Source organism: Streptomyces sp. NPDC048636 (assembly GCF_040650655.1).
Classification (GTDB): domain Bacteria; phylum Actinomycetota; class Actinomycetes; order Streptomycetales; family Streptomycetaceae; genus Streptomyces.
In genome coordinates, this window is sequence record NZ_JBEZHR010000003.1 from 1 (window position 1) to 56,559 (window position 56,559).

At 71.3% G+C, this 56,559-nt stretch carries 52 protein-coding genes (1 of these 52 only partly in view); 23 read left to right on the top strand and 29 right to left on the bottom strand.

The features are described 5' to 3' along the window. A partial coding sequence (locus tag AB0C66_RS10590; RefSeq protein WP_362435670.1) for a biotin/lipoyl-containing protein occupies window positions 1-474 on the top strand: 474 nt, incomplete at its 5' end. Window positions 475-541: 67 nt separating this feature from the next. Here AB0C66_RS10590 and AB0C66_RS10595 read toward each other — a convergent pair. Continuing rightward, a complete protein-coding gene (locus AB0C66_RS10595; protein WP_362435672.1) occupies window positions 542-1,714 on the bottom strand; it encodes an alpha/beta hydrolase-fold protein in 1,173 nt (390 codons plus the stop codon). Window positions 1,715-1,948: 234 nt separating this feature from the next. Between AB0C66_RS10595 and AB0C66_RS10600 the strand changes: the two genes are divergently transcribed. Then, on the top strand, window positions 1,949-2,542 hold the full coding sequence (locus tag AB0C66_RS10600; RefSeq protein WP_362435674.1) for a helix-turn-helix domain-containing protein: 594 nt from the start codon (window positions 1,949-1,951) through the stop codon (window positions 2,540-2,542). Between the two features lie 3 nt (window positions 2,543-2,545). On the opposite strand, the gene AB0C66_RS10605 is transcribed toward AB0C66_RS10600, so the two are convergent. Then, complete coding sequence (locus tag AB0C66_RS10605; protein WP_362435676.1) at window positions 2,546-3,523, bottom strand: DeoR/GlpR family DNA-binding transcription regulator; 978 nt, start codon at window positions 3,521-3,523, stop codon at window positions 2,546-2,548. A gap of 100 nt (window positions 3,524-3,623) precedes the next feature. After that, complete coding sequence (locus tag AB0C66_RS10610; protein WP_362435678.1) at window positions 3,624-5,072, bottom strand: NAD(P)H-quinone dehydrogenase; 1,449 nt, start codon at window positions 5,070-5,072, stop codon at window positions 3,624-3,626. A 64-nt stretch (window positions 5,073-5,136) separates the two neighbouring features. Between AB0C66_RS10610 and AB0C66_RS10615 the strand changes: the two genes are divergently transcribed. The 4 genes from AB0C66_RS10615 (at window position 5,137) to AB0C66_RS10630 (ending at window position 10,860) form a co-directional block, all read left to right on the top strand. Continuing rightward, a complete protein-coding gene (locus AB0C66_RS10615; protein ID WP_254744627.1) occupies window positions 5,137-5,574 on the top strand; it encodes a gamma-glutamylcyclotransferase in 438 nt (145 codons plus the stop codon). 80 nt (window positions 5,575-5,654) lie between these two features. Continuing rightward, window positions 5,655-6,476 carry a purine-nucleoside phosphorylase gene (locus AB0C66_RS10620; protein ID WP_362435680.1) on the top strand — a complete coding sequence of 274 codons (822 nt, stop codon included), beginning with the start codon at window positions 5,655-5,657 and terminating at the stop codon, window positions 6,474-6,476. Window positions 6,477-7,339: 863 nt separating this feature from the next. Continuing rightward, window positions 7,340-9,022, top strand: a complete 1,683-nt coding sequence (locus AB0C66_RS10625) for a phospho-sugar mutase (protein WP_362435682.1) — start codon at window positions 7,340-7,342, stop codon at window positions 9,020-9,022. Between the two features lie 440 nt (window positions 9,023-9,462). Continuing rightward, on the top strand, window positions 9,463-10,860 hold the full coding sequence (locus tag AB0C66_RS10630) for a hypothetical protein (protein ID WP_362435684.1): 1,398 nt from the start codon (window positions 9,463-9,465) through the stop codon (window positions 10,858-10,860). A 124-nt stretch (window positions 10,861-10,984) separates the two neighbouring features. Here AB0C66_RS10630 and AB0C66_RS10635 read toward each other — a convergent pair whose 3' ends face one another. Beyond that, complete coding sequence (locus AB0C66_RS10635; protein WP_362435686.1) at window positions 10,985-11,689, bottom strand: PH domain-containing protein; 705 nt, start codon at window positions 11,687-11,689, stop codon at window positions 10,985-10,987. Between the two features lie 156 nt (window positions 11,690-11,845). On the opposite strand from AB0C66_RS10635, the gene deoC reads away from it, so the two are divergent. The 4 genes from deoC (at window position 11,846) to AB0C66_RS10655 (ending at window position 15,992) form a co-directional block, all read left to right on the top strand. Then, window positions 11,846-12,850 (top strand): deoxyribose-phosphate aldolase, encoded by a 1,005-nt coding sequence (gene deoC, locus AB0C66_RS10640; protein ID WP_362435688.1) that lies wholly within the window; start codon window positions 11,846-11,848, stop codon window positions 12,848-12,850. 16 nt (window positions 12,851-12,866) lie between these two features. After that, entirely contained in the window at window positions 12,867-14,297 is a 1,431-nt protein-coding gene (locus AB0C66_RS10645; protein ID WP_362436614.1) for an aldehyde dehydrogenase family protein, read from the top strand. Beyond that, complete coding sequence (locus AB0C66_RS10650) at window positions 14,290-15,159, top strand: aldehyde dehydrogenase family protein (RefSeq protein ID WP_362435690.1); 870 nt, start codon at window positions 14,290-14,292, stop codon at window positions 15,157-15,159. Before AB0C66_RS10645 ends, AB0C66_RS10650 begins: the two co-directional genes overlap by 8 nt. Before the next feature lie 200 nt (window positions 15,160-15,359). Next, on the top strand, window positions 15,360-15,992 hold the full coding sequence (locus AB0C66_RS10655; RefSeq protein WP_362435692.1) for an ATP-binding protein: 633 nt from the start codon (window positions 15,360-15,362) through the stop codon (window positions 15,990-15,992). Window positions 15,993-16,198: 206 nt separating this feature from the next. Here the strand turns inward: AB0C66_RS10655 and AB0C66_RS10660 are convergent, their stop codons facing one another. Beyond that, the gene (locus tag AB0C66_RS10660) at window positions 16,199-16,969 is read right to left on the bottom strand and encodes a SigE family RNA polymerase sigma factor (protein WP_362435694.1); all 771 of its coding nucleotides are present in this window, start codon (window positions 16,967-16,969) and stop codon (window positions 16,199-16,201) included. Window positions 16,970-17,179: 210 nt separating this feature from the next. Between AB0C66_RS10660 and afsQ1 the strand changes: the two genes are divergently transcribed. From afsQ1 to AB0C66_RS10685, 5 genes are all read left to right on the top strand, one after another. After that, window positions 17,180-17,857, top strand: coding sequence for a two-component system response regulator AfsQ1 (gene afsQ1 / locus AB0C66_RS10665; RefSeq protein WP_362435696.1), 678 nt, complete (start codon window positions 17,180-17,182; stop codon window positions 17,855-17,857). 139 nt (window positions 17,858-17,996) lie between these two features. Then, window positions 17,997-19,451, top strand: coding sequence for a HAMP domain-containing sensor histidine kinase (locus AB0C66_RS10670; protein WP_362436616.1), 1,455 nt, complete (start codon window positions 17,997-17,999; stop codon window positions 19,449-19,451). Next, window positions 19,448-20,074, top strand: coding sequence for a hypothetical protein (locus tag AB0C66_RS10675; RefSeq protein WP_362435698.1), 627 nt, complete (start codon window positions 19,448-19,450; stop codon window positions 20,072-20,074). The genes AB0C66_RS10670 and AB0C66_RS10675 overlap by 4 nt, the downstream gene beginning before the upstream one ends. Before the next feature lie 168 nt (window positions 20,075-20,242). Then, the gene (locus AB0C66_RS10680) at window positions 20,243-20,818 is read left to right on the top strand and encodes a VanZ family protein (RefSeq protein ID WP_362435700.1); all 576 of its coding nucleotides are present in this window, start codon (window positions 20,243-20,245) and stop codon (window positions 20,816-20,818) included. A gap of 101 nt (window positions 20,819-20,919) precedes the next feature. Then, the gene (locus AB0C66_RS10685; RefSeq protein WP_362435702.1) at window positions 20,920-21,123 is read left to right on the top strand and encodes a PspC domain-containing protein; all 204 of its coding nucleotides are present in this window, start codon (window positions 20,920-20,922) and stop codon (window positions 21,121-21,123) included. Window positions 21,124-21,182: 59 nt separating this feature from the next. Here AB0C66_RS10685 and AB0C66_RS10690 read toward each other — a convergent pair whose 3' ends face one another. From AB0C66_RS10690 to AB0C66_RS10700, 3 genes are all read right to left on the bottom strand, one after another. Continuing rightward, the gene (locus AB0C66_RS10690; protein WP_362435704.1) at window positions 21,183-21,917 is read right to left on the bottom strand and encodes a hypothetical protein; all 735 of its coding nucleotides are present in this window, start codon (window positions 21,915-21,917) and stop codon (window positions 21,183-21,185) included. A gap of 132 nt (window positions 21,918-22,049) precedes the next feature. Continuing rightward, complete coding sequence (locus tag AB0C66_RS10695; RefSeq protein ID WP_362435706.1) at window positions 22,050-22,292, bottom strand: hypothetical protein; 243 nt, start codon at window positions 22,290-22,292, stop codon at window positions 22,050-22,052. Window positions 22,293-22,428: 136 nt separating this feature from the next. After that, entirely contained in the window at window positions 22,429-23,595 is a 1,167-nt protein-coding gene (locus tag AB0C66_RS10700; RefSeq protein ID WP_362435708.1) for an adenosine deaminase, read from the bottom strand. Window positions 23,596-23,698: 103 nt separating this feature from the next. On the opposite strand from AB0C66_RS10700, the gene AB0C66_RS10705 reads away from it, so the two are divergent. After that, the gene (locus AB0C66_RS10705) at window positions 23,699-24,463 is read left to right on the top strand and encodes an alpha/beta hydrolase (protein WP_362435710.1); all 765 of its coding nucleotides are present in this window, start codon (window positions 23,699-23,701) and stop codon (window positions 24,461-24,463) included. 849 nt (window positions 24,464-25,312) lie between these two features. Here the strand turns inward: AB0C66_RS10705 and AB0C66_RS10710 are convergent. After that, window positions 25,313-26,671 (bottom strand): MFS transporter, encoded by a 1,359-nt coding sequence (locus AB0C66_RS10710; RefSeq protein ID WP_362435712.1) that lies wholly within the window; start codon window positions 26,669-26,671, stop codon window positions 25,313-25,315. A 35-nt stretch (window positions 26,672-26,706) separates the two neighbouring features. On the opposite strand from AB0C66_RS10710, the gene AB0C66_RS10715 reads away from it, so the two are divergent. Next, complete coding sequence (locus AB0C66_RS10715) at window positions 26,707-27,720, top strand: LysR family transcriptional regulator (protein ID WP_362436618.1); 1,014 nt, start codon at window positions 26,707-26,709, stop codon at window positions 27,718-27,720. 153 nt (window positions 27,721-27,873) lie between these two features. Here AB0C66_RS10715 and AB0C66_RS10720 read toward each other — a convergent pair whose 3' ends face one another. From AB0C66_RS10720 to AB0C66_RS10790, 15 genes are all read right to left on the bottom strand, one after another. Next, window positions 27,874-28,677, bottom strand: a complete 804-nt coding sequence (locus AB0C66_RS10720) for a hypothetical protein (protein ID WP_362435714.1) — start codon at window positions 28,675-28,677, stop codon at window positions 27,874-27,876. Between the two features lie 83 nt (window positions 28,678-28,760). Then, window positions 28,761-29,222 (bottom strand): hypothetical protein, encoded by a 462-nt coding sequence (locus AB0C66_RS10725; protein WP_362435716.1) that lies wholly within the window; start codon window positions 29,220-29,222, stop codon window positions 28,761-28,763. A 276-nt stretch (window positions 29,223-29,498) separates the two neighbouring features. Next, window positions 29,499-29,939: a hypothetical protein gene (locus AB0C66_RS10730; RefSeq protein WP_362435718.1), complete on the bottom strand. Its 441-nt coding sequence runs from the start codon at window positions 29,937-29,939 to the stop codon at window positions 29,499-29,501. A gap of 56 nt (window positions 29,940-29,995) precedes the next feature. After that, entirely contained in the window at window positions 29,996-31,225 is a 1,230-nt protein-coding gene (locus AB0C66_RS10735; RefSeq protein ID WP_362436620.1) for a helix-turn-helix transcriptional regulator, read from the bottom strand. Between the two features lie 245 nt (window positions 31,226-31,470). Next, window positions 31,471-32,748: a thymidine phosphorylase gene (locus AB0C66_RS10740; RefSeq protein ID WP_362435720.1), complete on the bottom strand. Its 1,278-nt coding sequence runs from the start codon at window positions 32,746-32,748 to the stop codon at window positions 31,471-31,473. A 102-nt stretch (window positions 32,749-32,850) separates the two neighbouring features. Next, the gene (locus tag AB0C66_RS10745; protein WP_362435722.1) at window positions 32,851-33,267 is read right to left on the bottom strand and encodes a cytidine deaminase; all 417 of its coding nucleotides are present in this window, start codon (window positions 33,265-33,267) and stop codon (window positions 32,851-32,853) included. After that, window positions 33,264-34,559, bottom strand: a complete 1,296-nt coding sequence (locus tag AB0C66_RS10750; RefSeq protein WP_362435724.1) for an ABC transporter permease — start codon at window positions 34,557-34,559, stop codon at window positions 33,264-33,266. Before AB0C66_RS10750 ends, AB0C66_RS10745 begins: the two co-directional genes overlap by 4 nt. Next, window positions 34,556-35,680, bottom strand: coding sequence for an ABC transporter permease (locus AB0C66_RS10755; protein WP_362435726.1), 1,125 nt, complete (start codon window positions 35,678-35,680; stop codon window positions 34,556-34,558). Before AB0C66_RS10755 ends, AB0C66_RS10750 begins: the two co-directional genes overlap by 4 nt. After that, window positions 35,677-37,326 carry an ABC transporter ATP-binding protein gene (locus AB0C66_RS10760; protein ID WP_362436622.1) on the bottom strand — a complete coding sequence of 550 codons (1,650 nt, stop codon included), beginning with the start codon at window positions 37,324-37,326 and terminating at the stop codon, window positions 35,677-35,679. Before AB0C66_RS10760 ends, AB0C66_RS10755 begins: the two co-directional genes overlap by 4 nt. 97 nt (window positions 37,327-37,423) lie before the next feature. Then, a complete protein-coding gene (locus AB0C66_RS10765; protein ID WP_362435728.1) occupies window positions 37,424-38,458 on the bottom strand; it encodes a BMP family ABC transporter substrate-binding protein in 1,035 nt (344 codons plus the stop codon). Between the two features lie 153 nt (window positions 38,459-38,611). Further along, window positions 38,612-39,844 carry an amidohydrolase gene (locus AB0C66_RS10770; protein ID WP_362436624.1) on the bottom strand — a complete coding sequence of 411 codons (1,233 nt, stop codon included), beginning with the start codon at window positions 39,842-39,844 and terminating at the stop codon, window positions 38,612-38,614. 179 nt (window positions 39,845-40,023) lie between these two features. Further along, window positions 40,024-41,286: a hypothetical protein gene (locus AB0C66_RS10775; protein WP_362435730.1), complete on the bottom strand. Its 1,263-nt coding sequence runs from the start codon at window positions 41,284-41,286 to the stop codon at window positions 40,024-40,026. A 137-nt stretch (window positions 41,287-41,423) separates the two neighbouring features. Next, window positions 41,424-42,356: an N-acetylneuraminate synthase family protein gene (locus AB0C66_RS10780; RefSeq protein ID WP_362435732.1), complete on the bottom strand. Its 933-nt coding sequence runs from the start codon at window positions 42,354-42,356 to the stop codon at window positions 41,424-41,426. After that, window positions 42,357-43,559: an acylneuraminate cytidylyltransferase gene (locus AB0C66_RS10785; RefSeq protein ID WP_362435734.1), complete on the bottom strand. Its 1,203-nt coding sequence runs from the start codon at window positions 43,557-43,559 to the stop codon at window positions 42,357-42,359. Between the two features lie 41 nt (window positions 43,560-43,600). Next, entirely contained in the window at window positions 43,601-44,920 is a 1,320-nt protein-coding gene (locus AB0C66_RS10790; RefSeq protein WP_362436626.1) for a DUF6716 putative glycosyltransferase, read from the bottom strand. Between the two features lie 223 nt (window positions 44,921-45,143). Between AB0C66_RS10790 and AB0C66_RS10795 the strand changes: the two genes are divergently transcribed. From AB0C66_RS10795 to AB0C66_RS10805, 3 genes are read left to right on the top strand one after another with little or no spacing between them, the layout of a single operon-like run. Then, window positions 45,144-46,118 carry a glycosyltransferase family 2 protein gene (locus AB0C66_RS10795; protein ID WP_362435736.1) on the top strand — a complete coding sequence of 325 codons (975 nt, stop codon included), beginning with the start codon at window positions 45,144-45,146 and terminating at the stop codon, window positions 46,116-46,118. Then, entirely contained in the window at window positions 46,118-47,530 is a 1,413-nt protein-coding gene (locus AB0C66_RS10800; RefSeq protein ID WP_362435738.1) for a polysialyltransferase family glycosyltransferase, read from the top strand. Before AB0C66_RS10795 ends, AB0C66_RS10800 begins: the two co-directional genes overlap by 1 nt. Before the next feature lie 43 nt (window positions 47,531-47,573). Beyond that, on the top strand, window positions 47,574-48,731 hold the full coding sequence (locus tag AB0C66_RS10805) for an acyltransferase (protein WP_362435740.1): 1,158 nt from the start codon (window positions 47,574-47,576) through the stop codon (window positions 48,729-48,731). Window positions 48,732-48,880: 149 nt separating this feature from the next. Here AB0C66_RS10805 and AB0C66_RS10810 read toward each other — a convergent pair whose 3' ends face one another. Beyond that, window positions 48,881-50,176, bottom strand: a complete 1,296-nt coding sequence (locus tag AB0C66_RS10810; protein WP_362435742.1) for a helix-turn-helix transcriptional regulator — start codon at window positions 50,174-50,176, stop codon at window positions 48,881-48,883. A 269-nt stretch (window positions 50,177-50,445) separates the two neighbouring features. Here AB0C66_RS10810 and rfbB point away from each other — a divergent pair, with 269 nt between their 5' ends. From rfbB to AB0C66_RS10825, 3 genes are read left to right on the top strand one after another with little or no spacing between them, the layout of a single operon-like run. Further along, complete coding sequence (rfbB, locus tag AB0C66_RS10815) at window positions 50,446-51,450, top strand: dTDP-glucose 4,6-dehydratase (RefSeq protein WP_362435744.1); 1,005 nt, start codon at window positions 50,446-50,448, stop codon at window positions 51,448-51,450. After that, window positions 51,443-52,573: a DegT/DnrJ/EryC1/StrS family aminotransferase gene (locus tag AB0C66_RS10820; protein WP_362435746.1), complete on the top strand. Its 1,131-nt coding sequence runs from the start codon at window positions 51,443-51,445 to the stop codon at window positions 52,571-52,573. The genes rfbB and AB0C66_RS10820 overlap by 8 nt, the downstream gene beginning before the upstream one ends. Further along, window positions 52,570-53,211 (top strand): formyltransferase family protein, encoded by a 642-nt coding sequence (locus tag AB0C66_RS10825; RefSeq protein ID WP_362435748.1) that lies wholly within the window; start codon window positions 52,570-52,572, stop codon window positions 53,209-53,211. Before AB0C66_RS10820 ends, AB0C66_RS10825 begins: the two co-directional genes overlap by 4 nt. Before the next feature lie 3 nt (window positions 53,212-53,214). Here the strand turns inward: AB0C66_RS10825 and AB0C66_RS10830 are convergent, their stop codons facing one another. From AB0C66_RS10830 to AB0C66_RS10845, 4 genes are all read right to left on the bottom strand, one after another. Beyond that, on the bottom strand, window positions 53,215-54,408 hold the full coding sequence (locus AB0C66_RS10830) for a UDP-N-acetylglucosamine--N-acetylmuramyl-(pentapeptide) pyrophosphoryl-undecaprenol N-acetylglucosamine transferase (protein WP_362435750.1): 1,194 nt from the start codon (window positions 54,406-54,408) through the stop codon (window positions 53,215-53,217). 176 nt (window positions 54,409-54,584) lie between these two features. After that, the gene (locus tag AB0C66_RS10835) at window positions 54,585-55,238 is read right to left on the bottom strand and encodes a hypothetical protein (protein WP_362435752.1); all 654 of its coding nucleotides are present in this window, start codon (window positions 55,236-55,238) and stop codon (window positions 54,585-54,587) included. 79 nt (window positions 55,239-55,317) lie between these two features. Beyond that, complete coding sequence (locus AB0C66_RS10840) at window positions 55,318-55,920, bottom strand: hypothetical protein (protein ID WP_362435754.1); 603 nt, start codon at window positions 55,918-55,920, stop codon at window positions 55,318-55,320. Between the two features lie 143 nt (window positions 55,921-56,063). Continuing rightward, window positions 56,064-56,559, bottom strand: partial view of a CoA transferase gene (locus tag AB0C66_RS10845; RefSeq protein WP_362435756.1) — the 3' end only. Its footprint extends 905 nt past the window's final position; the window shows 496 of its 1,401 coding nt (coding positions 906-1,401); the start codon falls outside the window, past its right edge — the gene reads right to left on this strand; it ends in the stop codon at window positions 56,064-56,066.

The window sequence follows — 56,559 nt, forward strand, 5'->3', positions numbered from 1 at the left end:
GCCTTCACCAGCGACCCCTTCACCATCCACACCCGCTGGATCGAAACCCAGTTCAACAACACCATCACCCCCTACACCCCCACCGGCACCGACGAAAACGACGACACCACCCCCCGCGAAACCGTCGTCGTCGAGGTGGGCGGCAAGCGGCTGGAGGTGTCGCTGCCCGCGTCCCTGAGCATGGCCTCGGCCCCGGCCGCGGCGGGGGCGAAGAAGCCGAAGCGCAAGGCGTCCAAGAAGGCCGGCTCCGCGGCCTCGGGTGACGCACTGGCCTCCCCGATGCAGGGCACCATCGTCAAGGTGGCCGTCGCCGAGGGCGACACGGTGGCCGAGGGCGACCTCGTCGTCGTCCTCGAGGCCATGAAGATGGAACAGCCCCTCAACGCCCACCGGGCGGGCACCGTCAAGGGCCTGAGCGCCGAGGTCGGCGCCTCCATCACCTCGGGCGCGGTCATCTGCGAGATCAAGGACTGACGCCCCGCGGAACACACTGAGCGCCGCGGACCCGCTGCCCGGGTCCGCGGCGCTCCGCGTTTCGCGGTCAGCGCACCACGTCCTGCGGGAAGGTGAGTTCACCGCTCATCCAGCGCAGCGCGGTGGGCAACTCCCGCCGCCAGGTGCGGAAGTTATGGCTGCCCTTGTCCAGGATGATCGACTCCGCCCGCGTCGGGGTCTTGACCGCCCCCAGGAACTCCCGGGTCTGCCGGTAGTTCGGCTCGCCCTCGCGGCTCGAGGTGACCAGCACCGACACCTGCGGCCGGGGCAGATGCCGCAGCCGCCACAGCAGATCGTGCTCCCGCTCGCGCCGCTCGCCCGCCGCACCGCCCCCGAAGAGATCACCGGTGGTGGGGTCGTTGACCACCCGGTAGTCCGGCGAGAGGGCGGCCGCCGCGGAGTAGACCCGCGGATGGCGCATGGCCAGCTGGAGCGCGCAGGTGCCGCCCGAGGAGTAGCCCAGCACCCCCCAGGCGCTGGGGTCATGGCCGATCCGGTAGTGCCCCCGCAGCGCCTCGGGCAGATCCTTGGCGAAGAAGGTCTCGGCCCTCGGCCCACCGGGCACGTCCACGCACTCGGTGTCGCGCGGCGGGGCGATGGTGGGCCGGACCATCACGATGATCGCGGGCTGCATCGCCCCGGTGCGGATCAGCCCGCCCGCCGTCTGCGGCACCCGCAGATGCTGCGCCAGCAGGAAGGACCCACCGGGATAGCCGCTGATCGTCACCACCACCGGAAAGCGCTGCCGGTCGTAGGCGCGCTGGAAGTACTGCGGCGGCAGATAGACATAGGCCGGGTTGGCCACCTGGCTGCGGCGGCCCAGCAGCCGCACGGACTCGACCTTGCCCACCCGGTCCGGCCGCCCCTCGGGCAGCCCGTGCACCCGGTCGAGCCCCTGCGGCGGTGCGGGCCGCACCAGTCCGCCGGAGAGACCGGCGCCCTGTGCGCCGCCGCCCTCCAGCTCCGAGAGGGCCGCGGGCGCCGTGTCCTCCTCGCCCAGCAGCTCCGACCAGGAGCCGTAGAACTGGAAGTTGGCGTTGACCGCGAGCGCCAGCGCCGCCACGATCGCTCCCTGGGTCACCGCGATCGAGCCGAGTCTGCCCAGCCAGGCCCCTACGCTCCGGCCCGCGAACCGCGGCCACAGCCAGGACGTGAGCACGACGCAGAGCAGGGCGACGGCGATCGTCAGGTACTCGAGCGTTCGACTGGTCAGTTCCATACGTTCTTCCACTCCCGCGCACCGCGACGCACAGTGCCTTTTCCGTGTTTGACGGCCGGTGCGCCGAACGGCGTTGCCCGGTACGGGAGTTGTTTCCGCTCCGTTCTCTGCTGCGCATCCTCCGTTGGCCGCCCGGCCACCGGCCCGACATCCGGACGATGCCGGTCCGCCCGCTCGGCCCGTGGTGGCATGCTTGACCCACGGGCAGCTACGGCCACGGCAGGGAGGACCGCGATGGCGATCGAGACGGCCCCGGCGCAGACGCCACCACGCCCCATGCGCGCCGACGCGCGGCGCAACTACGAGCGGCTGCTCGCCGAGGCCCGTACGGCCTTCACCCAGCACGGCACCGATGCCTCGCTGGAGGACATCGCACGCCGCGCGGGCGTCGGGATCGGCACCCTCTACCGCCACTTCCCCCACCGCACCGCGCTGATGGGAGCGGTCTTCCAGGGCGAGATGTGCGCCCTGCTGGCCCGCTCCCGGCAGCTGGCCGAGGCCCCCAGGCCCTGTCACGCCCTGGTCGACTGGCTGCGGGCGATCATCGACCACGCCAGCACCTACCGCGGACTGGCCCGGGCCCTGATGGCCTGCTCGGCGGACGAGAGCTCGGAGCTGTCCCGCGGCTGCCACCTGCCGCTGCGCGAGGCGGGCAGCGAACTGCTCGCCCGCGCCCAGCGGGCCGGGGCCGTACGGCCCGATGTGGTGATCGCGGATCTGATGCAGCTGACCAACGCGATCGCCCTCGCCGTGGAACAGTCTCCCGACGACCCCGAGCTGGCCGACCGGCTGCTGGCACTCACCTTCACCGGTCTCAAGGCCCGCTGACCCTCAGCGGCGGCGCGGCGCCAGATCCGCCACCCGGCCCTGCTCCGACAGCGGCACCGCGCTGCGCAGCGGGGGGCTGGGCGGATGCGGATGGTTGCGGCGCGGACCGGGCAGCGGCAGCCCGTCCTCACCGGCCCTGGGAGGAGGGCCCAGCCGCCCCGGGCGGCCCGGGCCACCTCCCTCGCCGCCCGCGGCCGCGCCCGGTCCGGCCACGGAGATCTGCACCCCCTGGTCGGCCAGGGCCTGGAGCTCGGTGAGCGCCCGGTCGTCATGGCCGGGCGGCTCATCGGTGACCAGCCGCGTGATCACATCGGTGGGCACGGTCTGGAACATGGTGTCGGTGCCCAGCTTGGTGTGGTCGGCGAGCACCACCACCTCCGCCGCGGCCTGGACCAGCGCCCGGTCCACACTGGCCGAGAGCATATTGGAGGTGGACAGCCCGCGCTCGGCGGTCAGCCCGCTGCCGGAGAGGAAGGCACGCGAGACCCTCAGCCCTTGCAGGGACTGCTCGGCACCGCTGCCGACCAGGGCGTAGTTGGAGCCGCGCAGGGTGCCGCCGGTCATCACGACCTCGACCCGGTTGGCATGCGCCAACGCCTGTGCGACCAGCAGGGAATTGGTGACCACGGTCAGCCCGGGGACCCGCGCGAGCCGGCGGGCCAGCTCCTGCGTGGTCGTCCCGGCGCCGACCACGACGGCCTCGCCCTCGTCGACGAAACCGGCCGCGAGATCGGCGATCGCCGTCTTCTCCGCGGTCGCTAGATGGGATTTCTGCGGGAAGCCGGACTCCCTGGTGAAACCGCCCGGCAGCACCGCACCGCCGTGCCGGCGGTCGAGCAGTCCTTCTGCCTCGAGTGCCCGCACATCACGCCGGACGGTCACTTCGGAGGTCTGGACGACGCGGGCGAGCTCCCGGAGCGACACGGCTCCGTTCGCACGCACCATTTCAAGGATCAATTGGCGACGTTCTGCAGCGAACACGAAACTGACAGTAACGCCAACGACCGTCTGTTTTCAGCAGCTTGCACCAATTAGCAGAAGTTGTTCATCTGCTCGGCCAAGAGCTGCTATAAGGAGCCGACTACGCCTCGCCCTGCGCCTTGCGGGTGTGCAACTGCCGTGCCACCTCGGCGATCGAGCCCGACAGCGACGGGTAGACGGTGAACGCCTTGGCGATCTGCTCGACCGTCAGATTGTTGTCCACCGCCAGCGAGATCGGGTGGATCAGCTCGCTCGCCCGCGGCGAGACCACCACCCCGCCGACCACGATGCCGGTGCCCGGACGGCAGAAGATCTTCACGAAGCCGTCCCGGATGCCCTGCATCTTCGCCCGCGGGTTCCGCAGCAGCGGCAGCTTCACCACCCGGGCGTCGATCTTCCCGCCGTCCACATCCGCCTGGGAGTAGCCGACCGTGGCGATCTCGGGGTCGGTGAAGACATTGGCCGAGACCGTCTTCAGGTTCAGCGGGGTGACCGCGTCCCCGAGGAAGTGGTACATCGCGATCCGGCCCTGCATGGCCGCCACCGACGCCAGCGCGAACACCCCGGTGCAGTCACCGGCCGCGTAGACGCCCGGAGCGCTGGTCCGCGACACCTTGTCGGTCTTGATGTGGCCGGACTCCCGGAGCCGGACCCCGGCCTCCTCGAGACCCATGTCCGCCGTGTTCGGAATGGATCCCACCGCCATCAGACAGTGGGATCCGGTGATGACCCGCCCGTCCGCGAGCGTGACCTCCACCCGGTCCCCCACACGCTTCACCGCCGCCGCCCGCGAGCGGGACATCACATTCATCCCCCGGCGGCGGAAGACGTCCTCCAGCACCGCGGCCGCGTCCGGGTCCTCACCCGGCAGCACCCGGTCCCGGCTGGAGACCAGCGTGACCTTCGAGCCCAGCGCCTGGTACGCCCCGGCGAACTCGGCACCCGTGACACCGGAGCCGACCACGATCAGCTCCTCCGGGAGCTCGTCCAGGTCGTACACCTGCGTCCAGTTCAGGATCCGCTCACCGTCCGGCTGCGCGTCCGGGATCTCCCGCGGATGGGCACCGGTCGAGATCAGCACCGCGTCCGCGACCAGCGTCTCCTCGGACCCGTCCGCGGCGCGCACCACCACCCGGCGCGATCCGTCCGGCGCCTGCGACGGCTCCAGCCGCCCGCGCCCGCGCATCACCCGCCCGCCGGCGCGCGTCACCGACGCGGTGATGTCGTGCGACTGCGCCAGCGCGAGCCGCTTCACCCGGCGGTTGACCTTGCCCAGGTCCACACCGACCACCCGGGCCGCCTGCTCCAGCGGTGGGGTGTCATCGGCCACGATGATCCCCAACTCCTCGTACGAAGAGTCGAACGTGGTCATCACCTCCGCGGTGGCGATGAGCGTCTTCGACGGTACGCAGTCGGTGAGCACCGACGCCCCGCCCAGGCCGTCGCAGTCGACGACCGTCACCTCCGCGCCGAGCTGCGCGGCGACCAGCGCCGCCTCATAGCCGCCGGGTCCGCCACCGATGATCACGATCCGAGTCACATGCCCCATTGTCCCGCACCCGCTCGCCCGGCCGCCCAGGGGGTAGTCCACCCCTCTCCCGTACCCTCGGACCATGTCGCTCTACGCCGCGTACGCCGGCAACCTCGACGCGCGGCTGATGTCCCGCCGCGCACCGCACTCGCCGCTGCGCGGCACCGGCTGGATCACCGGCTGGCGCCTCACCTTCGGGGGCGAGCAGATGGGCTGGGAGGGCGCTCTCGCGACCATCGTGGAGGCCCCGCGGTCCCAGGTCTTCGTCGCCCTCTACGACATCGCCCCCATGGACGAGGACTCCATGGACCGCTGGGAGGGCGTGGGGCTCGACATCTACCGCCGGATGCGGATGCGCGTCCACACCCTGGACGGCGAGGAGCCCGTCTGGCTCTACGTCCTCAACGGCTACGAGGGCGGCCTCCCCTCGGCCCGCTACCTCGGCGAGATCGCCGACGCCGCCGAATCCGCCGGAGCGCCCCACGACTACGTCATGGAGCTGCGCAAGCGCCCCTGCTAGCACCGCCCGCGAATCACAATCCGAACACCGCGGCCGATTACGTCTACGCGCGTAGGCAGTAAGCGGCTACTCTCGACCGCGTGAACGCATCAGTTACTTGGGACAGCCAGGGCGACCCCCACGCCGCCGCCGACGCCGCCGCCGCGCGCCTGCGCGAGCTGACCGGCGCGGAGACCCATGACGTCGCCCTGGTCCTGGGCTCCGGCTGGGTCCCCGCCACCGACGCGCTCGGAACGCCGGAGCGCGAGTTCCCCGTCACCGAGCTGCCCGCCTTTCCGCCGCCCGCCGTCGAGGGCCACGCGGGCACGATCCGCTCTTACAAGATCGACAACAAGCGGGTTCTGGTCTTCCTCGGCCGTACGCACTTCTACGAGGGCCGCGGTGTCGCCGCCGTCGCGCACGGCGTCCGCACCGCCGTCGCCGCCGGCTGCAAGACCATCGTCCTCACCAACGGCTGCGGCGGCCTCCGCGAGGGCATGCGCCCCGGTCAGCCGGTACTGATCAGCGACCACATCAACCTCACCGCCACCTCCCCGATCGTCGGCGCCAACTTCGTCGACCTCACGGACCTCTACTCCCCCCGGCTGCGCGCCCTGTGCCAGCAGATCGACTCCACCCTCGAAGAGGGCGTCTACGCGCAGTTCCCCGGCCCGCACTACGAGACCCCGGCCGAGATCCGCATGGCCCGCACCATCGGGGCGGACCTCGTCGGCATGTCCACCACCCTCGAGGCGATCGCCGCCCGCGAGGCGGGCGCGGAGGTCCTGGGCATCTCCCTGGTCACCAACCTCGCCGCGGGCATGACGGGCGAACCCCTCAACCACGAGGAGGTCCTCCAGGCGGGCCGCGACTCGGCCGCCCGCATGGGCAGCCTCCTGGCCCAGGTCCTCAACCGCCTGTGACCTCGCCGGTCGGGCAACCGGACAACCCACCCCAGCCGGGCCGCCACCCCGCGGGGCCCGCCCCCACGGCCCGCCGAGGGATGCCACCCGGCCGCGCCACGGCACCGCCCGGGGGCACGCCCGGCCCGGTGCCCGACCACGCGGCCCGCTGGCCGCACCGGGCCAACGCTTGGGACGCCCCAGGCAAGCCAACCCGGGGCAAAGGCCCGACCGTGCAGGACGGCACCGCGGCCGTCCGGCCACACCGGGCCGCCGCCAACGGACGGCATCCGGCCACACCGGGTCGCGTCCCGGCAGTTGGCAACGCCTGGGGCGCCTCCAGGGCACACCCGTCCGGCGCCCAGCCGGGCAGCACGGCACCGCGCTCAGTCCGGCCACATCGGACCACGTCCCGCGCGGACGGCAACGCCTGGGCGCACCCGGCTGGCCAACCCCGTGGTGCGCCCGGTCCGGTGCCCGACTGCGCAGCATGGCACCGCGGCCATCCGGCCACACCCGGATCGCGCCCGGGGGCAACACCTGGGAACCCCAGGCAGACCAACCCCCGGGGCACGGGCGCCGACGGGTCGTACGCCACCGGCGGCCCGGTCAGCCTCGGTCACCGGGTGACGCGGACGGACAGGGGCCACCGGCGGGGGGCCGCCGACGAGACGGGAGGGGACGGGGTCGCAGGGGCGGGGTCCTGGACGCTGTCGTGTATTTGTGGCGCCAATCTCCGGCCCACCCCACTTCTCCGGCTGCCGGCGCCTAAATAAACGGTCCAGGACCCCGCCCCGGAGGCCCCGGACCCGCACCCGCACCCGCACCCGCACCCCAAGCGCACCCACCACAACCCGCACCCACCCACCCACCCAGGAGACCTCATGGAGCCCGACCTCCTCACCCAGGCCCGCACCTGGCTCGCCGAGGACCCCGACCCCGACACCCGGGCCGAGCTCAGCGAACTCCTCCGCACCGACGCGGTCGACGAGATCGCCGACCGCTTCTCCGGCACCCTCCAGTTCGGCACGGCCGGTCTCCGCGGGGAACTCGGCGCGGGCCCCATGCGGATGAACCGCGCCGTCGTCATCCGCGCCGCCGCGGGCCTCGCGGCGTACCTCACCGCCCAGAAGACGGCCGGCGGCCACCACGCCGCCCCCCTCGTCGTCATCGGGTACGACGCCCGCTACAAGAGCGCCGACTTCGCCCGCGACACCGCCGCCGTCATGACCGGCGCCGGTTTCCGCGCCGCCCTGCTCCCGCGTCCCCTCCCCACCCCCGTCCTGGCCTTCGCCATCCGCCACCTCGGCGCCGTCGCGGGCATCGAGGTCACCGCGAGCCACAACCCGCCGCGCGACAACGGCTACAAGGTCTACCTCGGCGACGGCTCCCAGATCGTGCCGCCCGCCGACGCCGAGATCGCCGCCGAGATCGCCGCGATCGGCAGCCTCGACGACGTCCCCCGCCCGGACAGCGGCTGGGAGACGCTGGGCGACGACGTCCTGGACGCGTACCTCACCCGCACCGACGCCGTTCTCACCCCCGGCTCACCCCGCACCGCCCGCGTCGTCTACACCCCGATGCACGGCGTCGGCCGCGACACCCTCACCGCCGCGTTCGCCCGCGCGGGCTTCCCGGCCCCGGCCGTGGTCGCCGCACAGGCCGACCCCGATCCGGCGTTCCCGACCGTCGCGTTCCCGAACCCGGAGGAGCCGGGTGCGATGGACCTGGCGTTCGCCACCGCCCGCGAACGCCTCGCCGCAGGCGACTCCCTCGACATCGTCATCGCCAACGACCCGGACGCCGACCGCTGCGCGGTGGCCGTACCGACCGCCGCGGGCGACTGGCGGATGCTGCGCGGCGACGAGGTCGGCGCGCTGCTCGCCGCGCACCTGGTGCGGAAGGGCGCCCACGGCACCCTCGCGACGACGATCGTCTCGTCCTCCCTCCTCTCCCGGATCGCGGCCGCCGCGGACCTGCCGTACACCGAGACGCTGACCGGCTTCAAGTGGCTCGCCCGCGTGGACGGGCTGCGTTACGCCTTCGAGGAGGCGCTCGGCTACTGCGTGGACCCGGACGGCGTGCGCGACAAGGACGGCATCACGGCCGCGCTGCTGATCGCCGAGCTGACGTCGGAGCTGAAGGAGCAGGGCCGCACCCTCTCCGACCTCCTGGACGAGATCGCGCTCGCACACGGTCTGCACGCGACCGATCAGCTGTCGGTGCGCGTGGAGGACCTTTCCCTGATCGCCACGGCGATGAAGCGGCTGCGCGACCAGCCGCCGACCGAACTGGCGGGTCTGGCCGTGACCACGACGGACGACCTGTCCCAGGGCACGGAGACGCTGCCGCCGACGGACGGTCTGCGCTACTACCTGGCCGGTAGCGGAACCGTCCGCTCGGCCCGGGTGATCGTCCGCCCGAGCGGCACCGAGCCGAAGCTGAAGTGCTACCTGGAGGTGGTCGTGGCGGTCCCCGGGGCGGACGCGCCGGCCACGGCCCGTACGACGGCGGAGACGACGCTGGCGTCGCTCAAGACGGACCTCGCGGCGGCGGCAGGCATCTGAACGGGGCACATCTCACGCACATTCAGCGACGGGCCCGGGGCACCTCCCGAAGGGGGCGCCCCGGGCCCGTCGTCGTCCCCCGCCCCCGCCACCCCCACCGCCCCCACGACCACCACACGCCCGGAAAGGACGGCTCATCCGATTAATGGCGCATTCGGGTGAACGTGTTTCACCTCTCTGGACGACGGCGTCGGGTAAGGCGTTACTGGGGTCGTAACCCGTTGGGCCGCCCATCCTCTTCGGGGCACACCGATCGACGCCTGAAGCCTTGTTCGGTGTGGCGACGCGCGGCCCCGGAGCGTCAGCACTCCCTTGCCCGGACCACGCCTCCACTGGCATGCGCGTGGTCGGCGGCACCGCGCTCGCCGGTGCAGGGACTCCGCCCCGGCAGCGCGGCCGGGCCACGGGGCGGCCTCCCACCACCCTGAAGGAGCACAGCCATGTCCATGAACAAGACCCCTATGCCCCGGCTGACGCGGTCCCTGGCCGTCGCCGCGGCGATGGCGGCGGCCGTGATCGCCGTTCCCGCCGCCACACCGGCCTACGCGGCCTCGGTCCCGTGCAACGACGCCCAGCTCGTCTCCGCCGTCGCCGCCGTCGCCAACACCGGCGGCACGCTCAGTCTGGCCCCCAACTGCACCTACACCCTCACCACGGCCCAGACCGACCAGGACGGCCTCGCTCCGATCACCGGCGCGGTCACCATCCAGGGCAACGGCGCCACGATCACCCGCAGTTCAGCCGACCCCTTCCGTATCTTCGACGTCAACGGCGGCAGCCTGACCCTCAGCAACCTCACCGTCGACAACGGCTCGGTCACCGGCGCTTCCGAGTTCGGCGGCGGGATCCTGGTGCGGAACAGCGGAACGCTCAGAGGCAGCTCGGTGACCCTCTCCGACAACTCCGCCGAGCGCAACGGCGGAGGGATGACAGCCTTCCAGAACAGCACCGTCGTCCTCTCCAACTCCCTCGTGACCGGCAACCAAGCCCTCTTCGGCGGCGGAGTGAACTCCCTCAGCGGCAGTCTGACGATGACGGGCACCACCGTGCGCGACAACACCGCCGGTTTCGAGGGCGGCGGCCTCGAGGTCGACGGAACGGCGACCTTCACCGGCGTCTCCATCACCGGCAACACCGTCACCGGTGCGGAAGGCGGGGGAGGTATGTACATCGGCGGCGGAACCCTGACGCTACAGAGCAGCACCGTCAGCGACAACGAGTCCACCAGTGCTTCGGGACTGGGCGGTGGCATCGAACTCGACACCGGCACTCTCATCTCCAGGAGCTCCCGGATCACGGACAACACCAGCGCGGGCCCCGGCGGCGGGGTGGCCGGCGACGACGCCGGCGACCAGGCGACCTTCAGCTCCACCGTGATCAGCGGCAACAGCGCCGATAGCGGCGGCGGCGTGTACAACGAAACGGGCACCATGTCCCTGACCAGCGGCGCGGTCACCGGCAACACGGCCGTCGACGCGGGCGCCGGTCTCTTCAACACCGGCCAACTCACCCTCACCCGGGTCTCCGTGGGCCAGAACATCCTGACCGGCGCCGGGGCGACCGGGGCCGCCGTCTACAACACCGGCACACTGGGCATCACCGGAGCCTCGATCCTCACCAACCGCGCCACCGGCGCCGGTTCCGTAACGGGCGGCCTCTACAACGACGGCGGCACCGTCACGCTCTCCGGCAGCAGCATCTCCGGCAACTCGTCCCTTGCCGCACCCGGTGGCGTCTACACCACCGTCCCCTTCAGCGCCGTCGGATCCGCCATCGTCGGCAACACCCCCACCAACTGCGCCGGTCACGCCCCCGTCCCCACCGGCTGCGTCAACTGACAGCGCGCCCCGAGCGGTGGGCCTGCCCGGGAGCCCAGGACGGATCCCGGGCGGGCCCCACTCGCCGAACCAGCCGCCGCCCCACCAGCCGCTCAGACGCTCAGACGCTCAGACGCTCAGACGCTCAGACGCTGACCAGCATGATCACCAGCAGCACGGCGCCCGCCACCGCCGGGGCGATGACCTCGACCGCCCAGCGGACCTCGGGAGCGCCCTGCGCACCGTCCCGTGCCGCGTTCAGCTCGGCCATCTCGCGCAGGTCGCCGATCGCCACGTCGGAGGGCGCGCGGCGGTCCTCGCCGGTGTCGACGGCGACGTGGGCGGAGGTACGGCTGAAGGGGTCCTCGGCGGCGGACCGGGTCTGCCGCCGCGCGGCCCGCTTGCGCTGGCGCAGCGAGACGGGGATCGCCCACAGCTGGTACTTGGCCCCGGCGGCCAGCACCTCGCTGGTGTAGCCCGCGCGCAGCCCGTCGACCGAGGCCCACGGCAGCGTGATGGTGCGGAAGGGGTTGCGGACCAACAGCCGGTCCGCGCCCGCGTACACCGCGGGGCGGACGGTGAAGGCGATGACGACCGGCACCGCGAACAGCAGCCCGGCGAGCGCCAGCCACGGGGTGCGCCCCTCCCCCCGGATCATCGCGTCGATGCCGAGCCAGGCGCCGACGGCGAGCAGCAGCACCCCACCCGCGATACCGGCCGGGGACCGGTAGACGCGGTCGGCGAAGGTGCTCTCCTGGCCGTCGTCAGCGGAGTGCGAGGCTGAGTCGGGACCCGGGTCAGAGGCTGAGTCTGGACCTGAGTCGGGGGCGGAATCATCCGGGCTCGTCATGGGGCCGATTCTGCACCACACCCGAATACACCCGAACCCCGGAGCCAAAGCCACCCCCGGCCGGGCCGGGCGGGAAGGCCGGGTCCCGCGGGCCGAAGAACCCTCCACCCCGGGGGTGACATCTGCTACGCGCGTAGATATGCTCCCCTGGTGACCATGCCCAGCACAGTTCCCGCATACGGCAAAGAGGCCGCGGAGCGACTCGCGTCCATGGCGGACGTGACCGCCTCGGACGCCGCGCTGCGCCGCTTCCTGCACGGCCTGCCGGGCGTCGACGCGGTCGGCCTCCAGGCGCGCGCCGCGACCCTCGGCACCCGCTCGATCAAGACCACGGCGAAGGCGTACGCCATCGACCTGGCGATCTCGATGATCGATCTGACGACCCTGGAGGGCGCGGACACCCCGGGCAAGGTCCGGGCGCTGTGCGCGAAGGGGGCCAGCCCCGACCCCACGGACCGTACGGTCCCGAAGGTCGCGGCGATCTGCGTCTACGGCGACATGGTGGCGACCGCCAAGGAGGCGCTGGCCTCCGCGGGCGGGAGCGATATCCACGTCGCCGCCGTCGCCACCGCCTTCCCCTCCGGCCGCGCCGCGATGCCGGTGAAGCTGGCCGACACCCGGGACGCGGTGGCCGCCGGGGCGGACGAGATCGACATGGTGATCGACCGCGGCGCCTTCCTGTCCGGCCGCTACCTGTCCGTCTTCGAGGAGATCAAGCAGGTGAAGGAGGCGTGCGTCCGCCCGGACGGCGGCGCCGCCCACCTCAAGGTCATCTTCGAGACCGGTGAGCTCCAGACCTACGACAACGTCCGCCGGGCGTCCTGGCTGGCGATGCTGGCCGGGGCCGACTTCATCAAGACGTCCACCGGCAAGGTGGCGGTGAACGCGACTCCGCCGGTGACCCTCCTCATGCTGGAGGCGGTGCGCGACTTCCGTGCCACGACCGGCGTCCAGGTCGGGGTCAAGCCCGCGGGCGGCATCCGCACCTCCAAGGACGCGATCAAGTACCTGGTGATGGTCAACGAGACGCTGGGCGACGAGTGGCTCTCGGCCGACTGGTTCCGCTTCGGCGCCTCCAGCCTGCTCAACGATCTGCTGATGCAGCGCCAGAAGCTCCGCACCGGCCACTACTCCGGTCCCGACTACGTGACGGTGGACTGAGAAACCCATGGCACCTATGACCTTCGATTACGCACCGGCGCCCGAGTCCCGCGCCGTCGTCGACATCGCCCCGTCCTACGGGCTGTTCATCAACGGTGAGTTCACCGAGGCCGCCGACGGCAAGGTCTTCAAGACCATCTCGCCCTCCTCCGAGGAGGTGCTCTCCGAGGTCGCCCAGGCCACCGCCGAGGATGTCGACCGAGCCGTCAAGGCCGCCCGCAAGGCGTTCCAGAGCTGGTCCGCCCTGCCGGGCTCGGAGCGGGCCAAGTATCTGTTCCGGATCGCCCGGATCGTCCAGGAGCGCTCGCGCGAACTGGCCGTCCTGGAGTCGCTGGACAACGGCAAGCCGATCCGCGAGTCCCGGGACGCCGATCTCCCGCTCGTCGCGGCGCACTTCTTCTACTACGCGGGCTGGGCCGACAAGCTGGCCCACGCCGGTCACGGCCCCGACCCCCGGCCGCTGGGCGTGGCCGGTCAGGTCATCCCGTGGAACTTCCCGCTGCTGATGCTGGCGTGGAAGATCGCCCCGGCTCTCGCCGCGGGCAACACGGTGGTGCTCAAGCCCGCCGAGACCACCCCGCTGTCCGCGCTGTTCTTCGCGGACATCTGCCGTCAGGCCGGGCTGCCCAAGGGCGTGGTCAACATCATCACCGGCGACGGAAGCGCCGGCGCCGAACTGGTCGGCCACCCGGGAATCGACAAGGTGGCCTTCACCGGCTCCACCGAGGTCGGCAAGGCCATCGCCCGCACCGTCGCCGGTACGCCGAAGAAGGTCACCCTCGAACTGGGCGGCAAGGCGGCCAACATCGTCTTCGACGACGCGCCGATCGACCAGGCGGTCGAGGGCATCGTCAACGGGATCTTCTTCAACCAGGGCCATGTCTGCTGCGCGGGCTCCCGGCTGCTGGTCCAGGAGTCGGTCCAGGACGAGCTGCTGGACGCCCTGAAGCGCCGCATGGGGACGCTGCGCGTGGGCGATCCGCTGGACAAGAACACCGACGTCGGCGCGATCAACTCGGCCGAGCAGCTGGCCCGTATCCGTACCCTCGCCGAGGCGGGCGAGGCCGAGGGCGCCGAGCGCTGGGCCCCGGCCTGCGAACTGCCCAGCTCCGGCTTCTGGTTCGCGCCCACGCTGTTCACCGGCGTGACCCAGGCGCACCGGATCGCCCGCGAGGAGGTCTTCGGCCCGGTGCTGTCCGTGCTGACCTTCCGCACCCCCGAAGAGGCCGTCGCCAAGGCCAACAACACCCCCTACGGCCTCTCCGCCGGGATCTGGACGGAGAAGGGTTCGCGGATCCTGTGGATGGCGAACAAGCTCCGGGCCGGGGTGGTGTGGTCCAACACGTTCAACAAGTTCGACCCCACCTCGCCGTTCGGCGGCTACAAGGAGTCGGGCTACGGCCGCGAGGGCGGCCGCCACGGCCTGGAGGCGTACCTCGATGTCTGATCGCGATGAGCGACTGTCCGTGCTCAAGACCTACAAGCTGTTCGTCGGGGGCACGTTCCCCCGGTCCGAGAGCGGGCGGGTGTACGAGGTGACCGACGCAAAGGACCGCTGGCTGGCCAACGCCCCGCAGGCGTCCCGCAAGGACGCCCGGGACGCCGTCGTCGCCGCCCGCAAGGCGTTCGGCGGCTGGTCGGGGGCGACGGCCTACAACCGCGGCCAGATCCTCTACCGCGTCGCCGAGATGCTGGAGGGCCGCCGCGACCAGTTCGTCCGTGAGGTGGCCGACGCCGAGGGGCTGTCCAAGTCCAAGGCGGGCGCCCAGGTGGACGCCGCGGTGGACCGCTGGGTCTGGTACGCGGGCTGGTCCGACAAGGTCGCCCAGATCGCCGGGTCCGCCAACCCGGTCGCGGGGCCGTTCTTCAACGTCTCCAGTCCCGAACCCACCGGTGTCGTCGCGGTCCTGGCCCCGCAGGACTCGTCCTTCCTGGGCCTGGTCTCGGTCATCGCGCCCGCGATCGTCACCGGCAACACGGCCGTGGTCGTCACCAGCGAGGACCATCCGCTGCCCGCCCTCTCCCTGGGCGAGGTGCTCGCCACCTCCGATCTGCCGGGCGGTGTGGTCAATGTGCTCTCGGGCCGGACCGCGGAGATCGCGGCCCCGCTCGCCGCGCACCAGGACGTGAACGCGATCGACCTCACCGGTGCGGGCCCCGAGCTCGCCACCGAGCTCGAGACCGCCGCCGCGGAGAATCTGAAGCGGGTCGTCCGTCCACAGGCTGTGGACTGGTCCGCCGACCCCGGCACCGGCCGGATGCTCTCGTTCCTGGAGACCAAGACGGTCTGGCACCCGATGGGCGTCTGACCCGTCCCGGCCCTCCCTGGGTCCGGCCCTCCCTGAGTCCCGGCCCTCCCGGATCGGTCACCGCGGCACCACACCGACCACCGGCCCCCGCCCCCTTCCGTCCGAGGTGGCGGGGGCCGGTGCACCTCACATCGGCCCCGCCGCATTTGTCCGGACCCGGGAGGTCACAGCGGCGGCGCCATACGCCACACTGGTCTTCCGTGACCTTCCATCCCTCTCCCGCCCGCGTCGTCCTGCTGACCGGTCCCTCCGGCTCCGGAAAGTCGTCGCTCGCGGCCCGCACCGGGCTGCCCGTGCTGAACCTCGACGACTTCTACAAGGAGGGCGACGACCCGACCCTCCCCAAGCTGGCGGAGGACGGAAGCACCGACTGGGACTCGCCGTTGTCATGGGACGCGGACGCGGCGGTGGCCGCCGTCGAGGAGCTGTGCCGTACGTCGCGGACGACCGTGCCGGTGTACGACATCGCCGCCAGCGCCCGGGTGGGCGAGGAGCCGGTGGACATCGGGCGGACACCGCTGTTCGTGGCCGAGGGGATCTTCGCCGCGGACATCATCGACCGGTGCCGGGCGTCGGGGCTGCTGGCGGACGCGATCTGTCTGCGGGGCCGTCCCTCGACCACCTTCCGGCGGCGGCTGCTGCGCGATCTGCGGGAGGGCCGTAAGTCGGCGGCGTATCTGCTGCGGAGGGGCTGGCGGCTGATGCGGTCGGAGCGCGGCATCGTGGAGCGGCAGACGGCGCTGGGCGCGTACGCCTGCGGCCGGGACGCGGCCCTGGGCCGGATAGCGACGGCGGCCGCGGCGGGCCGACGCCCCGCGGGCGTGAGCACCTGAGCCAGGGCCCGCGCGCGCACATGCGAGCGGGACCGGATGGACCCCCCGGCCCTCCGGTCCCGCACTGTGTTTCCCCCGATTCCCCCGTATCCCCCGTTGCATCCCGCGGATCCCCCGATCCCCGGGTTTCCCCCGTTCCCCCCGATTCCCCCCGATCCCCCGTACTTTCCCCCGTGTTTCCCCCCGCCTTCGCTCTCCCGCCGCCGTCAGGCGACCAGTTCGCCGAAGGACTCCTCTTCGTCCCGGCCGAAGCTGAGGGCCTCGTCCTCGCGCAGCCGCCGCAGTGAGCGCCAGATGCTGCTCTTGACCGTTCCGACACTTATGTTGAGTATGTCCGCGATCTCCGGGTCCGTACGGCCCTCGTAGTACCGCAGTACGAGCATCGTGCGCTGGAGCTCGGGGAGCCGGGCCAGGGCCTGCCACAGCACGGCGCGCAGCTCAGTGCCGCGCATCGCGTCGTGGTCGCCCGCCGTCTCCGGCAGCTCCTCGGTCGGATACTCGTTGAGCTTGCGCCGGCGCCAGGCGCTGATGTGCAGATTGGTCATGGTCCGCCGCAGATAGCCGCCGACCGCCGCCTTGTCGCTGATCCGGTCCCAGGCCCGGTAGGTCGAGAACAGCGCGCTCTGGAGCAGGTCCTCGGCCTCGTACCGGTCACCGGTCAGGTGGTAGGCGGTGGCGTACAGGGAGGCGCGGCGCTCCTGGACGTAGGCGGTGAACTCCGCCTCCGACGCGGTGCGCCGCTCCCCCGCTGCCTCCCTGTACGAGCCGCCCCCGTTTCCCCCGTGCCCCCCGAGGCCGCCGGCGCCCCCCTCGGCCTCCGTGTGCGCGTCAATGGCCACCATGTAAGGAGGCCGCTGACGCCCGGCGCCGCGAGCGCACCCCCGCCCGCTCACGGCACCGGACTTCTCGTGGCTCCGGCCGGTGTCGTGAAGGCGCGTGCGAACTGCGCTGGTGTTGGTGAAGTGCAGTGTGTTCATCTCGCGCCCCCCGTCGGTGGAGCCGGTCCGTCCGGTCTGGTTCTTCCGATCCTGGCTGCTCCGGCCGGTGTTCCGCCCGGTGCACAGAAGACTCTGCCGGGCCAGTTTCATCGCGCTGTCTGTCGACTGTCACAGGCTCGTCACAGGGGATCGGACTGATAAACCCCCGGCGGTCGAACTCCAGGCCCCTTGTAGGCCAGAATGACCAACGTGCCTTTCCTTTTGCTGATCGAGGACGACGACGCCATCCGCACGGCCCTCGAGCTCTCACTGTCCCGCCAGGGCCACCGTGTGGCGACGGCGGCGACGGGCGAGGATGGCCTGAAACTGCTGCGCGAGCAGCGGCCGGATCTGATCGTGCTGGATGTGATGCTGCCCGGGATCGACGGCTTCGAGGTGTGCCGCCGGATCCGCCGTACCGACCAGTTGCCGATCATCCTGCTGACCGCGCGCAACGATGACATCGATGTGGTGGTCGGGCTGGAGTCGGGAGCCGACGACTATGTGGTCAAGCCCGTGCAGGGCCGGGTGCTCGACGCCCGGATCCGCGCGGTGCTGCGCCGGGGCGAGCGGGAGGCGAACGACGCCGCGGCCTTCGGCAGCCTGGTGATCGACCGGGCCGCCATGACGGTGACCAAGAACGGTGAGGATCTCCAGCTCACCCCCACTGAGCTGCGGCTCCTGCTGGAGCTGAGCCGTCGGCCGGGGCAGGCGCTCTCCCGCCAGCAGCTGCTGCGGCTGGTCTGGGAGCACGACTACCTCGGGGATTCCCGGCTGGTCGACGCCTGTGTGCAGCGGCTGCGCGCCAAGGTGGAGGACGTCCCGTCGTCGCCGACCCTGATCCGTACGGTGCGTGGTGTGGGTTACCGGCTGGACGCACCGCAGTGAGCGGACGCGGGGTCCGCCGGCGGGGACGCCATGACCGGGGCGGAGACGTAAGGAATTGAGCGCGGTGAGCGAGGAGCCCGGTCGCGCGCGAGGCTGGGCCGCGGGTCTGCTGCGGTGGCTGAGCCTGCGACTGCGGCTGATGCTGGTCTTCGGTCTGGTGGCGCTGGCCGCCGCCGTATCCGCGTCGGCCATCGCGTACTGGCTGAACCGGGACGCGGTGCTGACCCGTACCCAGGACGCAGCGCTGGACGAATTCCGCAAGACGCTCAAGGAGGACACCGACCCGCTGCCCGCCATACCCACGCGTTCCGACCTCCAGGACGCGGCGGACCGTATGTCGGACAACACTCAGAAGTTCGAGGTGCTGCTGATCTCCCGCACCCGCGGCGGCGGCACCAGCGTGGTGGCCTCGGACGAGGCGCTGTTCACCCTGAAGGCGGTGCCCCGGTCGCTGCGCCACGCGGTGGACGAGAAGCGCGCGGTGGACGGTTCGAACGAGTCGCCGTACCACCTCTACTGGCAGCGGATCACGCTGGACGGCACGCCGTACCTGGTCGGCGGGGCGACGGTGAACGGGGGCGGTCCGACCGGCTACATGCTCAAGTCACTCGACCCCGAGCGCCAGGACCTCAACTCGCTGGCCTGGTCACTGGGGATCGCCACCGCCCTCGCGCTGATCGGTTCCGCGCTGCTGGCCCAGGCGGCCGCGGCCACGGTGCTGCGGCCGGTGCAGCGGCTCGGCGAGGCGGCGCACCGGCTGGGCGAGGGGCAGCTGGACACCCGGCTCCAGGTGTCGGGCTCCGATGAGCTGGCCAACCTCTCCCGCACCTTCAACCGGACCGCGGAGCGGCTGGAGAAGCGGGTGGCGGAGCTGAGCGCCCGGGAGGCGTCCAGCCGCCGCTTCGTCGCCGATATGTCGCACGAGCTGCGGACCCCGCTCACCGCGATCACGGCCGTCACCGAGGTGCTGGAGGACGAGGCCGATTCGCTCGACCCGATGATCGCCCCCGCGGTGCAGCTGGTGGTGAGCGAGACCCGGCGGCTGAACGACCTGGTGGAGAACCTGATGGAGGTGACCCGCTTCGACGCGGGCACGGCCCGTCTGGTGCTGGACCATGTGGATGTGGCGGACCAGGTGACGGCGTGCATCGACGCCCGCGCCTGGCTGGACGCGGTGGAGCTGGACGCGGAGCGCGGGATCATGGCCCGGCTCGATCCCCGGCGGCTCGATGTGATCCTCGCCAACCTGATCGGGAACGCGCTCAAGCACGGCGGTTCGCCGGTGCGGGTCTCGGTGCGCACCGAGGGCGACGAGCTGCTGATCAGGGTGCGGGACCACGGTCCGGGCATCCCCGAGGACGTTCTGCCGCATGTCTTCGACCGCTTCTACAAGGCGAGCGCCTCCCGGCCACGGTCGGAGGGGAGCGGGCTCGGGCTGTCGATCGCCATGGAGAACGCGCATATCCACGGCGGTGACATCAGCGCGGCCAACTCCGCCGAGGGCGGGGCGGTTTTCACGCTCCGGCTGCCGATGGACGCCTCGCGGCTCGCCTCGGGCGAGGAGGAGCGCAAGGACGAAGGGGGCGCCCCATGAGGCGGGCGGTGAACCGCCGCCGGATCCGTCCGGCGGCCGCGGTGCTGAGCGTGGCGGTCGCGCTGCTGGCCACCGGGTGCGGGATCCGGGGTACGTCGGTGCCGGTGGACGCGGGGGCGGCGCCCTCGCGTGCGTCGTGCGAGGCCCCGGATCCGGACCGGTCCGCCGAGGGGACGGGCCGGGTCTCGGTGCGGATCTACCTGCTGTGCGGTTCCCGGGTGCTGTCGGTGAGCCGCGCCGTACGGACGCAGGACGAACAGCCGCCTCCGGAGCCGGTGCAGATCGGGCGCGCGCTGCTGGAGCAGTTGCGGCAGCCGCCGTCGGCGGCCGAGACCGCGGCCGGGTTCTCCACCGCGGTGGAGGACTGGGTGCAGGTGTCCGGGCCCGCCGAGGACGATCCGGACCGGGCGCTGCGGCTCAACCGGCCGCCCGAGGAGCTCCAGTCGATGGCGCTGGCCCAGATCGTGTGCACCCTCGGGGAGTCCACGGTGGCGGACGAGCACCACCGGGTGGTGCTGGGCGGGCCGGAGAGCGACCGCGATCCGCTCAAGCGCTACACCTGTAGCGAGGAGATGCGCCGCCATCCCGAGATCGCGGTCAACTCCGGGGTCCTGCTGTCCTGATCCGCCCGCCGCGCCGGGTACGTCCCGCCGGTGACCGCTCTTGATCGCGTGATGTTCCGTTACGTTTCCCGGTTCGGTCACCCCTGGTGGCGGTCGTCTCGGTAACAAGCTGCTGACCAGCGGCGGCCAGGCGGAACCAGCACCCCCGCACAGCGCGTCCTGTGAGGCGTGCAGGGTCGTTCCGGCCGCAGGGCCGCCTTCCGCTACCGCGCCGCGGGCGTCGTACTCCTCGTCGCACACCTGACGTTCGTGTGCTGGCTGACCCTGCGCCCGCTCACCGTGCCGTGGGTGTCCGCCGAAACCCTGGAGCCGCTGGCCACCATCCGCTCCGATCTGGCGCTCAGCCCGTGGGGGGCGTTCCGCACGATCGGCGGCGGACTGCTGCTGCTCGCGCCGCTGGGGGTGCTGCTGCCGCTGGCCGGGGGCCGGGTGGCGGCGTATCCGCTGGTCTCACTGGTACGGACGGCCTTCACCGGGGCGATGGCGGCCCTGGCGGTCGCGCTGCTGCGCAGCGAGGTGACCGGCCAGATCATGAACGTGGACTCGGTGCTGCTGAACACCGCCGGGGTGGTGCTCGCGCATGTCCTGGTGGTTCCGGCGGTCAGGGGCGGGCTCCGCCGCCGGGCGGACCGGGCGCGGTCCGCCGCCCTCCCCCGGGAGGAGGAGGCGCCGACGCCGACCCCGACGATTCACAGGGTCGGGATCGCACCGTGGAGCGACGTCTCGTCGGGCTCGCGACCCTAGCGTTGAGGGCATCGGGAAGAGCTTCCCGGGTACCTCGGCCATCGGTCCTTGACGGACCGCACCGGTTTCGAGAGTCCGACGAGACGACGAGGAGTCGCATCATGGCCGCCGCACTTTCCCGCCCCCGCAACCAGAAGATGATCGCCGGAGTCTGCGCGGGTCTGGCCCGCCGCTTCGGCACCACGCCGACCACGATGCGGGTGATCTTCCTGGTCTCCTGTCTGCTGCCGGGGCCGCAGTTCCTGCTCTATATCGCGCTGTGGATCCTGCTCCCGGCGGAGGACGGCTACCGCGAGGCGTGGTGACGCGGGGCCCGGTGACGTGAGGTCCGGTGACGCGGGGCCCGGAGGAGGCCGTACCGGGTCTACAGACCCGCCTTCTCCAGCTTCGCCAGCTGCTTGTCGACGATGGTCCGCGGCACCGGGAACTCGGTGAGCCCCTTGAAGTCCACGCCCATGAAGAGGGCGACGGTCGAACCGGAGCGCACCGCGACAACCCGCATCGGGATCTTCGTCCCCTGGGCGGAGGCGGTCATCCCGTAGCCGAGGGCATCGTCACCGGCCGCCTTGGCGGGCCGGGAGCGCACCTCGGTGTAGCGCACACTCTGTCCGCTGAGGGTCGTGGTGAACCCGCCGGAGCAGTCGGCGAGCGCGGCCTTCAGCTCACGCATAAAGGACTTGGCGCCCGCCGCGCTGTAGCTGCTGATCCCCGCCGTGACGCCCTTGTACGGCGCCTTGTCACCGTTCACCCCGCGCCGCACGGTCTCCTTGGCCTCGGGGCTGGGCTTGTCACCGGTGGCGTCGGCGAGCGGCTGACAGGCGCGGGTACGGGACTTCGGCTGACCGCTGGACCAGTTCTCGGCCTTGCGGGTGGTGACCCGATAGCCCTTGAGGTCGCCCGGTGCCAGGGCGGCCTTCTCCAGCCGGGTCGGGGCCGGGGCCGACCGGCTGCGGTCGGCGGACGGGGTGGCCTTGGCGTCGCCGTCGTCCGAACCGCCGCTGCACGCCGTCGCGGTGAGGACGAAGAGGGGGCAGGCCCAAAGGGCCGTCAGAGCGGTCGCCCGGGTCCGTCCGGTCCGCCCCGCCGGTCTGCGCGTCATGCTCCCCATCGGAAACTCCCCGTACTCGGCTGCCGGTGTGTCGCGGCATGTCGCCACGATCCTGGCATATGACGCGGCCGGGCCACACACCCCTGTCGGATGCGCGGCCCGGCCGGGTGCCGAGACGGAGGATCAGCCCAGGTGCAGGCCGTTGCCCAGCATGCCGCCGACCGGGAGCTTGCCGAGCAGCCCCTGCTCGGGCGCGGCCTTGCCGGCCCCGGGCTTGGCGAGGCCCTGGCCGGGCACCTGCGGGGTGGCCGCGCCGCCCCCGGGCACCGGGGCGTGCGAGACGGCGGACGCGGTGCTGCCGCCGGCGATGATGGCGACAGTACCGAGGGCGACAACGCCGAGGGTCTTGAGGGTTCCCTGCTTCATCAGAAATTCTGTCCTTGAGACGGGGGCTTGACCGACACAAGAACGTAGTCATGGATTTCGCCTGCCCGCAAACACCAGAAATCGGCTCCACGACTTACGGCAGCATCGGCCCAGCGCTTTACCCCCGTCCGCCGGATCAGCTGCTCTCGTCCGCAGAATCCCTGGTCACAGCGGAGGTCGAAGCCACCTGACGGAACAGCCATTCGGACTTCAATTCAGCGTACCCAGGCTTGATCACGTCATTGATCATCGCCAGACGTTCACCAAAAGGAATGAAGGCCGATTTCATGGCATTGACCGTGAACCACTGCATGTCGTCCAGCGTGTAGTGGAATGTTGATACGAGATGCTGGAATTCAGCACTCATACTCGTCCCACTCATAAGACGATTATCCGTGTTCACGGTGGCACGGAAATGCAGTCGGCGCAGCAGCCCGATGGGGTGCTCGGCGTACGAAGTGGCCGCGCCCGTCTGGAGGTTGGAGGTCGGGCACAGCTCCAGCGGGATGCGCTTGTCCCGGACGTAGGAGGCGAGGCGGCCGAGGGTGATGCCGCCGTCGTCCGCCACCTCGATGTCGTCGATGATGCGGACGCCGTGGCCGAGCCGGTCGGCACCGCACCACTGGAGCGCCTGCCAGATGGACGGCAGGCCGAACGCCTCGCCCGCGTGGATGGTGAAGTGGTTGTTCTCCCGCTTCAGATACTCGAAGGCGTCCAGGTGGCGGGTGGGCGGGAAGCCCGCCTCCGCGCCCGCGATGTCGAACCCGACGACGCCGAGGTCGCGGTAGCGGTTGGCGAGTTCGGCGATCTCCAGGGCGCGGGCCGCGTGCCGCATCGCGGTCAGCAGCGCGCCGACGCGGATCCGGTTGCCGTTCTCGCGGGCCCGCCGCTCGCCTTCGCGGAAGCCCTCGTTGACCGCCTCGACGACCTCCTCCAGGCTCAGCCCCCGCTCGAGGTGCTGCTCGGGGGCGTAGCGCACCTCGGCGTAGACGACGCCGTCGGCGGCGAGGTCCTCGGCGCACTCGGCGGCGACCCGCACCAGCGCGTCCCTGGTCTGCATGACGGCGCAGGTGTGCGAGAAGGTCTCGAGATAGCGCTCCAGCGAACCGGAGTCGGCGGCCTCGCGGAACCAGACGCCCAGCTTGTCCGGCTCGGTCTCGGGCAGCCCGTCGTACCCCGTCTCGCGGGCGAGGTCGATGACGGTGCCGGGGCGCAGCCCGCCGTCGAGATGGTCGTGCAGCAGCACCTTGGGGGCGCGGCGGATCTGTTCGGGGGCGGGTTGGTGGGTGTACTCGCTCGTCATCTGCGAAGCCTAGCCCCTACGCGCGTAGAACGGCACGGATAGATACGGAACAGTGACCCGCACGGGTAGTGGAGTGCACCCGGCCTTCTGCGATCGTGTCGGCATGGTTCAGCAAGCGTTGCCCGAACGGGGCGCACGGCTGGGGCGGCCGATGGGCGCGGCCGCCGCGCGGAGGACCGTACACGGTGTGGTGCTGCTGCTCCCGGGCGGCGACGCCGCGGGGACGCGGCGCCCCACCCGGATGTCGGCGGCGGCCGTGCTGCCACTGGCCCGAAGACTGGTGCGGGCCGGCCAGGACGAGGGTCTGGCCGCCCATGTCGTCCACTACCGCCGCCGCGGCTGGAACGGCTCCGCCGCGGACCCGGCCGCGGATGCCGAGTGGGCGGCGGACGAGGTGGGGCGGCTCTACGGCGATGTGCCGGTGTGTCTCACCGGCCACGGTATGGGCGGCCGCGCCGCGCTGCGCGCCGCCGGGCACCCGGCCGTCAGCTCGGTGGTCGCCCTCGCCCCCTGGCTTCCGGAAGCGAAGGCGGCCCTGGCACCCGATCCGGTGAAACAGCTCGCCGGACGGCAGGTGTTGATCGCCCACGGCACCAACGACGAGCGCACCGACCCCGACCTCTCCTACCGGCTGGCGGAGCGGGCCAAGAAGATCAACCGGAATGTGTGCCGCTTCGAGGTGCACACCGACGGCCACGGTCTGCACCAGCACCGCTCCGAAGTCCAGGCCCTCACCGCGGACTTCCTCCTCGGCTCCCTCTTCGCCACCGGCTACTCCCGCCCCGTGGCCGACGCCCTCGCCGCCCCACCACCCCTGGGCCTGCGCATGCCGCTGGCCGTCGGCTTCGGCTCAACCCTCCGCCACTAGCCCCGCCGACGCGCAGTGGCGTTGACGCGCCACCCCGCGCAGGCCCGGACCGGGGCGAGCGGGGTGTCGCGCCACGCGGCGCGTACCACCGTGCGGCGGGCGGGTTGTGCTGCGCCGCTTGGCGCGTATCGCCAGGCGGCCCCCAACCGCCCTGCGCCCACCGCTGACAGCGGGCCTCGGCTCACCCCTGCGCCACCGGGACCGGGGTCTACGGGGCGCCCGGGGGCGGGCGGATGTGGTCGGCCACCAGGCGGCCTACGGCCCCGTGTGCCGTTGGCCGCGGGCGGGGGATGGGGTGCGCCACGCGGCGCGCACCCACCGCCCCTGCCCCTACCGCTGGCATCGGGGCCGCCGGGCGGCCCCAACCGCCTTGCGCCTACCGCTGACAGCGGGCCTCAGTCAGCCCTGCGCCATCAGGATCGGGGTCCACGGGACACCCGGCGGCCAGACGCGGTGTGCCACCCGGCGCGCCCCCACGCATGCTGCTGGCGCGGGGCCACGGGCGGGTGGGGTGCGCCGCCCGGCACGTATCGCCGGGCGGCCCCAACCGCCTTGCGCCTACCGCTGACAGCGGGCCTCAGTCAGCCCTGCGCCACCAGCACCGGGCACGTACCGCCGGGCGGCGCCCACCGGGCCTCCGCGTGCCGTTGGTTGCGGGCGCGCGGGATGGGGTGCGCTTCGCCACGTGCATCCACCGCCCCTGCGCATACCGCTGGCAGCGGGGCTCGGGGCAGCCATGCGCCACCAGGATCGGGGTCCACGAAACACCCGGGGTGGGCGGGGGGCGGGAGGGGCGGAGGGGTCGCTCGCTGGACAGGGGCGGGCGGCCCCTCCGGGCCTGGGGGGCCGCTAGGCGCGGGCCGGGAGGCCGCGGACGGCGCGGCGGGCCACCTCCGCGCGGCGTTCGGCCTGGGCCATGCGGGTCCCGTAGAGGGTGATCCCCGCCGCGCCCGTCACGGCCACCAGGCCGAGTACGACCACGCCCGCCCAGCCGGCCGCGTGGAAGGCGAGGGCGCCCAGGGCGCCGCCCGCGCTGCTGCCCAGGTAGTACGAGGCCTGGTAGAGCGCCGCGGCCTGCGCGCGGCCCGTCTTGGCGGTGCGGCTGACGGCCGAGGACGCCGCCGCGTGGCCCGCGAAGAAGCCCGCGGTGATCAGCACCAGACCGAGCAGCACCGCGGCGATCGAGTCCAGCAGGGACAGCAGCAGTCCGGCCGCGGTGGTGGTCACGGCCACGTACAGGGCGCCGCGGCGACCGAGGCGCCCGACCAGCTTGCCGGTCGCGGCCGAGGAGACCGTACCGACCAGGTAGATCAGGAAGATCGAGCCGATCAGGGACTGCGAGAGACCGAACGGCTCGGCCACCAGCCGGTAGCCGATCACCGTGTAGACGGCGCCGAAGACGGTCATGAACAGCGCGCCGATCGCGTACAGACGGCACAGCAGCGGGTCGGCGAGGTGTCCGGCGACGGTACGGGCCAGGGCCCGCGGGCTCACCGTGGTCGGCGTGAAGTGCCGGGCCGGGGGCAGCAGGAGCCGGAAGGCGACCGCGCACAGCAGCGCCATGACACCGACCGCGGCCAGCGCGGCCCGCCAGCCCCAGCCGTCGGCCACCCAGCCGGTGAGGATCCGGCCGCTCATACCGCCGATGCTGTTGCCCGCCACGAACAGCCCGATCGCGCCGACCAGCGCCTTGGGCTGCACCTCCTCCGAGAGATACGCCATCGCCGAGGCCGGGATCCCGGCCAGGGCCGCGCCCTGGACCGCGCGCAGTCCGATCAGCCAGCCCAGATCCGGGGCGTACGGCACCAGCAGGGCGAGCGCCACCGCGACCGTGAGCGAGCCGGTCATCATCGCGCGGCGGCCGAACCGCTCGGACAGGGCGCTCAGCGGCAGCACCGCGAGCGCCAGGGCCGCGGTGGCCGCGGAGACGGTCCAGCTGGCCTGGTCGGCCTGGACATGGAGATCGTCGGAGATCGCGGGCAGCAGCGCCTGGGTCGAGTAGAGCAGGGCGAACGTCGCGAGCCCGGCGGTGAAGAGGGCGAACCGCATCCGGACGTAGCCGGGACGGCCCGGGCTCATCCGCTCAGCAGCGGGAGCGGGCACGGAGGCGCCGGACGCGGAGGTGGGTGCAGAGGGTGCGGAGGACAGCGCGCGGGAGGCGTCCAGCCGGTGGTTCCCGGTGGACGCCCCGGTATCAACGGGAGGCATGGTTCGACCGTATGTACCCATGGCTGATGCGTCCAATGCACGGAATCGAGATAATCGATCCACCACAGCATGAGCCGAGGTCAGGGGCGTACGTGTCACGCATCAGTTACGAACACGACATTCCGGTGACAGCGGGAATGGAGGAGGAGGAGTCCTGGGCGGTGGCGCTCACCCCGCGGCTCGCCCAGTTCGCCGCCGTCGCCCGCCACGAACATGTCACCCGGGCCGCCCAGGAGCTCGGGGTGCCGCAGTCGACGCTCAGCCGGGCGATGGTGCGGCTCGAGGAGGACCTCGGCGTCGCGCTGTTCGCCCGGCGCGGCCGCACCGTGGCGCTCACCCCGGCGGGCCGGACGTTCCTGCGCTCGGTCGAACGGGCCCTCGCCGAGGTGGACCGCGCCGCCGAGTCGGTACGGGCCGACGCCGACCCCGCGGCCGGCCGGGTCTCGTTCGGCTTTCTGCACACCCTGGGCTCGGAGACGGTGCCCGGACTGCTCCGCGCCTTCCGGGTGGACCATCCGCGGATCCGCTTCCAACTGGTCCAGAACTACGGCGAGGCGATGATCGAGCGGATGCGCGCGGGCGGACTCGACCTCTGTCTGACCTCCCCGGTGCCCGACGCCCCCGATCTTGTCGCCCGCCGCCTGGACGAACAGCGGCTGCGGCTGGTGGTGCCGGACGACCACCGGCTGGCGGGCCGCCGCCGGATCCGGCTGGCCGAGGCCGCCGCCGAGGTGTTCGTCACCCTCGAACCGGGCTACGGGCTGCGCCGGATCACCGACGCGCTGTGCGCCGAGGCGGGGTTCACCCCGAAGATCGCGTTCGAGGGCGAGGAGGCGGAGACCATCCGCGGTCTGGTGGCCGCCGGACTGGGGGTGGCACTGCTGCCGCCCCCGGCGGTGCCGCGCCCCGGGGTGGCCGAGCTGACGGTCACCGCACCGCGCGCGGTGCGCGAGATCGGCGTCGCCTGGCTGGACGGCCATCCGGACACCCCACCGGTGGCGGCCTTCAAGCGGTTCCTGCTGAGCAGGCGGGGTCAGCTGCTCGACTAGGCCCTGTCCGGTGCCCAACTGACCCTGTCCCTGCTGGCCTGGGGCGTCGGTGTCCTGTCCGGGGTGCGGCTGCGCGACCACGCGGGTGAGCACGGCCGTGAGCGACCGTTGCGGCCCACGCCGCTCCGCGCGTGAGGCACGGCACGCCCCACCTCACGCCCTGTTCGTCCCGCGATACGCGGCCCAGGACAGGGCGGCGGCCGTAAGGGCGGCCCGGTGCGGTAGCGGGTCCGCCTTCTCTCTCCTCTCCCAGACTGCGCGCAGGGCATGCGCGAAGGTACTGACCGCAGCGGGGGCGGCAGCTCGGTAGGCCGGAACCTCGTGGGCGACCTCTTCGGCTTGCTCGGGGGTGTGTCCGGCATGGATGAGCCGCACGACGGCGAACGCGGTGTCGGCCCAGTCCGGGCCAGGGCAGGCAAGTGCCCAGTCGAGGAGCAGGATGCCGTCTGCGGTAGCGAGCATGTTCAGCGCGGACACATCCGTATGAATCAGTGCGTTGCCCGCAAGGTCGGGTGTGCGATCGGCGGGGAAGAAGCCGCCCCACCTCACATGCAGCGGCTTCTTACGCACAGCCTCGGGCCATCGAGCCGCCGACACGGCGGTAAGCGTGTCGACCAGCGGGGCAAGGTCGGCCGAGCCGGGGGTGAGATCGGGGTGGTCGCCGTCGACGTACTCGTACCCGATGAGCAGCCAACCCCCCGCCTTTACCCGCCATAGCAAGCGAGGAGCGCACGGCGCGCGCCTCGTGACCCGCGCCTCGTAGTCGTACACCCATGCTGTCTCGTCGTCCACGCGGGTTCCTTTGACGAACACGCGCCCCGAGGCGGTGTGCAGCGTGCAGGCGAGGCGGGACATCACACCGTTTCCCGCGGTCTCCGCGTCGTCTACGAGCCCCGCGTGCTTCTCCACGGCATCTCGGGCTGCGGGCGGTAGTTCATGCCATGCGGTGCGTTCCACCCTCGTCTCTCCTCGTACAGAACGAAGCCGGTCCCCGGCTCGGCCACAGCGTGGCACGAGATGGGGACCGGCCGCAGGGGGCGTCAGACGTGCTTCGGGCTGTTATGGCAGTTGGCGTGGCACTGCGAGCAGTCTGCGATGTCCACTTCGGGCCAGAACTCCAGGTCGACGATGTATCCGGCAGCGGCGATGGCCTCCACCGTCCGGGCGCGCAGCGCCTTGCCGCCGCCGTGTTCCTCCTTGTCGAGGAAGCCGGGCTGATGATGGACGAACTTCCCGAGCGTTTCCGCGCAGAACTCCTGATACGCCTTGGTGTGAAGCAGGAAGGCGTGCCAGAAGTCATCGACCAGCGGCGACGGGCTGAGCGGTACGTCGCTGCGGGCACCAGCTGCGAGGAAGGCAAGCATCTGACTGATCCCGCGGTCCGCCTGGTCCTCGGTCATGTCGGGGAACCTGGCGAGTAAATTGGCTGCGAGTGTTGCCCGCAGATCGGCCCTGAGCAGCGTCCGCGCGTCGGTCGCGGGACGTTCTTGTACGACGGTCACGGTCCTTTCCTCCTTGCTTCGGTGATGCTTCGGAAACGTGCGTGGTGCACCCCACCTGTCCGGCCATCCGGGCGGGCGGGAAGTCCTACGCCGCCAAAGGGGCGGAGTCGGGACCGGCCAGCAGGGGCCCGTTCGGGTCCTGGCCGTCGAGGTCGCTGCTGACGAGCGAGCCGAGGCAGACGAACCCGACAGCCGTACCCAGGACCCAAAGCCATCCCAGGACGAGTCCCAGAGGATCGGGGATTCGCGATGCACGGGCGGACGCGTAGCGGGCGCTCACCGGGCCCCCTCGCGTGCATGCTGACGCAGTTCGATGATGCGCCCGATCTGGTAGGCGTACAGCTCCAACTGATCGGGCGTGAGGACGAGCAGGGACTCGCTGGTGCCACCGTCCTCGTAATGGACCTGAACGGGCAGGGCGCCGTGCTGCGCCCGGCGGTCGTAGACCACATCCCGTTTCTGGGGCGTGACAAGTGTGACCTGCGCAGGCACCGGCCTGAGCGTGGTGCCGTCGGCGGGGGCGGACCATTCGTCGCCGCCGCCGGGCGGACACAAGTGGTAGGTCCGCCTTCCCTCGCCCGGCAGGGCGACGACGACACCGATCCGCCCCTCTCGGACGGTGTCTCGGGCGAGATCGCCGAGGTTCGGATAGAACGGCGCCGCGGTGCCTAACTCGGCACACTGGGAAGGGAGGTGAGGGGCTGGTCGTCGCGTCATGCCCCTGACGTTAGAAGGGCGCCAGGGGCTCAATATGACTCAGCGGAATACGACCCTCACCCGTCGAGGTGGAAGCGGTCCGACATGCGGCGCAGCTTCTCGCGCGTCGCAGTGCGCTCGGCGTAGACGATGCTCCGCAGCGTCGAGCGGGCAATCGGGTGGTTACGTACGAGCTGCGGGGCGATCCGTTCGGCCGTCTCCAGCTCGGCGACTGCCTTTACCCGGTTGCCGTCCCACAGCCACGCCCGCGCGAGGTCCATGTGATGGTGCCCCCGCCGGGAGTTGGGCAACGCGGCGACCAGCTCGGGGCTTGTACGGCGATTGATGGCAAGGGCCTTGGTCTGCTCACCGGTCTCCAGAGCCACGCTGATCGCGTGAATCTGCACGTTGCCGGGGGAGAAGGTCACCGAGTGCCGATCGTAGGCCGGAGGCCCTTGGTGATCGCACATGCGGTCGGCGGCGCTGCGCGCGTAGCCGATGCGGTCCTCAGCTTCGGACGGTCGTCCCCCGCGCGCGGCGGATACGGCGGCCCGGAGTTGGAGCGAGCCCCACATGCGCACTGCGAGCGGATCGCCGCGGTCGTAGTCATCCTGGATGCCGGTGAGGGCCTTGTCCGACAAGGCGAGGGAGTCGGCCCAATCGGCCGTCGCCCACATGTCCCAGACCCGCATCCAGTCGGCGAGCGAGGGCATGACGGGGTCGCCGGACAGGCGGGCGGACCACGCGGCCCGCTCGGCAGCCATGGCGATCAGCTCGGGGTGCCCGAGCGCGTGCGCGGCGGTGTGGGCGAACTTGCAGGCGACCGCGTACACCGCGTACGCCTCTTCCTGCTCGTGCCCGGTGGCGACATTGGCGAGCGCCCGGGCCTCGCGCAGCAAGTCCGGCAGGACACGCAGGATCGCGACGTTGGCCGCCGCGTCCCGTAGGCGGTGCAGGCGGGCCATGTCCCGCCACAGTTCACCGGACGGCCGGGGCGCGCCATCGAACACGGGCGTGAGGTCATAGCGGCGCAGCTCCCGCAGGATCGACGCTGCGGCGACCTGCCATTGGTTGTCGGCCGGACTGCTCGTGTACGGGCGCCCGATCAGGTCATTGGGGTGTACGTGCAGCTCGGCGGCAATCGCGTTGAGCAACCCCACGCGGTCTATCTCGATCTGTCCGCGCTCCATCTTGGACACCCAGCCCTGAGACTTCCCCAGGGCTGAGGCGAGATCCGCCTGCGGCATCCTGAGGCGCAGGCGCGCCCGCCGTACGCGGCGGCCGATCTCTTCGGCTTCCTCCAACATCAGCACACCCCCCAACGTGCGGCGGGCCTGCTGTGCTCAAGCTGTGGGCAAGGCATCGGGGCTCCATCCGTTCGGGTCTGTCCCTCAGAACGGTACCCGTGCCCACTGTGGGGTGCGGGCGGGCAAAGAAGAGCCGGCGGTTCCACCGCCGACAGCACCGTGGGTCGCCCCGAAGTAGCGCGTACACAGCGGGAGGGCCGGACGGGCAACAGCCCCTCCGGCCCTCCCTCTTGGCGCGCCGTGCGTTACGCGATGCGCTCCAGCACGATCGGGGACGCGCTGAACTCCGTGTCCGCCGGGGCGTAGTCCACCGCGCCGTCCAGGGCCTGGAGGGCGTAGTCGAACTTCTCGGGGGTGTCGGTGTGCAGGGTCAGCAGCGGCTGACCGGCGGTGACCCGCTCCCCCGGCTTGGCGTGCAGCTCGATACCGGCGCCCGCCTGCACCGGGTCCTCCTTGCGGGCGCGGCCGGCGCCCAGCCGCCAGGCGGCCACCCCGACCGCGTAGGCGTCGAGGCGGGTGAGCACCCCGTCCGCGGCGGCCGGGATCACCTGCCGCTCCCGGGCTACCGGGAGCTCCGCGTCCGGGTCCCCGCCCTGGGCGGCGATCATCCGGCGCCAGTGGTCCATCGCGGAGCCGTCCGCGAGGGCCTTGGCCGGGTCGGCGTCCGGCAGACCCGCCGCGTCGAGCATCTCCCGGGCCAGCGCGAGGGTGAGTTCGACGACATCGGCCGGGCCGCCGCCCGCCAGCACCTCGACGGACTCGCGCACCTCCAGGGCGTTGCCCGCGGTGCGGCCGAGCGGGGTGGACATGTCGGTGAGCAGGGCGACGGTGCGCACCCCGTGGTCGGTGCCGAGGCCCACCATGGTGGAGGCCAGCTCCCGGGCGGCGTCGATGTGCTTCATGAAGGCGCCGGAGCCGACCTTCACGTCCAGCACCAGCGAGCCGGTGCCCTCCGCGATCTTCTTGGACATGATCGACGAGGCGATGAGCGGGATGGACTCGACCGTGCCGGTGACATCGCGCAGCGCGTAGAGCTTCTTGTCGGCGGGGGCGAGACCGTCGCCCGCCGCGCAGATGACCGAGCCGACGTCCCGCAGCACGTCCATCATCTCGTCGTTGGACAGCAGCGCCCGCCAGCCGGGGACGGACTCCAGCTTGTCGAGGGTGCCTCCGGTGTGGCCGAGGCCGCGGCCGGAGAGCTGCGGTACGGCGGCGCCGCAGGCGGCCACCAGGGGCGCCAGCGGCAGGGTGATCTTGTCGCCGACACCACCGGTGGAGTGCTTGTCGGCGGTGGGGCGCGGCAGGGAGGAGAAGTCCATCCGCTCACCGGACGCGATCATGGCGGCGGTCCAGCGGGCGATCTCCGCGCGGTCCATCCCGTTGAGGAAGATCGCCATCGCGAGCGCGGACATCTGCTCGGGGTCCACCTCGCCACGGGTGTAGGCGTCGATGATCCAGTCGATCTGGCCGTCGGTGAGGCGGCCGCCGTCGCGCTTGGCGCGGATGACGGAGATGGCGTCCATGGTGGGGTGCGGGCCCTTTCTCGCGTGGTGCGGGCGCCGGAGGTCAGGGCGCCGGGGAAGGAGGGGGTGCGGCCCGGTGGCGGCCGGGCCGCACCCCGGGCGTCAAGCGCCGAGGCGTTCGAGGTCGGCGGGGCCGAAGGCGTCCGGCAGCAGCTCGGCCAGCGGGCGGACGCCGGAGGCGGTGTCGATCTGGAGCCCGGGGCCGCCGTGCTCCCACAGCAGCTGGCGGCAGCGGCCGCAGGGCATCAGGACGGCACCCTCGCCGTCGCAGCAGGTGAAGGCGGTCAGCCGACCGCCGCCGGAGGCGAAGAGCGCCGAGACGAGTCCGCATTCGGCGCACAGGGCGACGCCGTAGGCCGCGTTCTCCACATTGCACCCGGTGACCGTGCGGCCGTCGTCGACGAGGGCCGCGGCGCCCACCGGGAAGCGGGAGTACGGGGCGTAGGCCCGGGACATCGCGTCCCGGGCCGCCGCACGCAGCGACTCCCAGTCGGGAGCCGCCGCAGCGGGTGGGGTCATGTGCCCTGTCCCTTCCGGTAGGGCCGGTTGTTGGCCTTGGGCATCCGCAGCCGTTGTGAGGCCAGCGCCATCACCAGCATGGTGACGATGTACGGGGTGCCGGCGACCAGGTCGTTGGGAACGGTGTCGGTCACCAGGTACCAGACCATCAGCAGCACCGCACCGGCAGCGGCCACCGCGCCCGCGACATAACTCTTGCGGAACAGCCGCCAGCCCGCCAGCAGAGCGAGGCCGAGTGCCACCAGCAAGAGCAGCGCGTGCACGGTGGCACCGCCGTTGCGCAGCTGGAGGGCGTCGGAGTAGCCGAACAGACCCGCGCCCATCGCCAGCCCGCCGGGCCGCCAGTTGCCGAAGAGCATCGCGGCGAGACCGATATAGCCGCGGCCACCGGTCTGGCCCTCGTTGTAGATGTGCGAGCGGACCAGGGCGAGGAAGACACCGCCGAGTCCGGCCAGCGCGCCGGAGGTGACCACGGCCGCGTACTTGTACAGGTAGACGTTGACGCCGAGGGACTCGGCCGCCGTCGGGTTCTCACCGCAGGACCGCAGCCGCAGTCCGAACGAGGTCTTCCACAGCACGAAGAAGCTGCCGATGACCAGCACGATGGTCAGCACGGTCAGCGCCGAGATGTCGGTGACCAGACCGCCGACGATCCCGGCGACGTCCGAGACCAGGAACCAGTGGTGGTTCTCCAGGGTGGACAGCCCGTCGGACAGACCGGGCACGGTGAACGTCGGGAGGTCGTCGACCTGCGGGGAGTTCTTGGGCGAGCCGCCGATGTCGCTCAGCGGCTCGAACCAGCGCTTGGCCAGATAGGTGGTGGCCCCGAGCGCGAGGATGTTGATCGCCACACCGGAGATGATGTGGTCCACCCCGAAGGTGACGGTGGCGACGGCATGGAGCAGACCGCCGACGGCGCCGCCGAGGACGCCCGCGAGCACACCCACCCAGGGGCTGGACTGGTAACCGGCCCAGGCACCGAAGAAGGTGCCGAGGATCATCATGCCCTCGAGACCGATATTGACCACACCGGCCCGCTCGGCCCACAGACCACCGAGGCCCGCGAGCCCGATCGGCACGGCCATGGACAGCGCGGCGCCGATCTGCCCGGCGGAGGTGACCCGGTCGAAGTCCGCCTGCTGGGCGGCGTCGACGAAGGTCCGCAGCACCGACAGCGCGATCAGACCGCCGGCCACGATCAGCAGCACCTTGGCCAGGGACATCCGGGAGGCGGGCTTGTCGGCCTTGCCCGGCGTGGTCGTGCTCTTGGTGGTGGTCACCGTGGCACTCATGCCGGCACCTCCTGCTTGTCACTCTTGGCGGCCTTGGCCTGGGCGGCGAGCTCCGCACCGACCTTCTGCTGCTGGCGCTTGAGGCCGTAGCGGCGCACCAGTTCATATGCGATGACGACGCAGAGGACGATCACGCCCTGCATCACGCCGACGATCTCCTTGTCGTAGCCCTGGAGCTCCAGACGGTTGGCACCGCGCTCCAGGAAGCCCCACAGCACGGCGGCCAGGCCGATGCCGACCGGGTTGTTGCGGCCGAGCAGGGCGATGGCGATACCGGTGAAGCCCACGTTCACCGGGAAGTCGGCGGTGAACTGGTGGGTGTCGTTCAGCACGGTGGGCATGCCGATCAGACCGGCCATCGCGCCGGAGAGCAGCATGCTGGTGAGGATCATGCGCTTGACGTTGACACCGCTGGCCTCGGCGGCGGACTCGGAGCGGCCCACCGCGCGCAGGTCGAAGCCGAACCGGGTGCGGCCCAGCAGGAACCAGAAGCCGACCCCGGCGAGGACGGCGACGACGATGAAGCCCCAGATCGGGTCCAGGTCGCCACCGGCCGGGATGGTGAAGAAGTGGCTGGACTCCGGCAGCGCCTTGGTGGCCACGATGTTGGTCTGCTTGTCCAGTACGCCCAGTCGGCCGTCCACCAGCAGATAGCTGATGAGGATGCCCGCGAGCGAGTTCAGCATGATGGTGCTGATCACCTCGCTGACGCCGCGGTAGACCTTGAGCAGACCGGCGATGGACGCCCACATCGCGCCGACGAGCATGGCGACCAGGATGATCAGCGGGATCTGCACCAGACCCGGCAGCCCCATCGCGCCACCGGCGGCGGCGCCGAAGAAGGCGCCCAGCCGGTACTGGCCGTCGACACCGATGTTGAACAGGTTCATCCGGAAGCCGATGGCCACCGCGAGACCCGCCAGGTAGTACGTCGTCGCCTTGTTGAGGATGTAGACCTGGCTGTCGGACTTCACCCCGTACTCGAACATCACGCCGAAGGCGTCGAACGGCGCCTTGCCGGTCGCCGCCAGCACCAGTGCGGTCAGCAGGAACGCGCTGACGATCGCGAGCGCCGGGGCCGCGACCGCGAGGAGCACCCGCTCCTTGTCGAACTTCTTCATCGGTCCTCTCCCCCAGCCGGGGTGGCGTCGGCCGGTGCGGCGGCCGCCGGGACGGCGTCGGCGTCGGCGTCGGCCGTGCCCTCGAGGCGGCCGGAGGCCGCGCCGGTCATGGCGGAGCCCAGCTCCTCCGGGGTGATCGTGCAGGGGTCGGCGTCGGCGACCAGCCGGCCGCGGTACATCACCCGCAGGGTGTCGGACAGGCCGATCAGCTCGTCCAGGTCGGCCGAGATCAGCAGTACGGCCAGGCCCTCCCGCCGGGCGGCGCGGATCTGGTCCCAGATCTGCGCCTGGGCGCCGACGTCCACCCCGCGGGTGGGGTGCGCGGCGATCAGCAGCTTGGGGTGGTGGCTCATCTCCCGGCCGATGATCAGCTTCTGCTGGTTGCCGCCGGACAGGGAGGCCGCGGTGACCTCGATACCGGGGGTGCGCACGTCGTACGCGGCGACGATCCGCTCGGTGTCACGGCGCGCGGCGCCCGGGTTGAGCAGTCCGCCCTTGCTGTTGGGCTCCTCGGTGACATGGCCGAGGATGCGGTTCTCCCACAGCGGGGCCTCCAGCAGCAGGCCGTGCCGGTGGCGGTCCTCGGGGATGTAACCGATGCCGTCCTCCCGCCGCTTGCGGGTGGGGGCGTGCGAGATGTCGGAGCCGTCGAGGGCGATCACGCCGGTGTCGGGGTCGCGGATGCCCATGATGGCCTCGACCAGTTCGGCCTGGCCGTTGCCCTCCACTCCGGCGATGCCCAGGACCTCGCCCTTGTGGATGGTGAGGTCGATTCCGTCGAGCACCGCGCGCTGCACGCCGTCCACATCGGTGGCGGTCAGCCGCAGTCCGTCGACGGTCAGCATCTTCTCGTCGGTGACGGTGGACTCGCGGGTCTCCGGGGAGGGCAGTTCGCTGCCGACCATCAGCTCGGCGAGCTGCCGGGGGCTGGTCTCGGAGGGGACGACGGAGGCCACCGTGGTGCCGCGCCGGATGACGGTGATGTCATCGGCCACCGAGAGGACCTCACCCAGCTTGTGGGAGATGAACAGGACGGTGAGACCCTCGGACTTGAGCTCGCGGAGGTTGTCGAAGAGCGCGTCGACCTCCTGCGGGACGAGGACCGCGGTCGGCTCGTCGAGGATCAGCGTACGGGCGCCGCGGTAGAGGACCTTGAGGATCTCCACCCGCTGGCGGTCGGCCACACCGAGGTCCTCCACGAGGACGTCGGGGCGCACCGCCAGGCCGTAGGCGTCGGATATCTCCTTGATCCTGGCCCGCGCCTTGGCGCCGATACCGTGCAGCTTCTCCGCGCCGAGGACGACGTTCTCCAGCACGGTGAAGTTGTCGGCCAGCATGAAGTGCTGGTGCACCATGCCCACGCCGCGGGATATCGCGTCGCCGGGCGAGTGCAGTTCGACCGTGGCGCCATCGAGCGCGATGGTGCCCTCGTCCGGGCGCTGCATCCCGTAGAGGATCTTCATCAGGGTCGACTTGCCCGCGCCGTTCTCGCCGACGAGGGCGTGGACGGTACCGCGGCGCACGGTGATGTCGATGTCGTGGTTGGCGACGACTCCGGGGAACCGCTTGGTGATTCCGCGGAGCTCTACGGCGATGTCGTGGACGTCGCCGGCGGGGGCGCCCTGGGGCGGGCTGGAGGCTTTGATGGCGCACTCCTGAGGGGCGAGAGCGGTGGGGCTGGCCGGGGAAGTGCCACGGACCCGGGCGGACGGCGGGTCCCCCCGGGTCCGTGGCGGACGGTGATCAGTCCTTGTAGGTGTCAGCCACCTTGATCTTGCCGTCGATGATCTTCTTCTTGGCTTCCTCGATCTTCGGCTTGATGTCGTTGATGAATCCGCCGGAGTACGAGAGGGAGACGCCGCCGCGCTTCAGGTCGTAGGACTGGATGCCGCTCTCGGCCTTCTTGTCCTTGGTCACGCTCTTGATGAAGTCGTAGACCGAACCGTCCACGGTCTTGATCATGGAGGTCAGGATCGTGTGCTTGTACTGGGCCAGGCCCTTGTCGTAGTACTGGTCGCCGTCGACACCTATCGACCAGGTGCCCTTCTTCTTGGCGGTGGCCTCGATGGCGCCCGCGCCGGAGCCGCCGGCCGCCGAGTAGATCACGTCGACCTTGTTGGAGAGCATGCCCTCGGCGATGTCCTTGCCGCGGTCGGGCATGCCGAAGCCCTTGGCCGAACCGACCTGGACCCACTGGACGTCCAGCGACGCCTTGGGGTTGGTGTCCTTGAGGCCCTGCTGGAAGCCGCCCGCGAACTTCTTGATCAGCGCGCTGTCGGTGCCGCCGATGAAGCCGACCTTGTTCGACTTGGTCTTCAGACCCGCGGCCACACCGGCGAGGTAGGAGCCCTCGTGCTCGGCGGAGACCAGGCTGGCGACGTTCTTGAGGTCGACGACCGAGTCGACGATCGCGAAGTCGGTGTCCTTGTACTTCTTGGCGGCCTTGGTGAGCGAGGGGGTCCACGCGTAGCCGACGCCGACGACCGGGTTGTAGCCCTCCTCGGCGAGGCTGGCCAGCTTGTCGTAGCGGTCGGCGTCGGTGTCGCCGTCCTTGGCGGTCAGCTCCGTGCCACCGACCTTGAAGTCCTTCTTGGCCTTGTCGAAGCCCTTGGCGGCGGAGTCGTTGAAGGAGTGGTCACCACGGCCGCCCACGTCATAGGCCAGGCCGATGCCCTTGTCCTTGCTTCCTTCTTCGGAACTGCTGCCACAGGCGGTGGCGGAGAATGCGAGGGCCGCGGTGGCAAGCCCCGCGACAACTATCTTGGATACCCGGCGCACGAGGGTCCCCTCTGACTCGAAGCGCCTCCTTTGGCGCTGGCTCCGCCGCATCGTAACGCGCGTAGATGCCAGATAAAGCCCCCCTCGGAAGCTGTTATCGGATCGTCGCGAACGTGCCGTGACCGAGAGGATGACGAGGAGGTGGCGAGGAGTCTACAGAAGGTTTCGGTCAAGCAGGGCGGCCGCGGTGAACAGCTCCACACCGACCTGGATGGCGCCCTCGTCGACGTCGAAGTCGCCGCGGTGCAGATCGCGCCGGGTGGTGTCACCGGGGCGGCGCACGCCCAGCCGGGCCATCGCGCCCGGCACCCGCTCCAGGTACCAGGAGAAGTCCTCGCCGCCGAGGCTCTGCTCGGTGCCCTCGACCGCGGCGGAGCCACCGCGGGCGACCATGGCGTCCCGCAGCAGCCCGGTGGAGCCGGCCTCGTTGACCACCGGCGGCACCCCGCGGATGTAGTTGATCTCCGACTTGGCCCGGTGCAGGGTGGCGATCTCGTCGATCGCGGCGTGCACCAGGTCCGGAGCCTCCCGCCAGGCGGGCAGGTCCAGGCAGCGCACCGTGCCGGACAGCTCGGCGTGCTGTGGGATGACGTTGCAGGCGTGCCCGGACTCCACCCGGCCCCAGGTCAGGGCGAGCCCGGAGCGGGCGTCGACCCGGCGGGCCAGCAGCGCGGGCACCTCCGTGATCACCTTGGCGGCGGCGGTCACCAGGTCGGTGGTCAGATGCGGACGCGCGGTGTGGCCGCCCGGTCCGTCGAGGGAGATCTCCAGCCGGTCGCAGGCCGAGGTGATCGGCCCGGCGCGCAGCCCGATCCGGCCGACCTCGACCTTGGGGTCGCAGTGCAGGGCCAGGATCCGGCCGACGCCGTCCAGTACGCCCGCCTCGATCGCGTCGGCCGCGCCGCCGGGCAGCACCTCCTCGGCGGGCTGGAACAGCAGCCGCACCGGACGGTGCAGCCGCCCCTCCCGGGCCAGCTCGGCCAGGACCAGACCGGCGCCGAGCACGACGGTGGTGTGGACGTCATGGCCGCAGGCGTGGGCGCGGTCGGCGAAGGTCGAGCGGTACGGGACGGTCTTGGTGTCCGGGATGGGCAGTCCGTCGATATCGGCGCGCAGCGCCAGCAGCGGCAGTGCCGTCGACAGGCTCTCCCGGGGGCCGATGTCACAGATGAGACCGGTGCCGGAGGGGAGTACGCGCGGGGCGAGGCCCGCCTTCTCCAGCCGGGCCTTGATCGCGGCGGTGGTGCGGAACTCGCAGTTGCCGAGCTCCGGGTGCATATGCAAATCGCGCCGGAAGGAGATCAGTTCGGCGCGGAGCGCATCGGGGAGCGCGCCGGGCAGGGCCGCGTCGGCGGTGAATGTGGCGTCGGTCTCATCGAGGGACATCAATTGCTTCACCTGAAGAAGCGTAGAACGGCGACCCGGCCGTCCGAATGTCGATCAACAAAACTTCAACCGGATCGGGGAGAGAAAACTCCCCCTCCCGGCGCATGATCTCCCTAGTCAGGGGGTATAACAGTCCGCTTTGTCGTGAGAAGGGCCACACGGCCGTCCGAGCGACGCTGTCAGGAAGCTGCCATGGCGGTCCCGGGGGCCGCGGGTCTCCCTGAGGACGACGTGGGCGGCGCGGGCGACGTGGGCGGCGCGGGCGACGTGGGCGGCGTCTGCGGCCCGGGCGCCGGTGACGGGCCGGGCGCGGCGGCCGGTGCCACCGGGCTCAGCCGCCGTACGTCCCGGGCGGTCCCGGTGACGCCCGACAGGAACCCCTGGGCGCGCGGCGAGGCGTCGCTCGTCAGCCAGGCCGGGTCCACATCGCAGACGGCGACCTGCACCCCGGTGCCCACCAGCGCCAGCGGCAGGGTGTGCACCACGGTCGAGGGGAAGCTCACGATGGTGTGGCCGATCGGGCCCCGGCGCGCTATCAGCTCCAGCGGCAGATCGGGCCGTACGATCTCCAGCCCCACCTCGGCCGAGACCCGGTGCAGCTTCTCGGCGCTCTCCCGGCGGTGGGCGAAGTAGCGGGTGGCGCCGTGGGTACGGGCCAGCGCGGCGACCGCCTCCAGATAGCGCTCCAGGTCCACCACCCCGGTCTCCACCAGGGAGGTGCCCACCAGGTCGGTGCCGCGGGTGATCCGGGGCGGGCCGAAGCGGGCCCGGGTCCAGGCGAAGTCGTTGGCGGTGACGGTCACCCCGGGAGGCGGTTCGACCGGCATGGAGCTGAAGACCTCGACCCGGCGCTTGGCGCCCGGGGTGAGCCGACGGCGTGCGGTGGCCGACACCGGTGCGAAGACCATGTCGCGCGCCCCTCGGCCACTGCCGCGGCGGTGCCAGCGCTCCAGCCGCTCCCCGCCCGCGAGCTGAGAGATGAACTCCATGGTGGCCGTGCCGTCGTCCACCACGACCAGATCCCGGGCGCGGGTGAGGGTCAGCAGCAGCTGGACGTAGCGCGAGAAGGGATCGCCGATGACGATCCGCCCGGCGCGGCGCAGCGGTCCGCGCAGTCCGCCGATCGTCTTCAGCGGGGCGCTCGCCCCGCCGCGCGCGTCCTCCCAGCGGACCGTGATCCCCTCGTCGCGGGCGAGTTCGGCCATCCGGCGCAGCTGGCCGCGGGTCATCGGATCGTGCGGGGCGAGCACCACCACGGTGAGGTCCAGGGCCGCGCCCAGCGGCGGCAGGCGGTCCGGGTCGGCGCCGGACGGCGCCCCGGGGGCGGCGGCCGCGGCCGGTGGCGCACCGCGCAGCGCGTCCATGGACGCCCACTCCAGCACGTTCAGCAGCTGGACCGGGCTCTCCACGAAGGCGAGGGTGCTCGGGGGTGTTGAAGGCATGGCACCGTCCACGGAGGGCATCGCACCGTCCAAGGGCAAGGCCCGGATCCGGCGGGCAGCCCCCGAGTGCTCGGGGCTGCCCGCCGTCTCCGGGCGCGGGCCGGTCTCACCGGCCGGTGGGTTCACGTCGCAGGGCCTCAGACCGCGACCGGCTCGCGCTCGGCGGTCTCGCCCTCGGCGATGACGCCCGCGACCCGGCGCAGCTTCTTCATCGGGCCGAGCTCGCTCTCGTAGACCTTCTTGACGCCGTCGCCCAGCGACTCCTCGACCACGCGGATGTCACGGACGAGGCGCGTCAGACCCTGCGGCTCCACCGAGGCGGCCTGGTCCGAGCCCCACATGGCGCGGTCCAGGGTGATGTGGCGCTCGATGAAGGTCGCGCCCAGCGCGACGGCGGCCAGCGTGGTCTGGAGACCGGTCTCGTGGCCGGAGTAGCCGATCGGCACGTTGGGGAACTCGGCCTGGAGCGTGTTGATCACGCGCAGGTTGAGCTCCTCGGCCTTGGCCGGGTAGGTGGAGGTGGCGTGGCAGAGCAGGATGTTGTCGCTGCCCAGCACCTCGACCGCGTGGCGGATCTGCTTGGGGGTGGACATGCCCGTCGACAGGATGATCGTGCGGCCGGTCGCCCGCAGGGCGCGCAGCAGCTCGTCGTCGGTCAGCGAGGCGGAGGCCACCTTGTGCGCCGGGACGTCGAACTTCTCCAGGAAGGCGACGGCCTCGGTGTCCCACGGGGAGGCGAACCAGGCGATACCGCGCTTCTTGCAGTGCTCGTCGATGGCGCGGTACTCGTCCTCACCGAACTCCACGCGGTGGCGGTAGTCGATGTAGGTCATCCGGCCCCAGGGGGTGTCGCGCTCGATGTCCCACTGGTCGCGCGGGGTGCAGATCTCCGGGGTTCGCTTCTGGAACTTGACCGCGTCACAGCCCGCGTCGGCGGCCGCGTCGATCAGCTTGAACGCGTTCTCCAGGTCGCCGTTGTGGTTGATGCCGATCTCACCGGTGACGTAGACCGGCTGGCCGGGCCCGGCGGTCTTGTCACCGAGGGTGCGGAGGCGGGAGATGGAGCTCACTTAAGACAGTTCCTTTCCGAGAATCCACGAGGCGATCTCGCGGATCGCGCCGTCACCACCGGGGGTGGAGGTGACCGCACGTGCGGCGCCGCGCACGACGTCGTGCGCACCTGCGACCGCCACGGGCCAGCCGACGAGGCCGAAGCACGGGAGGTCGTTGACGTCGTTGCCGACGTAGAGCACGCGCTCCGGCGCGATGCCCTGCTCCTCGCACCACTGCTTCAGTGCGAGATCTTTTCGGTCGATGCCGTGGAGCACGGGGACCCGGAGTTTGCGGGCCCGTGCGGCGACGACCGGGTTCTTTTCCGTGGACAGGATCAGCAGCGCCAGCTCCGCTCGGCGCAGGGCGGCGATCCCGAGCCCGTCGCCGCGGTGCACGGCGACGAGTTCGCGTCCTTCGGAGTCGATCAGCACCCTGTCGTCGGTCTGGGTGCCGTCGAAGTCGAGTACCACCGCGTCGATGTCCTCGCGGGTGGGGAGGGAGCCCGGCCGGTCCGCGTCGAGCAGCGGCGCCAGCGCGCGGGCGCGGGCCAGGTCGTGCGGATCGTCGACCTCCAGCACCCGGGCGGCGTCGGTGCGCACCAGCTCGGTGCGGCCGAAGAAGCGGTGTCCGGCCTCGCGGAAGCCGCGGGCGTCCATCGCGTAGGCGGCGCCGGTCTCCAGGAAGTCCTGGGGGCGGTCCTGACGGCGCGGACGGTACGCCTTGTCGTGGTTGACGCCGTCGCCGCCGTCGGCCTCCGGCAGTTCGCCCTCGCGCCAGACGAAGCCGTGGAAGGGGGCGACGGTCAGGGCGCTGTCGGCGCCCTTCTCGACCACCGCCGCGGCGACCCCGTCGATGTCCTCGCGGACCAGGAACGGGCTGGTGCACTGGACCAGCAGCACCACGTCCACCGGGCCGCCGCCGAGCGCTTCGCAGGCGTCCATGGCGTGGATCACCGCGGCCTCGCTGGTGGCGGTGTCGCCCGCGATGGCCGGGGGCCGCTGGACGACCTCGGCGCCCGCGCCGCGGGCCGCGGCGGCGATCCCGGAGTCGTCGGTGGAGACGACCACGTCCGTCACCAGGCGGCTGGCCCGGCACTCCCGGACGGCGCGCGCCACCAGCGGCACTCCTCCCACGGCGGCGAGGTTCTTGGCGGGGACGCCCTTCGATCCGCCGCGGGCGGGGATCACGGCGAGTACTCGCCGTGAGGAGGAGGTGGGCATCGCGGCTCCTTCGGTGCGTGTCGAGGTGGTCGCGGCGGTGGTCACAGCTCCCCCATCCGCCGGATGACGGGAGCCACGCGCTGTACGCCGTGGCGGTAGGCGCCGCGGGCCGCCTCGCGCATGGTGTTGCGCACCACCCGGCGCAGCCCCCCGGGCCGGTCCCCGTCCTCGGGGGTGGCGCCGGGGCGGGGCCGTCCGTCCGGTTCGAAGCCGTAGCGGGCGAGCCGTCCGGGCAGATAGCCGGGGGCGGTGGCGCGGGTGTAGTACGGGTCGAGCGGCGGCAGGGTGTCCGCGGCGGCCAGTTCGGCGACCCGCTCGCGGGCGGCGTCGAACCAGGTCTCATAGGGCCCGTCGGCGGCGACGCCCTGGCGGGCCAGCCATCCGGGGTCGGCCTCGGGCCGGTGTCCGGCGTCCAGCTGGTCCCAGGAGGCGAGGCAGCCGGAGCCGAGGAAGTGGTGGTTGCCCAGCGCCTCGCGGATCCCCAGGTCGGTGAGGACGGCGGTGGGGACGCCCCGGTGCAGGGACTCCAGGGCGGCCGTGGAGCTGACCGTGACCAGCAGGTCGGCGGTGTCCAGGACCTCGCCCATGTTCCCGTACGCCAGGCGGAAGTTGGCGGGGAGCGCGTCACCGAGCCGGTCGATCAGCTTCTGGTAGGGGAGCTCCTCGATATGGGTGGTGTGCTCGCCCGGCTTGCTGCGCAGCTTGACCACGACCTCGCGGTCGGGATGGCGGCGGGCGTGCTCCACCGCGCGGCGCAGCAGATAGGTGCGGTCGGCGCGGTTGTCGGGGACGGACGGCTGGACGGCGAAGACCACGGTGCCGCCGGGGTGGGCGCGGCCGAGCCGGGCCTTCTCGTCGTAGCGGGCGCCGCCGAGGAACGGCAGCGCGCACTCCACGACGCTGTCCGCCGGGGCCCCCACGCCCCGGTAGACCTCGCGGAACCGCTCCGCGTCATGGCGGGAGTTGGCGAGCACCACATCGGCGCCGTGCCGCAGCAGCAGACCGTCGGCCAGCTTCTCGTAGACCACGCCGACATAGCCGGTGACGACCACGGGGCGGCGGGCCGCGCCGCGCCAGGCGTGGGCCAGTCCGTGCACCATGGCCTGGACGGCGCCCCCGACGAGGGAGAGCACGATCACGTCGTAGCGTTCACGGTCCATCGCGCGGACGAATTCGGTGCCGGTCACCTCGCGCAGCGCGTCGGCGCGCACCCCCACCTCGGCGAGCTGCCGGACGGTCGGCGTCGCCCGGCCGCGCAGCAGGAAGCCGTCCAGACGGCGGCCCGTCTCCGCTTCATCCGGGACGAGGCGCTGTGCGGTGAGCGCGCCCCATTTCCACCGGGTGTCGGAGTCGGCGAGCACGGCCACTCGCTGGGGTGCAGGGATAGGTGAGGACACGCCGGAGACGCTAGGAAGCCATGTCGATTCACGGCCCAACGCAAGAGCAACAATGGGTTAACAGCGCGTCGACGATTGGCGAATCGGCTGGCGGGAAGGGCGGGTTAACCGTTCCGACGTCCTTCGTTCACCTTCAGGTATTCCTCTGGTCAAGACGAATGCCGGACGGCGACCTAGCGTCACCCGCGTGGTTAAGCTCTCCGTCATCGTGCCGTTTTACAACGTGCAGACCTATGCCCCTGACACGCTCAGAAGCCTCCGTGCGAACGCACGCGAGGACTTCGAATTCATTCTCGTCGACGACTGTGCCACCGATGGGACGCCGGAGATCCTGGCGCGCGCCGAGCGCGAGCTGCCGGGGGCCGTCTACGTACGGCACGAGAAGAACGGCGGGCTCGCCACCGCGCGCAACACCGGGCTGGACGCTGCCCGCGGCGAGTATCTGACGTTCCTCGACGGCGACGACTGGCTCGCCCCCGGCTACTACGCCGAACTCCTGGCCGCCATGGAGGACCTGGGGTGCGACTTCGTCCGTACCGACCACGTCCAGTGCACGGCCCGCGCGCGCACCATCGCCCGCGCGCCGCACGGCCGGCGCGGGGTGGTGATGGACCCGCGGCAGGCGATCCTGCCCGCCGACCGCTCCACCTCCGTGGACTATCCCTACGCCTGGGCGGGCATGTATCACCGGCGGCTGCTGGACGAGGGACTGCTGCACTTCACCCATGGGCTGCGGACCGCCGAGGACCGGCCCTGGATCTGGCGGCTGCACCGTGAGGCGCGCACCTTCGCCGTGCTCGGTCTGCACGGGGTGTTCTACCGGCGCGGCGTTTCCTCGTCGCTCACCCAGATCGGCGATGTGCGGCAGCTCGACTTCATTCGCGCATTCGATCAAGTCATCGAGGAAACCGCCAAGGACCGGGACGCCGACGCCCTGCTCCCGAAGGCCGTGCGCACCTATTGCGCGATCATTTCCCATCACCTCGGAAACATCGAGAGATTCGAACCCCAAGTGGCCAGGAAACTCCGTTCCCTGTCGGCGGCCGCGATGAAACGCATGCCCCAGGACGTACTGAAGGACGCGCTGGATTCCATGGACTACGAGCGCGCCGCACGGCTGCGGCGAGTCAAGCGCCGCCCGGCGCCGGAGGTGGCGGCCTGATGTCCGGCTACACCCCCCGCGCCACGCGCGAGCGCACCCAGATCTTCCTCGCCTCGACCCTCTACGGGGCGGCGACCCTCGCGGCCGCCATCGACGCGGAGAGCATCGGACCGGCCGACCGCCGGCTGCTGCTCATCTGCAACAACGCGGCGACCCCGGAGACCACCCCGGCCGTGGACGACATGCCCGGCTTCGAGCGGCTGAGCGGCCGCTTCGACCGGGTGCTGTCCTGGAACGAGACGATCAGCCCGTTCCACCCCGGCGGCTGGTCCCCGCGCCCCGACGACGCCCCGCTGTGGGAGCGCCATCTGCGGCTGCTGTGGGACCTCGGCGACGACGACATCGAACTGGTCCTGGAGTCCATCCAGGTCAATCCGGCGATGGCGGTGGCAGGCGTCTTCCAGGGCGCGCCCATCGACGTCTACGCCGACGGTCTGATGAGCTACGGCCCGACCCGCAACAAACTGGATCCGCTGATCGGCACCCGGATCCGGCGGCTGATCCACCTCGACCTCGTCCCGGGTCTGCGGCCGCTGCTGCTCACCGAGTTCGACGTCGAGCCGGAGATCCTGCCCACCGAGGTGTTCACCAAGGTGCTGGCCGAGGTCGCCGACGCCGCACCGCGCGAGGTGGCCTCCGCCAGTGAGCGGATCGCCACCGGCGCCGGACCGGCGCTGATGCTCGGCCAGTACCTGTCCGCACTGGACATCCTCACTCCGCAGGAGGAGGAAGAGCTGCATGTGCGGATGTTGCGCGGCATGGTGGCCCTCGGCCACCGCACGGTGGTCTTCAAACCGCACCCCACCGCCCCCGCCCGCTGGTCGCGGCTGCTGGAGAAGAAGGCGGCGGAGCTGGGCGCGGAGCTGACCGTCCTGGACACCCCGGTCCTCGCCGAGGTGCTGTACCAGCGGATGCGCCCGGCCCTGGTGGTCGGCTGCTTCTCCACCGCGCTGCTCACCGCGAGCGTCTTCTACCGGCTGCCCGTCGCCCGGATCGGCACCGATGTACTGCTGGAGCGGCTCACGCCGTACCAGAACAGCAACCGGATGCCGGTGACCATCGTGGACGCGCTGCTGCCCGATCTGGAGGACCACCGCGCGGTGGCCGCGGGCGCCTCGCCGGTCGACGAGCGTGCCGGACGGCGGCTGACCGGACTGGTCTCCGCGGTGGGCTTCGCGATGCAGTCCAAGATCTACCCCGGGCTGCGCCCGGCCGCCGAGCGCTATCTGTCGGCCCATCTGGACGCCCACACCTGGCGCTACTTCAAGCGCCGCAGGCTCACCGCGCTCGCCCTGCCCGGCTCGGTCCCGTCCCAGCTCGCGTTCATCCCGCGCAACGAGGCGGTGCGCCGGGTCGCCCGCCGCGCCCGCGCCCTGAAGCGGGCCGCGCTGAAGCGGACGGCCACGGGATGAGCCCGACGTCCCGCATACGGTGCCCGCGTCAGGGGGCGGGCGGATGACCACGACCGCCGCCCCCGACGCGGGCCCGATATCCCTCTCGCACTCCCCCGCGCCCGCGCCCGGAGCGGAGGCGCGCCCCGCGCGCACCCCCCGGCCGCCGCGGCTGCGCGCGCTGGACGGACTGCGGCTGCTCGCCGCGCTCATGGTCGCCGCGTACCACTACGGCGGCCGTACCGGCGAGATCGGCCAGGCGTGGGGCACCTCGCCCCGTGAGCAGTTCCCCTCCGCCTCGTCCTTCTTCGCCTACGGCTGCCTCGGCGTCCAGGTCTTCTTCATCATCAGCGGGTTCGTCATCTGCATGAGCGGCTGGGGGCGCCCGCTGCGCTCGTTCTTCGCCTCCCGCGTCTCCCGGCTCTTCCCCGCCTACTGGGCCGCGATCATCCTGGTGACGGCGGTCTTCGCGCTGCCCTGGGTCGCCTACGAGGCGGTCTCGCCCAGCGACGCCCTGGTCAACCTGACCATGCTGCAACAGCCGCTCGGCGTGGACCGGGTGCTGGGTGTGTGCTGGACCCTCTGGGCCGAGCTGCGCTTCTACGCCCTCTTCGCGCTGTTCGTCGTCCTCCCCGGCGCCAACCGCCGCCGCGTGGTGCTGTTCTGCGCCGTCTGGACCCTGGGCGCGGCCGTGGCCGAGGCGGCGAACCTGCCGCTGCTGGACGTGGTGCTGATGCCCGAGTACGCCTCGTACTTCATCGGCGGCATCGGCCTCTATCTGATCCACCGCTACGGCCATGACGCCCTCGCCTGGGGCATCGTCGCGATCAGCTTTCTGATCGGCCAGCACTACGCGATCGCCGGACTCTGGCACCCGGCGCACGTGGACGCCTTCTCCTACCGCTCGTCCACGGGCATCATCGCCGTGGTGGCCTTCGGCTATCTGGCCGTCGCGCTGATCGCCCTCGGCAAGCTGCACTGGGCGAACTGGCGCTGGCTGACCGTGGCCGGGGCACTGACCTACCCCTTCTACCTGGTCCATGAGCATCTGGGCTGGGTGGTGGTCGGTGTCCTGCACCGCACGCTGGGCCTGCCCTCGTACGCCACCCTCGCACTGACCGTCGCCCTGATGCTGACGCTGGCCTGGCTGCTGTACCACTTCGTGGAACAGCGGCTGGCCCCGGTGCTCAAACGGTCACTGTCCACCGTCCGGTTGCCGTAGCCCCCGCGCCGCGTACGTCGAGCGCCCCTCCCGGGCAGAGGGGTACGGGAGGGGCGCTCGTGGCGTCTGCGCCAGTTGGCCGGGGCTCGGCCTTTCGCGGCGGCCCAGGCCCATTCAGGTGGCAGCACGTCTGCGGGGTGCCGACGCCATCAGGCGGACAGCGCCCCGGTGCGCGCAGCGAATTCGCGGACGCCCTGGACGCGAGCCGAGGAGTACAGCAGGTCCGATGTCAGGGCTCGGAGCGCTGGTCGGCGCACTTCCTGCGGCGCCTCTTGCTCGACGTTCCTCAGAGCGGAGAAGGTCCTCCGGTCCTCGCCCAGCGCGTGCCACATGCGGGCGGTGTCTGTCCAGGCCCGTGCTCGGCGCTCTGCGGTCGGCAATCGGTCGATGTCCAGGCCCGCAGCGATCGCGACGCCCTCGTCCGGCGTACCGAGTGCATTGTGGACGCCGAGACGGTAAACGTCGGCCTGGGCCCGAGTCGCGTCCACGGTGAACAGTCCTGATGGTGTCGCTGCCCGCCAGCGGTCGATCTCTTCATCGGCAGCATCGAGAAGGTCCATCGCGGCTGTCCGGTCGCCGCCGTTGGCCGCGGTGTAGGCGGCCGTCAGCATCAGTGTGGTCCGCACCGCCCCGGTCCGGGCCTCTCCAGCGTCGAGGTCGCGCGCCTCGTCCGTGAGGAACCGCACCGCGGCTGGGCAGCGGCCGGAGCGCCGCATCGTGATCGCCAGCACGCGGGAGGCTTCACCGATCGGCACAGGGTGACCACTCGCCCGAGCGGCGGCGAGCGCACGATCAGCAGCCACCCAAGCGGTGTCGTCGTGCTGTTTGAGAGCCAGCTCGGCGGCGAGCACATAGCAACGGGCGAGTGCAACGTTCGTTGTCTCCCGCTCGTGCCCCGTCGCCGCGTCCCGTGTCGCCGACGCGGCGGCCAGAAGCGCGGGCAGTGACCGGCCAAGCATGGTGTATTGGGTGGCGCGGAAGGCTGACCGGGCCCGGACAGTCTCCTGCGTGAGACGCCTCAGCGGCACGGGCGCGGCCGACGGGAGTCGGAACAGGACCTCTTCAAGACCGGCGGCCGGGTTGGCTGGAGCGGAGGCGGCGCTGGCCGTAGATGTGCCAAGCGCGGCCGTGGCACCGGCCGCTAACGCCCCGGTGAGCAGTTCTCTGCGTCGCACCGCATCCTCCTCGTCCGCTTGATCCTTCACCGTAGCGACCAGCACCCCGGTCGGCACAGGAGCTGGGGCAAGCCGGTCGGGGTTGATCTCCAGGAAGGCGGCGAACTGCATGAACCGGGTGTAGTCGAGGTGAAGGCGGCCGGACTCGATCCGGGAAACGGCCGACGCGGAGTACCCACACGCCGCGCCGACCTGAGCCTGAGTGAGGCGGCGGGCGCAGCGAGCACCGCGGATCAGCGCGCCGACGTCTTTGGCGGTTGGGGTATCCATAGGGTTCCTTCTACGGACCGGCAGGAGAGACGACGCTAGCGCCAACTCGACCACGCTGGGAGGGCCAACTCGGTCGTGGTGGGGGCCGCACATCCTGTGCGGGGTCGGCACAGGATGTGCGTAGACGCCCTGGGCTCCTCCCAGGCGGCACATGCAGAGGCCCAGAGTGAGAACACGCCCGGCGACCAGCAACGGGCGGGCCCTCGACGGCATCAGGTGCGCCGCCCAACGGCGTTGCCGGGCCGTTCCTTCACTCCATGGAGGCATACATGAGGCACGTGCTTGTCACCGGCGGCGCCGGATTCATCGGCTCGCACTTCGTGAAGCGGCTCATCCATGCCGATGACGTCGCCCGTGTGACGGTCCTCGACGCACTCACCTACGCCGGCCACATCGAGAACCTCGGCGTCGCCTTCCTCAGCAAGAAGCTTCGGTTCGTCCACGGTGACATCAGGGACGCAGCCCTCGTCGACGAAGTGACCTCTGGCCAGACCGCGGTCGTGCACTTCGCAGCCGAGTCCCATGTCGACCGCTCGTACGCCGCCGCCGACGCTTTCCTTTCCAGCAATGTCCTGGGCACCCAGAACCTCCTGGACGCCGCCCGCCGCCACAACGTCGAACGATTAGTCCACATCTCCACCGACGAGGTGTACGGATCTCTACCGGAAGGGTCGGCGACCGAGGACTCCCCGCTACGCCCCTCCGTTCCCTACGCCGCCGCGAAGGCGGCCAGCGACCTGGTAGCCCTGAGCGCCTGTCAGACCCACGGCGTGCCGGTGTGTGTCACGCGCTCATCCAACAACTTCGGGCCCTATCAGCACCCCGAAAAGATCATCCCGTTGTTCGTCACCCGTCTGCTGAGCAGGGAACCGGTCACCCTCCATGGCCGCGGGCAGCACGTGCGCAACTGGTTGCACGTGGAGGACCACTGCCAGGGCATCGAGCGCGTCCTGCGCGGTGGGACGCCGGGCGAGATCTACAACATAGGCGGCGGTACCGACCTCACCAGCAGCGAGTTGACCAGTCACATCCTGGCCGTGTGCGGGGCGGATTGGGATGCCGTCACCTACATCCCCGACCGGCAGGCCAACGACATCCGGTATTCGATGGTCTGGGACAAGATCGCCAGCCAACTCGGCTACCGGCCTGAACGCGACTTTCACGAGGCCCTGGCGGAGACCGCGGACTGGTACCGCCGCAATCCGGACCGGTGGGCCCCGCTTGTGGCCACCCTGCCCCGGAGGACTGTGGAGCGGAGCGCGGTCCATGTCTGACCTGAACCCCATGGCCACCGCTCCCTACGCACAGAACGGGCGGCCGTTCCTCTACGGCGGCGAACTGGAGGGCATCGCCCAAGTGTTGGCCAGCGGTCAGTACGGGCACGGCGACGTCACCGAGCGGTTCGAGCGGGCCCTGACCGGCTTCCTCGGTGTCGAAGACGTGGTGGCGGTGGCCTCCGGCACGGCCGCCCTGCACATCGCCCTCGCCGTCGCTGGGATCGGCCGCGGCGACGAGGTGATCGTCCCTTCCATGACGTTCTGTGCCACAGTGCAGGCGATCCGCGCCTGCGGCGCCCGGCCGCGGTTCGCCGAAGTCGACCCGGACACCCTGTGCCTGCGTCCGCAGGATGTGATGGAAGCGCTCACCCCCCACACCCGCGCCGTCCTGCCAGTCCTCTACGGCGGCCGGGCCGTGGACCTCTCCGACATCCGCAATGAGTTGGAGCAGAGGAAGATCGCCATTGTCGAGGATGCGGCTCACGCCTTCGGCTCGCACCGTGGCACGGTCCGGGTTGGGGCTACCGGTGACGCGCTGACCTGTTTCAGCTTCGGTCCCGTCAAGACCCTCACATGCGGGCAGGGTGGGGCACTCGTCCCCCGCAACCCCGAGCAGGCCGCTCAGGCCCGGCGCATACGCCTGCTGGGGATGGCCGAGTCGTCAGCCGAGCGAGCGTGCAGCACCACCTACCACGTCGAGGGAGTCGGGCTCCGGGCGCATCTGTCCCAGATCAACGCCGCGATCGGCCTCGCGCAAATCGCCCACTTCCCCGCCCTGGAGGCCCAGCGCAAAGAGCTGTGGCGCACCTACGTGGCAGCTCTGGACGATGTGCGCGAGGTACGCCTGGTCGACGTGGACGTGCACCGCTCGGTCCCTACCCTGTGCGCCGTACGGGTCCCCGAACGCGACCGGGTGTTCGCCGCCCTACGTGCCCACGGCATCGGTGTGGGCACCCACTACCCGCCCAATCACCTGCAACCGGCCTTCCACCGTTGGTGGCGACCGCTGATCGCCACGGAGCAGATCGGTAAGGAGATCCTGACCCTCCCGTTCCATCAGAAGATGACCTCTCAGGACGCGCGGTTGGTCACCACAGCCCTCCGGGAGGCTCTCCGATGAGACGCGCAGCGGTACTCGGCAAGGGGCGGCTCGCTGTCCACGCGTGCCGGACGATCGCGGCCCTGCCGGACACGGTGCTCGACACCGTCATTCCGAACGCCCCCGAACCCGAGTGGGACGTCTCCCTGGCCGACTGCGTCGCCGAGTGCTGGCCGGACACCCGTCTCCTTCGCTCCGGTGACTGGCGCGAGCTGGAGCCCGGCCGATGCCACCTGATCGTCAGCGCCCTCTACAACAAGATCATCGGCTCGTCCCTGATCGACGCCACCGACAAGATCATCAACTGCCACCCCGGCCGCCTGCCGCAATACCGCGGGGCACGGCCGGTCAACTGGGCGCTGCACAACGGCGAGTATCTGCACGGCGTCACCGTCCATGTCATCGACGCCGGTATCGACTCCGGCCCGATCCTCGGTGAGGTGCAGTTCTCGATCTGGCCCGAAGTGGACGAGGTGCGGGACGTGTGGGACCGGTCCATGCGCCACGCTCAGCACCTCCTGTCCGACGTCCTCCCGCGCCTGGGCCACATCACGCCCCGGCCGCAGGGCGAGACCAAGGCGGTGACCCACTACCTCCGTGACAGTGATCAGCTCGGAGACCGCACCGACTGGACGCGGACAGCCTCCAACATGCCGTAGAGATCAGCCTCGCCCCCCGCTGGCAGAGCGGCTGGCCGACAAGATGACGTCAACCAGCCGCTCTGCCGCATCCGGCCGCCCATGCGCCCGCGCCGCCACCGCCATGGCCTCCCGTCCTGCCGGATCGGTCAGAAGCGGGTCGATCGCCGAGCGCAGCCGGTCCGCCGTAACCTCGCCGACGATCGCGACGGCCGCACCAGCCGCCTCCAGATGCCGGGCGTTATGCGCCTGCTCATTCCCTGCCGAGGAAGCGAGCGGGATGAACAGGGCCGGTTTACCCAGCGCGGTCAGCTCAGTAAGGGTCCCAGCGCCGCTGCGGGAGAGGACGACATCGGCGAGCGCCAGGACGTCCGGCAACTCCGGCCCCACGAACGGGGTGAGGTGATACCGGGCAGCGAGCGCGGGAGGCAGGCCCGCCGCGTTCGTACGCAGGGCCTCGTGGTTCGCCGCCCCGCACTGGTGCACCACGTTTGCACGCTCCAGCAACCAGGGAAGCGAATCCCGAACCACGTCATTGATCTGCTGCGAGCCCTGCGCCCCGCCGGTGACGTACAAGGTCGGAAGACGCCGGTCGAAGCCGCTCAGCCTCAGCGCGGTGACCGCCTTATCCGGGTGTCCGGTCAAGATCTCCGGCCGCACCGGATTGCCGGTCACCACGGCCACAGACCGCACAGCCTCTGGCAGTAGTGGCAGCGTCGACTCCGAGGAGACCGCGATCCGGGTCGCCGACCCGGCTAGCTTGCGGTTGGCGAGCCCGAGCCGGACGGTCTGCTCGTGCAGCACCAGCGGAATCCGGCACATCCGCGCCGCGAGCCCGGCCGGGACCGCAACGTACCCACCCGTCGCGAGAACGACATCCGGCCGGAAATCACCCATCACCTTACGGGCCTGCACCACCCCAAGCGGCACACGGGCCATGTCCCGGATGTTGGCCGGTGACACCATCTTGAGCGGGTTGGCGGAGCGCCGGATCTTCCCAGTGGCCACCGTGGTGAAGGGGACCCCCTCCGCAGGTGCGACTCGGGCTTCCAACCCGTCGGGAGTCCCGATCCAGAGCACCTCGAGCGTGCCACCTCCGGCTGCCAACCGAGCCTGCAACGTACGGATAGCAGTGAGGGCGGGGTAAGTGTGACCGCCGGTCCCGCCTCCCGTGACGATCAGACGGAAGGGGTTCGAGTGTCGGATCGCATCATTCACGCGGCGCAACCTACTGCGTGAACACCACGCGAGGCACACATCCGGCCGCGTCACCGCAACACGGCATGGCCCGCGGCCACCGCACGACCTTCAGGAGTCCCGACAACCCCGATGATCACGCGGTGGCCGACCCCTTTCCAGCCGGGCCCGCTGCCAGATCGCGAAAGCGGAGTCGCTCAGCCGCAGTGCTGGGCCTTCTCCTCCTCCGTCATGGGGCGGGTGTGCTGGGTCTTGGTGCTGGACGCGTCCTTCTTGGGCGCGGTCGACTCGAACGGCACGTACCAGATGTAGTGGCCGTAGAACCGGTCGGGGAAGTGCAGTTCGTAGGTGCCCTTGACCTTCTCCATGGTGGGCTCGCGGGTCACCCAGCCCACCTCACCCGGGCGCACATCGACGTTGGTGGTGTCGGTCTCGGTGTGCGAGGTCTCCCAGGTGTGTCCGTAGCTGGTCTCGATGCTCACCTTGAAGACCTCGGAGAAGCCGTACTCGGCGCTGAGCGAGACACCGAGGCTGTTGCTCTCCCCGGTGGTGTCGGCCCATGCGATGCTCGAGCGCTGGAGGTCCTGGGTGCAGTTGTAGGCGGAGTCACCGACCTGGTGCGCCTCGCCCGTGGAGTCGGTGGGGGCGGCCTCGGGGTGGAAGACGCAGGAGTCGGTGCCGTTGTCGCACTTGTCGAGCAGTTCGCGCATGGTCGGCGTCTCCTCGGCCTGCGCGCCGGGGGCCATGGCGACGCCGCCCAGGACTGCCACCGCGGACAGCAGAACGGCGGCACGGGTGCGGCGGACCCTGCGGCTGCTGCCGCCGGTGCTGGTGCGTATGCGGTTCATCATGTGCAGCTCTCCCGTGGGGGGTGTGCAATGAGAGGGGGAACCCTTGAGGGAACCGGGGACCGGATCAGCCCGGTGGCGCTCAGCTGAAACCGATCGACTGGGTGCGGTCGTTCATCATCTGGCCGACGTCGGCGGTGTTCTCGTCGAACGGACCGTCGCGGTCACCGCCGAGGCCGGGCTCCGGGTAGAGCCAGATCGCGCAGTTGCCCCACGGCTGCGCCGAGGAGATGCGGTTCTTCCAGTCGTCGGCCAGGTCGGTCTGGTAGTTGATCCAGCCGTCCTTCGGGCACAGCCCCGCCCCGGTGATGGTGAGCGAGGAGCCGGTGAAGTTCTTCTCGTCGAAGAACGTCCCCTGGATGACATCGCCCTCGGCCGCGGCCTTGGACGTGGCTCCGGATGCCGCCGCGGCCCGGACGCCGGACAGCTCGGCCCGGAAGGACTTCGACGCCACGGCCTGTCGCGGTGTGGCGGGGGCGTCGGTGATCTGCCCGTGGGTGGCTCTGTCGACGGCCGCGGTGAAGGTCGCGAAGCAACTCTGCTGTCCGGAGCGGGCGTCCACCACGCAGTGCTGCGGGGCGGGTTCGGCGGCGGTGGCGGTCTGCGTCCAGGGGACGCAGACGACACCGGTGACGACGGCGACGGCCGCTCCGGCGAACCGGGCGCGGGTGGTCTGGATCGTCATGCGAACACCTCCTGACTGGGTGTCATGGGCACTTCTCCCCACCCCGCCTGCTCGCCCTGGTACGGACCAAAACTGTGGAATTCCCTAGGAGGTCGAGGGATTCCCCCGGGACGCATTCCGGCCATCTGACGGATCGTCCGAGGTCAGCGCCAGACCGGTGCGTCGGCGCCCCAACGACCGGGCGGACGCGTCCAGTTGAACCCGCCGCCACCCGGCCGGGCGAGCGGTGACCGCGCGTACCGCAGCGTCCCGTACGGGGACTCCGTCTCGGCCAGCCATGGCGCCGGGTCATGGCCTGGCCCGCCCTCGGGAACCGGGGCGATCCCGTGCAGCAGCCAGGACGCGGTGCCCGCGAGCGAGAAGCGCAAGCGCCGTCCGGCACCGGTGTCCTGGCGTACGGTCAGCGCGCGCAGCACCGCCGCCGCGATCAGATAGCCGGTGCCGTGGTCCAGCGCCTGTGCGGGCAGCACCCCCGGTCGGCCGTCCGGCCCGGCCTCGAGCGCGGCGATCCCGGTCCCCGCCTGGACCAGGCTGTCGAAGCCACGGCGCCCGGACCACGGCCCGGACCAGCCCCAGGCGCACAGCTGGGCGGTGATCAGCCCGGGGTGGCGCTCGGCCAGTGCGTCCGGGCCGAGTCCG

Bases quoted from the DNA above. Each gene is read 5' to 3' on its own strand.
- AB0C66_RS10670 (WP_362436616.1), top strand. From the start codon at position 17,997: ATGCTGGTCTTCGGTCTGGTGGCGCTGGCCGCCGCCGTATCCGCGTCG.
- AB0C66_RS10735 (WP_362436620.1), bottom strand. From the start codon at position 31,225: ATGTTGGAGGAAGCCGAAGAGATCGGCCGCCGCGTACGGCGGGCGCGC.
- AB0C66_RS10630 (WP_362435684.1), top strand. From the start codon at position 9,463: ATGTCCATGAACAAGACCCCTATGCCCCGGCTGACGCGGTCCCTGGCC.
- AB0C66_RS10775 (WP_362435730.1), bottom strand. From the start codon at position 41,286: ATGCCTTCAACACCCCCGAGCACCCTCGCCTTCGTGGAGAGCCCGGTC.
- AB0C66_RS10610 (WP_362435678.1), bottom strand. From the start codon at position 5,072: ATGGGGCATGTGACTCGGATCGTGATCATCGGTGGCGGACCCGGCGGC.
- AB0C66_RS10710 (WP_362435712.1), bottom strand. From the start codon at position 26,671: ATGCCTCCCGTTGATACCGGGGCGTCCACCGGGAACCACCGGCTGGAC.
- AB0C66_RS10615 (WP_254744627.1), top strand. From the start codon at position 5,137: ATGTCGCTCTACGCCGCGTACGCCGGCAACCTCGACGCGCGGCTGATG.
- AB0C66_RS10695 (WP_362435706.1), bottom strand. From the start codon at position 22,292: ATGAAGCAGGGAACCCTCAAGACCCTCGGCGTTGTCGCCCTCGGTACT.
- AB0C66_RS10625 (WP_362435682.1), top strand. From the start codon at position 7,340: ATGGAGCCCGACCTCCTCACCCAGGCCCGCACCTGGCTCGCCGAGGAC.
- AB0C66_RS10645 (WP_362436614.1), top strand. From the start codon at position 12,867: ATGACCTTCGATTACGCACCGGCGCCCGAGTCCCGCGCCGTCGTCGAC.
- AB0C66_RS10650 (WP_362435690.1), top strand. From the start codon at position 14,290: ATGTCTGATCGCGATGAGCGACTGTCCGTGCTCAAGACCTACAAGCTG.
- AB0C66_RS10800 (WP_362435738.1), top strand. From the start codon at position 46,118: ATGTCCGGCTACACCCCCCGCGCCACGCGCGAGCGCACCCAGATCTTC.
- AB0C66_RS10750 (WP_362435724.1), bottom strand. From the start codon at position 34,559: ATGAGTGCCACGGTGACCACCACCAAGAGCACGACCACGCCGGGCAAG.
- AB0C66_RS10805 (WP_362435740.1), top strand. From the start codon at position 47,574: ATGACCACGACCGCCGCCCCCGACGCGGGCCCGATATCCCTCTCGCAC.
- AB0C66_RS10595 (WP_362435672.1), bottom strand. From the start codon at position 1,714: ATGGAACTGACCAGTCGAACGCTCGAGTACCTGACGATCGCCGTCGCC.
- AB0C66_RS10685 (WP_362435702.1), top strand. From the start codon at position 20,920: ATGGCCGCCGCACTTTCCCGCCCCCGCAACCAGAAGATGATCGCCGGA.
- rfbB (WP_362435744.1), top strand. From the start codon at position 50,446: ATGAGGCACGTGCTTGTCACCGGCGGCGCCGGATTCATCGGCTCGCAC.
- AB0C66_RS10690 (WP_362435704.1), bottom strand. From the start codon at position 21,917: ATGACGCGCAGACCGGCGGGGCGGACCGGACGGACCCGGGCGACCGCT.
- AB0C66_RS10635 (WP_362435686.1), bottom strand. From the start codon at position 11,689: ATGACGAGCCCGGATGATTCCGCCCCCGACTCAGGTCCAGACTCAGCC.
- AB0C66_RS10730 (WP_362435718.1), bottom strand. From the start codon at position 29,939: ATGACGCGACGACCAGCCCCTCACCTCCCTTCCCAGTGTGCCGAGTTA.
- AB0C66_RS10785 (WP_362435734.1), bottom strand. From the start codon at position 43,559: ATGCCCACCTCCTCCTCACGGCGAGTACTCGCCGTGATCCCCGCCCGC.
- AB0C66_RS10825 (WP_362435748.1), top strand. From the start codon at position 52,570: ATGAGACGCGCAGCGGTACTCGGCAAGGGGCGGCTCGCTGTCCACGCG.
- AB0C66_RS10820 (WP_362435746.1), top strand. From the start codon at position 51,443: ATGTCTGACCTGAACCCCATGGCCACCGCTCCCTACGCACAGAACGGG.
- deoC (WP_362435688.1), top strand. From the start codon at position 11,846: ATGCCCAGCACAGTTCCCGCATACGGCAAAGAGGCCGCGGAGCGACTC.
- AB0C66_RS10840 (WP_362435754.1), bottom strand. From the start codon at position 55,920: ATGACGATCCAGACCACCCGCGCCCGGTTCGCCGGAGCGGCCGTCGCC.
- AB0C66_RS10770 (WP_362436624.1), bottom strand. From the start codon at position 39,844: ATGTCCCTCGATGAGACCGACGCCACATTCACCGCCGACGCGGCCCTG.
- AB0C66_RS10715 (WP_362436618.1), top strand. From the start codon at position 26,707: ATGCACGGAATCGAGATAATCGATCCACCACAGCATGAGCCGAGGTCA.
- AB0C66_RS10660 (WP_362435694.1), bottom strand. From the start codon at position 16,969: ATGAACACACTGCACTTCACCAACACCAGCGCAGTTCGCACGCGCCTT.
- AB0C66_RS10705 (WP_362435710.1), top strand. From the start codon at position 23,699: ATGGTTCAGCAAGCGTTGCCCGAACGGGGCGCACGGCTGGGGCGGCCG.
- AB0C66_RS10745 (WP_362435722.1), bottom strand. From the start codon at position 33,267: ATGACCCCACCCGCTGCGGCGGCTCCCGACTGGGAGTCGCTGCGTGCG.
- AB0C66_RS10835 (WP_362435752.1), bottom strand. From the start codon at position 55,238: ATGATGAACCGCATACGCACCAGCACCGGCGGCAGCAGCCGCAGGGTC.
- AB0C66_RS10755 (WP_362435726.1), bottom strand. From the start codon at position 35,680: ATGAAGAAGTTCGACAAGGAGCGGGTGCTCCTCGCGGTCGCGGCCCCG.
- AB0C66_RS10700 (WP_362435708.1), bottom strand. From the start codon at position 23,595: ATGACGAGCGAGTACACCCACCAACCCGCCCCCGAACAGATCCGCCGC.
- AB0C66_RS10810 (WP_362435742.1), bottom strand. From the start codon at position 50,176: ATGGATACCCCAACCGCCAAAGACGTCGGCGCGCTGATCCGCGGTGCT.
- AB0C66_RS10740 (WP_362435720.1), bottom strand. From the start codon at position 32,748: ATGGACGCCATCTCCGTCATCCGCGCCAAGCGCGACGGCGGCCGCCTC.
- AB0C66_RS10675 (WP_362435698.1), top strand. From the start codon at position 19,448: ATGAGGCGGGCGGTGAACCGCCGCCGGATCCGTCCGGCGGCCGCGGTG.
- AB0C66_RS10600 (WP_362435674.1), top strand. From the start codon at position 1,949: ATGGCGATCGAGACGGCCCCGGCGCAGACGCCACCACGCCCCATGCGC.